Annotated in this window: 46 protein-coding genes, 1 tRNA gene and 1 pseudogene (1 of these 48 running past the window's edge); 31 read left to right on the forward strand and 17 right to left on the reverse strand. The window is 76.2% G+C overall.

Features of this window, described 5'->3' with window-relative positions; all coding sequences use genetic code 11:
• The first annotated feature begins 231 nt into the window (after positions 1-231).
• The 6 genes from Sya03_RS19145 (at position 232) to Sya03_RS19170 (ending at position 5,992) form a co-directional block, all read left to right on the forward strand.
• Positions 232-1,101 (forward strand): ABC transporter permease, encoded by an 870-nt coding sequence (locus Sya03_RS19145; protein WP_203939709.1) that lies wholly within the window; start codon positions 232-234, stop codon positions 1,099-1,101.
• Between the two features lie 2 nt (positions 1,102-1,103).
• Complete coding sequence (locus tag Sya03_RS19150; protein ID WP_203939710.1) at positions 1,104-1,859, forward strand: ABC transporter ATP-binding protein; 756 nt, start codon at positions 1,104-1,106, stop codon at positions 1,857-1,859.
• Entirely contained in the window at positions 1,856-3,478 is a 1,623-nt protein-coding gene (locus tag Sya03_RS19155) for an FAD-dependent oxidoreductase (protein ID WP_203939711.1), read from the forward strand. The genes Sya03_RS19150 and Sya03_RS19155 overlap by 4 nt, the downstream gene beginning before the upstream one ends.
• The gene (locus Sya03_RS19160; RefSeq protein WP_203939712.1) at positions 3,475-3,828 is read left to right on the forward strand and encodes a 4Fe-4S dicluster domain-containing protein; all 354 of its coding nucleotides are present in this window, start codon (positions 3,475-3,477) and stop codon (positions 3,826-3,828) included. The genes Sya03_RS19155 and Sya03_RS19160 overlap by 4 nt, the downstream gene beginning before the upstream one ends.
• Before the next feature lie 12 nt (positions 3,829-3,840).
• Positions 3,841-4,833 carry an ABC transporter substrate-binding protein gene (locus Sya03_RS19165; protein WP_203939713.1) on the forward strand — a complete coding sequence of 331 codons (993 nt, stop codon included), beginning with the start codon at positions 3,841-3,843 and terminating at the stop codon, positions 4,831-4,833.
• Positions 4,834-4,948: 115 nt separating this feature from the next.
• Positions 4,949-5,992: a serine/threonine-protein kinase gene (locus Sya03_RS19170; RefSeq protein WP_203939714.1), complete on the forward strand. Its 1,044-nt coding sequence runs from the start codon at positions 4,949-4,951 to the stop codon at positions 5,990-5,992.
• On the opposite strand, the gene Sya03_RS19175 is transcribed toward Sya03_RS19170, so the two are convergent.
• Positions 5,989-6,876 (reverse strand): methyltransferase domain-containing protein, encoded by an 888-nt coding sequence (locus Sya03_RS19175; RefSeq protein ID WP_203939715.1) that lies wholly within the window; start codon positions 6,874-6,876, stop codon positions 5,989-5,991. The genes Sya03_RS19170 and Sya03_RS19175 overlap by 4 nt on opposite strands.
• Positions 6,877-6,992: 116 nt before the next feature.
• The gene (locus tag Sya03_RS19180) at positions 6,993-8,444 is read right to left on the reverse strand and encodes an amino acid permease (protein ID WP_203939716.1); all 1,452 of its coding nucleotides are present in this window, start codon (positions 8,442-8,444) and stop codon (positions 6,993-6,995) included.
• 280 nt (positions 8,445-8,724) lie between these two features.
• Here Sya03_RS19180 and Sya03_RS19185 point away from each other — a divergent pair, with 280 nt between their 5' ends.
• The 6 genes from Sya03_RS19185 to Sya03_RS19210 all read left to right on the forward strand — a co-directional run bounded on the left by Sya03_RS19185 (position 8,725) and on the right by Sya03_RS19210 (position 16,324).
• The gene (locus Sya03_RS19185) at positions 8,725-9,081 is read left to right on the forward strand and encodes an STAS domain-containing protein (protein ID WP_203939717.1); all 357 of its coding nucleotides are present in this window, start codon (positions 8,725-8,727) and stop codon (positions 9,079-9,081) included.
• A gap of 44 nt (positions 9,082-9,125) precedes the next feature.
• Complete coding sequence (locus Sya03_RS19190) at positions 9,126-10,175, forward strand: alpha/beta hydrolase (protein WP_203939718.1); 1,050 nt, start codon at positions 9,126-9,128, stop codon at positions 10,173-10,175.
• A gap of 13 nt (positions 10,176-10,188) precedes the next feature.
• Positions 10,189-11,418: an ATP-grasp domain-containing protein gene (locus tag Sya03_RS19195; protein WP_203939719.1), complete on the forward strand. Its 1,230-nt coding sequence runs from the start codon at positions 10,189-10,191 to the stop codon at positions 11,416-11,418.
• Positions 11,419-11,482: 64 nt separating this feature from the next.
• Positions 11,483-14,389 (forward strand): DEAD/DEAH box helicase, encoded by a 2,907-nt coding sequence (locus tag Sya03_RS19200; RefSeq protein ID WP_239107696.1) that lies wholly within the window; start codon positions 11,483-11,485, stop codon positions 14,387-14,389.
• On the forward strand, positions 14,382-15,137 hold the full coding sequence (locus Sya03_RS19205; protein WP_239107680.1) for an SWIM zinc finger family protein: 756 nt from the start codon (positions 14,382-14,384) through the stop codon (positions 15,135-15,137). Before Sya03_RS19200 ends, Sya03_RS19205 begins: the two co-directional genes overlap by 8 nt.
• Positions 15,138-15,157: 20 nt before the next feature.
• Positions 15,158-16,324, forward strand: coding sequence for a calcium:cation antiporter (locus Sya03_RS19210; RefSeq protein WP_203939720.1), 1,167 nt, complete (start codon positions 15,158-15,160; stop codon positions 16,322-16,324).
• Positions 16,325-16,342: 18 nt separating this feature from the next.
• On the opposite strand, the gene pgm is transcribed toward Sya03_RS19210, so the two are convergent.
• Positions 16,343-17,986, reverse strand: coding sequence for a phosphoglucomutase (alpha-D-glucose-1,6-bisphosphate-dependent) (gene pgm / locus Sya03_RS19215; RefSeq protein WP_203939721.1), 1,644 nt, complete (start codon positions 17,984-17,986; stop codon positions 16,343-16,345).
• Positions 17,987-18,130: 144 nt separating this feature from the next.
• Between pgm and Sya03_RS19220 the strand changes: the two genes are divergently transcribed.
• The 3 genes from Sya03_RS19220 to yaaA are packed head-to-tail and all read left to right on the forward strand — an operon-like array spanning position 18,131 to position 20,968.
• Positions 18,131-19,795 (forward strand): copper resistance CopC/CopD family protein, encoded by a 1,665-nt coding sequence (locus tag Sya03_RS19220; protein WP_239107681.1) that lies wholly within the window; start codon positions 18,131-18,133, stop codon positions 19,793-19,795.
• A 57-nt stretch (positions 19,796-19,852) separates the two neighbouring features.
• The gene (locus tag Sya03_RS19225; protein WP_203939723.1) at positions 19,853-20,194 is read left to right on the forward strand and encodes an STAS domain-containing protein; all 342 of its coding nucleotides are present in this window, start codon (positions 19,853-19,855) and stop codon (positions 20,192-20,194) included.
• Positions 20,195-20,203: 9 nt separating this feature from the next.
• A complete protein-coding gene (gene yaaA, locus Sya03_RS19230) occupies positions 20,204-20,968 on the forward strand; it encodes a peroxide stress protein YaaA (protein ID WP_203939724.1) in 765 nt (254 codons plus the stop codon).
• A gap of 15 nt (positions 20,969-20,983) precedes the next feature.
• Here yaaA and Sya03_RS19235 read toward each other — a convergent pair whose 3' ends face one another.
• On the reverse strand, positions 20,984-21,631 hold the full coding sequence (locus tag Sya03_RS19235; RefSeq protein WP_203939725.1) for an FKBP-type peptidyl-prolyl cis-trans isomerase: 648 nt from the start codon (positions 21,629-21,631) through the stop codon (positions 20,984-20,986).
• 272 nt (positions 21,632-21,903) lie between these two features.
• On the opposite strand from Sya03_RS19235, the gene Sya03_RS19240 reads away from it, so the two are divergent.
• Together Sya03_RS19240 and Sya03_RS31115 are read left to right on the forward strand one after the other, a co-directional pair.
• Entirely contained in the window at positions 21,904-22,782 is an 879-nt protein-coding gene (locus Sya03_RS19240; protein ID WP_203939726.1) for a hypothetical protein, read from the forward strand.
• 112 nt (positions 22,783-22,894) lie between these two features.
• On the forward strand, positions 22,895-26,824 hold the full coding sequence (locus Sya03_RS31115; protein WP_239107682.1) for an MMPL family transporter: 3,930 nt from the start codon (positions 22,895-22,897) through the stop codon (positions 26,822-26,824).
• A gap of 11 nt (positions 26,825-26,835) precedes the next feature.
• Here the strand turns inward: Sya03_RS31115 and Sya03_RS19250 are convergent, their stop codons facing one another.
• The 4 genes from Sya03_RS19250 to Sya03_RS19265 all read right to left on the reverse strand — a co-directional run bounded on the left by Sya03_RS19250 (position 26,836) and on the right by Sya03_RS19265 (position 31,693).
• Positions 26,836-27,483, reverse strand: a complete 648-nt coding sequence (locus tag Sya03_RS19250; protein WP_203939727.1) for a response regulator — start codon at positions 27,481-27,483, stop codon at positions 26,836-26,838.
• Positions 27,483-29,813, reverse strand: coding sequence for a histidine kinase (locus tag Sya03_RS31585; RefSeq protein ID WP_203939728.1), 2,331 nt, complete (start codon positions 29,811-29,813; stop codon positions 27,483-27,485). The genes Sya03_RS19250 and Sya03_RS31585 overlap by 1 nt, the downstream gene beginning before the upstream one ends.
• 66 nt (positions 29,814-29,879) lie before the next feature.
• Complete coding sequence (locus Sya03_RS19260) at positions 29,880-30,551, reverse strand: response regulator (protein WP_203939729.1); 672 nt, start codon at positions 30,549-30,551, stop codon at positions 29,880-29,882.
• Positions 30,548-31,693: a sensor histidine kinase gene (locus tag Sya03_RS19265; protein WP_203939730.1), complete on the reverse strand. Its 1,146-nt coding sequence runs from the start codon at positions 31,691-31,693 to the stop codon at positions 30,548-30,550. The genes Sya03_RS19260 and Sya03_RS19265 overlap by 4 nt, the downstream gene beginning before the upstream one ends.
• 175 nt (positions 31,694-31,868) lie before the next feature.
• Here Sya03_RS19265 and Sya03_RS19270 point away from each other — a divergent pair, with 175 nt between their 5' ends.
• Both Sya03_RS19270 and Sya03_RS19275 read left to right on the forward strand, forming a co-directional pair.
• Positions 31,869-32,579, forward strand: coding sequence for a hypothetical protein (locus tag Sya03_RS19270; RefSeq protein ID WP_203939731.1), 711 nt, complete (start codon positions 31,869-31,871; stop codon positions 32,577-32,579).
• A gap of 101 nt (positions 32,580-32,680) precedes the next feature.
• On the forward strand, positions 32,681-35,077 hold the full coding sequence (locus Sya03_RS19275) for a putative bifunctional diguanylate cyclase/phosphodiesterase (RefSeq protein WP_203939732.1): 2,397 nt from the start codon (positions 32,681-32,683) through the stop codon (positions 35,075-35,077).
• A gap of 22 nt (positions 35,078-35,099) precedes the next feature.
• Here the strand turns inward: Sya03_RS19275 and gnd are convergent, their stop codons facing one another.
• On the reverse strand, positions 35,100-36,524 hold the full coding sequence (gene gnd, locus Sya03_RS19280; RefSeq protein WP_203939733.1) for an NADP-dependent phosphogluconate dehydrogenase: 1,425 nt from the start codon (positions 36,522-36,524) through the stop codon (positions 35,100-35,102).
• A gap of 283 nt (positions 36,525-36,807) precedes the next feature.
• Here gnd and Sya03_RS19285 point away from each other — a divergent pair, with 283 nt between their 5' ends.
• From Sya03_RS19285 to Sya03_RS19295, 3 genes are all read left to right on the forward strand, one after another.
• A complete protein-coding gene (locus Sya03_RS19285; RefSeq protein WP_203939734.1) occupies positions 36,808-38,196 on the forward strand; it encodes a GGDEF domain-containing protein in 1,389 nt (462 codons plus the stop codon).
• A 68-nt stretch (positions 38,197-38,264) separates the two neighbouring features.
• Positions 38,265-38,579: a type II toxin-antitoxin system PemK/MazF family toxin gene (locus tag Sya03_RS19290; protein ID WP_203939735.1), complete on the forward strand. Its 315-nt coding sequence runs from the start codon at positions 38,265-38,267 to the stop codon at positions 38,577-38,579.
• Positions 38,560-39,168 carry a class I SAM-dependent methyltransferase gene (locus Sya03_RS19295; RefSeq protein WP_203939736.1) on the forward strand — a complete coding sequence of 203 codons (609 nt, stop codon included), beginning with the start codon at positions 38,560-38,562 and terminating at the stop codon, positions 39,166-39,168. The genes Sya03_RS19290 and Sya03_RS19295 overlap by 20 nt, the downstream gene beginning before the upstream one ends.
• Here Sya03_RS19295 and Sya03_RS19300 read toward each other — a convergent pair.
• On the reverse strand, positions 39,165-40,016 hold the full coding sequence (locus tag Sya03_RS19300; protein WP_203939737.1) for a transglutaminase domain-containing protein: 852 nt from the start codon (positions 40,014-40,016) through the stop codon (positions 39,165-39,167). The genes Sya03_RS19295 and Sya03_RS19300 overlap by 4 nt on opposite strands.
• A 55-nt stretch (positions 40,017-40,071) precedes the next feature.
• On the opposite strand from Sya03_RS19300, the pseudogene fdh reads away from it, so the two are divergent.
• The 5 genes and pseudogenes from fdh to Sya03_RS19330 all read left to right on the forward strand — a co-directional run.
• Positions 40,072-43,305, forward strand: a pseudogene (gene fdh / locus Sya03_RS19310) (formate dehydrogenase); the annotation flags it as partial.
• Between the two features lie 16 nt (positions 43,306-43,321).
• On the forward strand, positions 43,322-44,380 hold the full coding sequence (locus Sya03_RS19315) for a 4Fe-4S dicluster domain-containing protein (RefSeq protein ID WP_203939740.1): 1,059 nt from the start codon (positions 43,322-43,324) through the stop codon (positions 44,378-44,380).
• A gap of 215 nt (positions 44,381-44,595) precedes the next feature.
• Entirely contained in the window at positions 44,596-45,549 is a 954-nt protein-coding gene (gene nrfD, locus Sya03_RS19320) for an NrfD/PsrC family molybdoenzyme membrane anchor subunit (RefSeq protein WP_239107698.1), read from the forward strand.
• Positions 45,550-45,568: 19 nt separating this feature from the next.
• On the forward strand, positions 45,569-46,834 hold the full coding sequence (locus Sya03_RS19325; RefSeq protein WP_203939742.1) for an L-lactate MFS transporter: 1,266 nt from the start codon (positions 45,569-45,571) through the stop codon (positions 46,832-46,834).
• Between the two features lie 90 nt (positions 46,835-46,924).
• A complete protein-coding gene (locus tag Sya03_RS19330; protein WP_203939743.1) occupies positions 46,925-47,710 on the forward strand; it encodes a TIGR02452 family protein in 786 nt (261 codons plus the stop codon).
• Here the strand turns inward: Sya03_RS19330 and selD are convergent.
• On the reverse strand, positions 47,691-48,677 hold the full coding sequence (gene selD, locus Sya03_RS19335) for a selenide, water dikinase SelD (RefSeq protein WP_203939744.1): 987 nt from the start codon (positions 48,675-48,677) through the stop codon (positions 47,691-47,693). The genes Sya03_RS19330 and selD overlap by 20 nt on opposite strands.
• A gap of 44 nt (positions 48,678-48,721) precedes the next feature.
• Positions 48,722-49,468 carry a GNAT family N-acetyltransferase gene (locus tag Sya03_RS19340; protein ID WP_203939745.1) on the reverse strand — a complete coding sequence of 249 codons (747 nt, stop codon included), beginning with the start codon at positions 49,466-49,468 and terminating at the stop codon, positions 48,722-48,724.
• 94 nt (positions 49,469-49,562) lie between these two features.
• Here Sya03_RS19340 and Sya03_RS19345 point away from each other — a divergent pair.
• Positions 49,563-49,658, forward strand: a tRNA-Sec gene (locus Sya03_RS19345).
• A gap of 12 nt (positions 49,659-49,670) precedes the next feature.
• Here Sya03_RS19345 and Sya03_RS19350 read toward each other — a convergent pair.
• Entirely contained in the window at positions 49,671-50,279 is a 609-nt protein-coding gene (locus tag Sya03_RS19350; protein WP_203939746.1) for a DUF3455 domain-containing protein, read from the reverse strand.
• Between the two features lie 174 nt (positions 50,280-50,453).
• On the opposite strand from Sya03_RS19350, the gene selA reads away from it, so the two are divergent.
• Positions 50,454-51,764, forward strand: a complete 1,311-nt coding sequence (selA, locus tag Sya03_RS19355; protein ID WP_239107683.1) for an L-seryl-tRNA(Sec) selenium transferase — start codon at positions 50,454-50,456, stop codon at positions 51,762-51,764.
• Between the two features lie 4 nt (positions 51,765-51,768).
• Positions 51,769-53,622, forward strand: a complete 1,854-nt coding sequence (locus tag Sya03_RS19360; RefSeq protein ID WP_203939747.1) for a selenocysteine-specific translation elongation factor — start codon at positions 51,769-51,771, stop codon at positions 53,620-53,622.
• Here Sya03_RS19360 and Sya03_RS19365 read toward each other — a convergent pair whose 3' ends face one another.
• From Sya03_RS19365 to Sya03_RS19380, 4 genes are all read right to left on the reverse strand, one after another.
• A complete protein-coding gene (locus Sya03_RS19365; RefSeq protein WP_203939748.1) occupies positions 53,623-54,042 on the reverse strand; it encodes an ester cyclase in 420 nt (139 codons plus the stop codon).
• 63 nt (positions 54,043-54,105) lie between these two features.
• Positions 54,106-54,699, reverse strand: a complete 594-nt coding sequence (locus Sya03_RS19370) for a DUF305 domain-containing protein (protein ID WP_203939749.1) — start codon at positions 54,697-54,699, stop codon at positions 54,106-54,108.
• A gap of 86 nt (positions 54,700-54,785) precedes the next feature.
• Complete coding sequence (locus Sya03_RS19375) at positions 54,786-55,697, reverse strand: lytic polysaccharide monooxygenase (protein WP_203939750.1); 912 nt, start codon at positions 55,695-55,697, stop codon at positions 54,786-54,788.
• Between the two features lie 186 nt (positions 55,698-55,883).
• Positions 55,884-56,672, reverse strand: a complete 789-nt coding sequence (locus tag Sya03_RS19380) for a hypothetical protein (RefSeq protein ID WP_203939751.1) — start codon at positions 56,670-56,672, stop codon at positions 55,884-55,886.
• Positions 56,673-57,176: 504 nt separating this feature from the next.
• Between Sya03_RS19380 and Sya03_RS19385 the strand changes: the two genes are divergently transcribed.
• Positions 57,177-57,671 carry the 5' portion of a translation initiation factor III gene (locus Sya03_RS19385; protein ID WP_239107684.1) on the forward strand. 1,446 nt of this gene lie beyond the right edge of the window, so only the first 495 of its 1,941 coding nucleotides appear in the window; the start codon lies at positions 57,177-57,179; its stop codon lies beyond the right edge, outside the window.

Below are 57,671 nucleotides of genomic sequence, written 5' to 3' on the forward strand. Positions count from 1 at the left end.
AGGACGGACCCCGCCGTTCTGCTGTCCGGGCCCGGTCCGGGCACCCGCCGCGTCCCAGCCCGCGTATCCATACTTGACACATAGGATTTGCGGGTTAATGCTGCTTGCATCCGGCCGCCGCGCCGGCGCCCCCGTCGCACCCGCCCGGTCCGACGTGCCGAGCCACCCACCCCCGTTGTCGCCGACGAGTCCGCCGGCAGGTACCCCCTGCCCGGACGCGAAGGAGCCGCCATGTCCTCGTCCGTGCTCGACCCACCCGGCGTCCGCCTCGCGCCGGCCCCGCGCCCCGCCGGAGCCCGGGGCGACGAGCCGCGGCCCGCCGCCGGCCTGCGCCGCCTGCTGGCGGCCCTCACGCCCGCCCGGCGGCTCGTCGGCCTGGCCGCCGTCGTCGTGCTGTGGCAGGTCGGCGCGACCGCCGGCTGGCTCGGCAGCACCACGCCCGCGCCGCTCGACGTCGTCCGCGCCGGCGGCGAGCTGGTCGCCACCGGCGAGCTCGCGCACCACCTCGGCGTCTCGCTCACCCGCGTCGCCAAGGGCCTGGCCATCGGCCTGACCGTCGGGCTGGTCCTCGGCCTCGCCGCCGGCCTGCTCCGGCTCGCCGAGGACGTCGTCGACGCGCCCATCCAGGCCCTGCGGATGCTGCCGCACCTCGCCCTCGTGCCGATCTTCATCATCTGGTTCGGCATCGGCGAGACCTCGAAGATCGCGCTCATCGCGATCGGCCCGATCTTCCCGCTCTACCTCAACGTGCTGCACGGCATCCGCGGCGTGGACGAGCGCATCGTCGAGTCCGCCCGCTCCTGCGGCGTCGGCCGGCTCGGCCTCATCCGCCGGGTGATCCTGCCCGGCGCGCTGCCCCAGATCCTCGTGGGCCTGCGCCAGGCGCTCGGCATCGGCTGGCTCACCCTGGTCGTCGCCGAGCAGACCGCCACCACCAGCGGCATCGGGTTCCTCATGAACGACGCCCGCGAGTTCCTGCGCACCGACGTCATCTTCGTCGTCCTCGTGCTGTACGCCCTGCTCGGCCTCGCCACCGACCTGACCGTCCGGCTCGTCGAGCGGCGGGCCCTGGCCTGGCGCCGCGGGTTCGCGGGGGAGTGACCATGACCACGACGACACTGACCACCGGCGTGCGGGTCCGCGACGTCCGCCGCGTCTTCGACCGCCGCGTCGTGCTCGACGGCGCCGACCTGACCATCGCGCCCGGCGAGTTCGTCGCGCTGCTCGGCGCCAGCGGCTCCGGCAAGAGCACGCTGCTGCGCGCCGTCGCCGGGCTCGACCGCGGCGCCACCGGCAGTTTCGACGTCCCGGACCGGCGCGCCATCGTCTTCCAGGAACACCGGCTCATGCCGTGGAGCCGGGTGTGGCGCAACGTCACGCTCGGCCTCGACGCCCCGCGCCTGCGCGACCGGGCGCTGCGGGCGCTCACCGAGGTCGGGCTCGCCGCCCGCGCCGACGCCTGGCCGCGCACCCTGTCCGGCGGCGAGTCGCAGCGGGTCGCGCTGGCCCGCGCCCTGGTCCGCACGCCGGACCTGCTGCTGCTCGACGAGCCGTTCGGGGCCCTCGACGCCCTGACCCGGCTCAAGGCGCAGGCGCTCGTCGCGCGGCTGTGGACCGAGCACCGGCCCGCCGTCCTGCTCGTCACCCACGACGTGGAGGAGGCGCTGCTGCTCGCCGACCGGGCCCTGCTGCTGCGCGACGGCCGGATCGCCGAGGAGTTCGTCGTCGACGTGCCCCGGCCCCGCGCCCTCGACCACCCCCGGCTGCTCACCCTGCGCCGGCACCTGCTCGCCGGCCTCGGCGTCGACGCCGACCGGCCCGACGCCGACCTGGCCCCCGAACCGGAGGAGACCCGATGACCGCCACCCCGCAACCCTCCACCCTCGACCTGGTCGCCGACGTGGTCGTCGTCGGCGGCGGCCCCGCCGGCACCTGGGCGGCGCTCACCGCGGCCCGCGCGGGCGCCGACGTGCTGCTGCTCGACAAGGGCTACTGCGGCACCAGCGGCCCGACGGCCTCCGGCGGCACCGGCGTCTGGTACGTGCAGCCCGACCCCGCCGCCCGGGACAAGGCGATGGCGAGCCGGGAGGCGCTCGGCGGCCACCTGCAGGACCGGCGCTGGATGGCCCGGGTGCTCGACCAGACGTACGAGAACATGAACCGGCTGGAGGCCGAGGCGCGCTACCCGTTCCCGGTCGTGGACGGCCGGCCGCACAAGCGGGGCCTGCAGGGCCCGGAGTACATGCGCCGGATGCGGTCCTGGATCAAGCGGGCCGGCGTGCGGATCCTCGACCACAGCCCGGTCACCGAGCTGCTCGTCGACGGCGCCGGGACCGTGGCCGGCGTGCGCGGCCACCGCCGCCAGCACGACATGGACTACCGGGTCCGGGCCGGCGCGGTCGTGCTGGCCACCGGCGGCTGCGCCTTCCTCAGCAAGGCGCTCGGCTGCGACGTCGACACCGGCGACGGCGCCCTGTACGCGGCCGAGGCCGGGGCGGAGCTGTCCGGCATGGAGTTCTCCAACTCCTACGCCATCGCGCCCGCGTTCACGTCGGTCACCAAGACCGCCTACTACGGCTTCGCCACGTTCTTCCACGGCGACGGCACCCCGCTCGCGGGCGCGGGCAGCCAGGGCGGGCGCTCGGTCATCGCCCGGGAGCTGCTGGACAGCGGCGTCGTGCTCTGCCAGATCGACCAGGCCGACGCGGAGACCCAGCGGCTCATGCGCACCGGCCAGCCGAACTTCTTCCTCACCTTCGACCGGCTCGGCATCGACCCGTTCACCGAGAAGTTCCCGGTCACCCTGCTGCTGGAGGGCACGGTGCGCGGCACCGGCGGCATCCGGATCACCGGCGACGACTGCGCGACCACCGTCCCCGGCCTGTACGCGGCCGGCGACGCCGCCACCCGCGAGCTGGTCTGCGGCGGGTTCACCGGCGGCGGCAGCCACAACTCGGCGTGGGCGATGTCGTCCGGCACGTTCGCCGGGGGCGGCGCCGCCGCGTTCGCCGCCGCGCTCGGCGCGGGCGCGCACCGCCGCCGGCTGTCCGGCACCGGCGGCGCGGGCATCCGGCCGGCCGGTTCGGGCGCCGGCGGCGCGGGCCGCGCGGAGGCGCTGGACGTGCTGCGCCGGCAGGTGCACCCGTACGACAAGAACTACCTGCGCCACGGCGACCGGCTGCGGCCCGCGCTGGCCGACCTCGACGCCGTCTGGGCCGGGCTGCGCGCCGGCGCGGCGCCCGCCGGCGGCGACCTGCCGCGGCTGCGCCAGGCGGCCGCGATGGTGGCCCACGCCCGGTGGATGTACACCAGCGCGCTGGCCCGCACCGAGAGCCGCGGGATGGCCCGCCGCCAGGAGTTCCCCGGCCTCGACCCGGCCCAGTTCCACCGGCTCGCCGTCGGCGGCCTCGACCGGCTGTGGGTGCGCCCCGAGCCGGTCACCGGCCGCGAGGTGCGGGAACTGGCGGTGGCGTCGTGATCGAGATCGTGTCGTCGAGCCGCTGCGTCACCTGCGACGTCTGCATCGCCGTCTGCCCGACCGACGTCTTCGACCGCGGGCCGGGCGGCCTGCCCGTGATCGCCCGGCAGGGCGACTGCCAGACGTGCTTCATGTGCGAGGCGCACTGCCCGGCGGACGCGCTGTTCGTCGCCCCGCTGACTCACCCCGCGCCCGAGGGCTCGCCGCTGCGCGACGAGCGGCACGTCACCGAGTCGGGGCTGCTGGGCAGCTACCGCCGCGAGATCGGCTGGGGCCGCGGGCGCAAGCCCGGCGCCCGGCAGGCCGTCGGCCCCGAACTCGGCCGCGCCCGCATCACCCCCGCTTCCTGAGGAGACCAGCTCATGCGTTCCATCAACCTGTTTCGTGGCGCCACCGCCGTGGTCGTCGCCGCCCTGCTGACGACGGCCGCCGGCTGCAGCGCGGAGTCCGAGGCGGCGGCCGGCTCCGGCGGCGGCTCCGTGCTGCGGGTCGGCGCCATCGGCAACGCCAACGCCCTGTCCGGCCCGGTCGGACACCACCTGCGCCAGGGCCGGCTCGTGCCGGCCCTGGCCGCGCTCGGCGTCACCGACGTCAAGGTCGTCACGTTCCCGAACGGCCCGGACCTCAACCAGGCGCTCGCCGCGGGCGAGCTGGACCTCGCCGTCTACGGCGACACCCCCGCGCTCGTCGCCAAGGGCGCCGGCCAGCCCACCCGGCTCATCGCGCAGGCCCAGGTCGGCCTGGACGCCGGCATCCTGGCGAAGAAGGCGGGCGGGCCCACCTCGATCGCCGGGCTGGCCGGCCGCAAGGTCGCCGTGCAGACCGGCTCGTACATCCACCGGTATCTGCTGGGCGCGCTCGCCGACGCCCGGGTCGAGCCCGCCGAGGTGATCCACATCTACAGCTCCGACGTGGAGGCGGCCCTGGAACGCGGCGACGTCGACGCGGCCGCCGTGCCGATCGCCAACGTGGAGGCGCTCAAGGCCAAGGGGTACCCGCTCATCGCGCTCGCCTCGAAGGAACACCCGCAGTACCTGGGCACCAGCGCGACCGTGGTCACCGAGAAGTACCTGGAGAAGCAGCCCGGCATCGTCGCGGCGTGGCAGGACGCGCAGCGGGCGGCCGTCCGGGCCGCCAAGGCCGACTGGCCGGGGTTCCTCGCCTACTCGGTGAGCATCAACGGGTTCCCGCCCGCGATCGTCGAGGCGACCACGGTCGCGGAGCAGTGGCCCGAGGAGCCGTTCACCGAGCGGGGCCTGACCCTGCTCGCGGGCACCAAGCAGTTCCTCGTCGAGCAGAAGTTCGTCCGCAAGGACTTCGACCTGGACGAATGGACGGTCCGCTCCGCCGCCTGAACCGTGCCGGGGGCCCCGCCGCCGGGGCCCCCGGCCGGGGGTGACGCCGGTTTGTCGGCCCCCGCCGGCGGGTAGGCCTCACCAGGGACGGGCAGGGTCGGGGACGGAGCATTCCATGCGGACAGTGGGCGGGCGGTACCAGCTCGTCCAGCGCATCGGCGTCGGCGGCATGGCCGAGGTGTGGCGCGGCCACGACGCCGTGCTGGACCGGCCCGTCGCCGTGAAGCTCATCGCCCCCGCGCTGCGCGACCAGGTCGCCGTCGACCTCGTCCGCGCCGAGGCCCAGCTCGCCGCCCGCCTGGCGCACCCCAACGTCGCCGGCGTGCACGACTTCGGACTGTCACCCGGCGGCCCCGCCGGTGACCTGCCGTACATCGTCATGGAGCTCGTCGAGGGCCAGACCCTCGCCCGGCACCTGGCCGCCGGCCCCCTCGACTGGCGGATCGCCGTGCGCGTCTGCGCCGAGGTCGCCGCCGCCCTGGCCGCCGCCCACGCCCAGCACGTCGTGCACCGCGACGTGAAGCCGGGCAACATCATGCTCACCCCGGCCGGCGCGAAGGTGCTCGACTTCGGCATCGCCGCCGCCGCCGGCCAGCACGAACTCGACCTCGACGGCCCGGTCATGGGCACGCCCGCCTACGTCGCCCCGGAACGCTTCGCCGGGGTCCCGGCCACCCCCGCCACCGACGTGTACGCCCTCGGCGTGCTGCTCTACCACTGCCTGGCCGGGCGCCTGCCGTGGCCGGCCGACACCGAGACCGGCCTGGTCCACTCGCACCGCTACCTCGACCCCGACCCGCTGCCGGCGGTGGCCGGGCTGGCGCCCGAGGTGGTCGACCTGATCTCCCGCTGCCTCGCCAAGGACCCCGCCGAACGCCCGACCAGCCTGGTCGCCGCCCTGCTGCTGGCCGAGGCCGTCGACGCGCGCGTCTACGTCCCCATCGCCGACCTGGCCGCCGAACGCCCGCACCCGCCCGCGATCCAGCCGTGGGACGAGCAGGCCGCCTCCGCGCCGACCGGCGCGGTCGCGGCCGACCGTCCCGAGGCGGACCCCGCCGCCCCGCCGCTGACCGACCACGCCGTCACCGACCACGTGGCCGCCGACCGGCCGCCGGCGCAGCGCGAGGCCCGCCGGCGGGTCGGCCGGCACCGCGCCTAGACGACGACCTCGACCTCGGCGCTCTCCTGCAGGACGTGGATCTGGTCGCCCGGGCGGTACGCGAAGCGCACCCGCACCCGGGTGCCCTCCTCGGTGAACACCGGGCGGCTCAGCGGCACGACCAGGTAGTTCATCAGCCAGTCGACGGTGCGGGGCGGTTCGAGGAAGGCGGCCAGCACGTTCTTCGTGATGATCCGCACCGCGTTGAGCCAGCCCGGCCGCTCGACGGTGAACTCCGTCTCCGCCGTGCAGGTCTGCGGCAGGTCCTCGTCGTAGTAGAACTGCTGGAACACTTCCGGGTCGGCCAGCTCGACGGTGCGCGGCTGCAGGCTGTACGGGTCCTGGAACTGCGGCGCCGCGACGGCGTACCCGTGGAAGGTGAAGTCCTGCTGGACCGGCTGGACCGCCTGCAGGCAGGCCTCGGGCACGAAGCGGGGCAGCGGGCCGTCGAAGTTGGCCGCGTAGCGGCGCTTGAACCCGCCGATGACCTCGATCTGGCGCTCGCGCAGCAGGCCGACGTGGAGCATCTCGCACAGCACCACGTCGACGGGCTCGTCGGGCACGTACGTGCGGGCGTCGGCGTGCACGAGGGTGATCTGGTCCTCGCCGGCGTGGGCGAGGGCGGCGCGGGCGGTGGCGAGCACGACCGGCTCGCGCTCGACGGCGGTCACGCGGGCGCCGCGCTGGGCGGCGAAGAAGGACAGCACGCCGGTGCCGGCGCCCAGGTCGAGCACGTGCATGCCGGGGGTGACGACCTCGGCGATGGCCTGCTCGAAGCCGGTCATGCGGTGCTCGTCGAGCAGCATCGGCACGTGGTACTGGATCGGGATGACGTCCGCGGGCAGGCCCTCCCAGGGGGAGTGCAGGTCCTCGGTGCTGTGCATGCCGGGCACTTCCTGGCGATCCGTGCGCACTTGTCGGCGGCGGCGGGGCCTCCGTGCCCGGCCGAGGGTCGTGACCGGCCGTAGCGGCCGACCGGTCACTCCCTGCGACTATATCGTCACGAACTGGGCGTTCCGCCCACGGTTTCCGATTCCCCCGCCCGGAGTTTGCTGTGCCGGTAGCCGTACGCGAAGTAGATGACCACGCCGGCGCCGAGCCAGACGACGAACCGGATCCACGTGCTCAGCGGCAGGTCGGTCATCAGGTAGACGGCGAACAGGATGCCCAGGATCGGCAGCACCGGCGACCACGGCACCCGGTACGGCCGCGGCATGTCCGGCTTGGTCCGGCGCAGCACGATCACGCCGATGTTGACCAGCACGAATGCGAACAGCGTGCCGATGTTCACCAGCTTCACGATCTCGCTGAGCGGCACCAGCGCCGCCAGCACCGAGATCAGCAGGCCCAGGCCGATGGTGAGCCGGGCCGGCGTGCCGTAGCGGGGGCTGACCCGCGCCAGCCCCTGCGGCAGCAGGCCGTCGCGGCACATCGCGAAGAAGATGCGGGTCTGGCCGTACAGGATCACCAGCACGACGCTGGTGATGGCGACGACGGCGCCCAGCGACAGGATCGACGCCGCCCAGCCGATGCCCGCGCCCTCGTCGAGCGCGGCGGCCAGCGGCGCGTCGCTGGCGGCCAGCTGGTCCGGCCGGGCGATGCCGATCGCGCCGATCGCTGTCAGCACGTAGAAGATCGTGCAGATCACCAGCGAGCCGACGATCGCGTACGGCAGGTCCTTCTTGGGGTTGCGGGCCTCCTCCGACCCGCAGGACACCGCGTCGAACCCGATGTACGCGAAGAAGATGATCGCCGCGGCGGCCGTCACCCCGTCGGCGCCCGACGGCGCGAAGTCGGTGAAGTTCTGGGTGCCGAAGTTGGCGAACGCGATGGCGATGAAGAACAGCAGCACGGCCAGCTTCACGACGACCATCACCATGTTGACCCGGGCGCTCTCCGTCACGCCGCGCACCAGCAGCAGCGTGATGGCCAGGACGATGATGACGGCGGGCAGGTTGAACACGCCGCCGTCCTCCGGCGAGGTGGCCAGCGCCTCCGGGATGGCCACCCCGAACGTCGTGTCGAGGAACGCGTTGAAGTTGCCGCCCCAGCCGACCGCGATCGCGGCCACCGAGACGCCGTACTCCAGGATCAGGTCCCAGCCGATGATCCAGGCGACCAGTTCGCCCATCGTCGCGTAGGTGTAGGTGTAGGCGCTGCCCGAGATCGGGATGGAGCTGGCCAGCTCCGCGTACGACAGGGCGGAGAACACGCAGGCCACCGCCGCCAGCACGAAGGACAGGATCACGGCGGGCCCGGCGATCGCCGCGCCCTCGCCGATGACGACGAAGATGCCGGTGCCGATGATGGCGCCGACGCCCATGGCGGTCAGCTGCCAGGTCCCGACGGCGCGTTTGAGCTGCTGGCCCTCGACGTGGGCCTCGGCGGCGAGCGAGCCGACGTCGCGGACCGCGAAGATTCCGGTTCTCCGTGGGGGTGAGGTCGTGGCCATCCTGGCGTCCTCCACTGCTCCGGCGGCGGATCCGCGCAGAGATTCCCGCCGCGGCACCCGGGCACCCGACCGCGCCCGGAGCGGCCGAGATCGTCGGCCGCCGATGCCACCATGCGACTGTGCGGCTACTGTGCGCAACCCTTGGGCCGGGATCCGGCGCGACCGCGGCCCCGCACCCCGTGTCCGCCCGTGCCGGGAAAACCGGGGCACGCTGCGAGGCGGGGGAGCGGCGTTGTAGCGTGGGCCACGGACGACCCGCCGGACTCGGAGGGAGCGGCACATGGGCGAAGCGGTCATGACGACGCGACGGCAGGCCGACGGCGCGATCGTCGTCGACGTCCGCGGCGTCCTCGACGCGGCCACAGTCGACGCGCTGCGGGCGGCCCTGCTCGGCACCCTCGCCAGCGACCGGCCCGGCACCATGATCGTCGACCTGACGTACGTGACCTTCATGGACTCCATGGGCATCGGCGCGCTCGTCGCCGGCCACAACGCCGCCCGCGAGATGGGCTCGCAGTTCGTGCTGCGCAACCCCAGCGAGTTCGTCCACCGCCAGCTGCGCGTCACCGGACTGGCCCAGATGTTCGGCCTGCCGGACACCGCCGGCGACGCCGAGCCGAGCACCCGGCACCGCTGATCGATCCGCGCGCGCGGCGCCCGCCGCGCGGTTAGTGTCTCGGCATGGGGCAGCCGGCCGGATCCAGGTGCACCGCCGAGGAGATCCGCTTCGCGCTGCCCGACCCCGGCCACCGGTACACCGGCGTGCGCCTGCTGCAGCAGGCCGGCCTGCCGCGCGTCGACTTCGCCCGGGACGACGACGGCGTCTGGCGGCTCAGCCTGCCGCGCCCGGCCGCCTGGCGGCTGGAGTACAAGCTCGAGCTGCGCCACCCCGACGGCGGCGTCGAGCAGGTCTGCGACCCGCACAACCCGCGCCGCGTCGGCGGCGACTTCGGCGACTCCTCGGTGCTGCTCTGCCCGGAGTACACGCCGCCCGCCTGGCTGCACCGGCCCGGCGCGCCCGGCGACCGGCACGAGCTCACCCTGCCCGTCCCCGCCCTGCACACCACCCTGACCGCCCAGGTGTGGTCGCCGCACGAGGCCACCGACCGCATCCTGCTGGCCCACGACGGCACCGGCTACGACCGGTGGGCCGGCCTCACCCGCTACAGCGCCACGATGATCGCCGACGGCGTGCTGCCCCCGCACCACGTCGTGCTGCTCGACGCCCCGGACCGGCTGGAGTGGTACTCGGCCAGCCCGGCGTACGCGTGGGCGCTCGCCGCCGACGTGCTGCCCCGGCTGTGGACCGCCCTCGGCGGGACCCGGCCGGTCGTGGGCGCCGGCGCCAGCCTCGGCGCGCTCGGGATGCTGCACGCCCAGCGCCGCTACCCGGGCTGCTTCGGCGGGCTGTTCCTGCAGTCCGGCAGCTTCTTCCAGCCCCGGCACGACCGCCAGGAGTCCGGCTTCCGGCGCTGGCTGCGCATCGTGCGGTTCACCGGCCGGGTCCGGCGCACCACCGCCGCGCCCGCCGTGCCGACCGTGCTCACCTGCGGCACCGTGGAGGAGAACCTCGCCAACAACCGCGACATGGCGCGCTGGCTGTTCCGCCAGGGCTACCCCGCCGCGCTGTACGAGGTGCCCGACGCGCACACCTGGACGGCCTGGCGCGACGCCCTCGACCCGTACCTCACCGACCTGCTCCGCCGCGTCTGGCCGCCCGAACGGCACTGAAGGAGGCACCCCCGTGACCGACCACCTCATCGGCCTCTTGCTCGGCGCCGAGGACGACTGGCCGCGCGCCTACGAGGCCCTGCTGCGCCGCCTCGGCGCGGTCACCGCCCCGGACGGCGGCAAGCACCGGGTGCGCAGCGTCCGGGTCAGCATCGAGCCGTTCGACCTGCGCGCCAAGCCGCAGCACGAGCTGGTCATCGACCGGCTCGCGCACTGGTACTACCACCCGCGCGAGTGGCTCAAGAAGATCGCGCTGATGGACGACGTGTACCTGCTGAACAGCCCGTTCACGTTCCAGTCGATGGAGAAGCACGCCGCCTACTGCGCGATGATGCGCCTCGGGCTCAAGGTGCCGCCGACCGTGCTGGTGCCGTACAAGAACCCGGTCGAGAACTCCCGGTGGGCGTACACGGCGGCCCGCTACAACCAGCCGTTCGACCTGGACGCGGTCGCCGAGACCATCGGCTACCCGCTCTACATGAAGCCGTACGACGGCGGCGCCTGGGTGGGCGTGTCGAAGATCCGCAACCGCGAGGAGCTGCACGCCGCGTACGACGCCTCGGGCGAGCGGCTGATGCACCTGCAGCAGTCCGTCGAGGGCTTCGACGTGTTCGCCCGCTCGCTGAGCATCGGGCCCGAGACGATGGTGATGAAGTTCCGGCCCGAGCTGCCCATGCACGACCGGTACGCCGTCGACCACTCGTTCCTGACGCCCGAGACCGGCGACGAGGTCGTCACCATCTCCCGGCTGGTCAACGCGTTCTTCCGGTGGGAGTTCAACTCCTGCGAGTCGCTGGTGCGCGGCACCGAGGTGCACCCCATCGACTACGCCAACGCCTGCCCCGACGTCGCCGTCACCTCGCTGCACTACTACTTCCCGTGGGCGATGGCGGCGCTGCTGCGCTGGACCGTCTTCTGCGTGGTCACCGGGCGCCGGCCGCGGCTGGACATGGACACCGCCCGCTACTTCGCCATCGCCGACGACCCGCAGCTGTCGTACGCCGAGAAGCTGGCCGGCTACCGGCGCCTCGCCGACGAGTACTTCGAGGTGGACAGGTACCAGGAGTTCTGCGCCACCGCGCTGGCCCACGTCGACGAGCTGGTCCTGGAGTGGGTGACGAGCACCGAGTTCGACTCGTTGCTGAAGGAGACGGTGCGGGCGACGTACCCGCCGCACGAGCACGACCGCTTCCTCGGCCACTTCGGCGGGCTCGTCGACGCCTGGGTGCGCGACCAGGGCTGACGTGGCTGTCGGTGCCCCCGGGTAGCGTCTGTCGACGACACGGGGGAGGTGGCCGGGCTTGCGGGTGGTACACGGCTTCGTCGCGGCGTCCGGCGCGCCCCTGCTGTGGGCCGAGACCGGCGTCGTGCCGCCGCCCGGCGGCCGGCGCGGCCGCGCCGCCGTGCCGCACCCGTTCGCCGCGCCCGCCGCCGAGCTGGCCGCCGCCCTGCCCGGCGCCGCGCCCGCCGGGCCGGTCGCGCTCGACCTGCCCACCGTCGGCGCCGCGCCCCTGCCGTCGCCGCAGCTCGGCCGCGCCGCCCCGCGCCGCGGCACCTTGCGCGCCGCCGCCTGGACCGTCCCGGCCGTCGCCCCCGGTCCCGGCCTCGCCGACCTGGCCGACGACCTCGCCGTCGCCTGGCCCGAGGCCCGCCTCGGCGTCTCCGCGGCGTGGCTGGCGGCGCTGGCCGCGTTCGCCGCCGACCTGGTCGCCCGCGGGCGCGTGCTGCCCACCGCGGCGGCGCGCTGGCGGGCCGTGCTCACCGGCGCCGACGCCACCCGGCACGCCGAGCTGCTGCGCGCCCAGCCCGCCGCCGCCCGCGGCGCCTACACCGCCGCCGACGCGCAGCGCGCCGCCCTCGACCACCTCGCCGACGCCGCCGTGCGCGCCCGGCTCGCCGCCGGCGGCGACGTTCTCGCCGCCGGCCACCCGTGGGTCGCCGCCCTCGCCGGCGGCCCGGCGGCCTCCGCCGCGCCCCGGCTCGCCGACGCCCTCGACCGCTGGCAGGGCGACGCCCTCGAACCGGCCCGGGTCCGGCTGTGCCTGCGGCTGTCGCGCATCGAGGACGAGGAGGACACCGACGGCGCCGGGTGGGTGCTCGACTTCCACCTCCAGCCGCTGGCCGACCCCAGCGTCGTCGTGCCCGCCTGGGCCGTGTGGCGCGACACCGAGGCGACCCTGCGGCACTGGACCCACCGGCCGTCCGACGACCTGCTCGGCGGGCTCGCCCGCGCCGCCCGGCTCTACCCCGACCTCGCCGACGCGCTCACCGTCCGGCGGCCGTCGGAGCTGCTGCTCGACACCGAGGGGGCGTACCGCTTCCTCACCCACGCCCCCGAGCTGGCCCAGGCCGGCCACGGCGTCTTCCTGCCCGCCTGGTGGCGGCGGCCGCTGGAGCTCGGCCTGGCCCTGGAGACCCGGTCCGGCGCGCCGGGCGCGGTGCTGCGCGACGAGTACGTCGGGCGCAAGGCCGCCGTCGACTTCCGCTGGCGGCTGGCGCTGGGCGGCGACCCGCTCACCGAGGACGAGCTGGTCACCCTCGCCCGCGCCAAGACCCCGCTGGTGCGCTTCCGCGGCCGCTGGGTGCTGCTCGACCCCGACCGGCTCGCCGCCGGGCTGCGCTTCCTCGCCACCGGCGCCGGCGGCCGGATGACCGCCGCCGACGCGCTGCGGGTGCTGCGCCCCGACGAGCCCGGCGTGCCGCTGCCCGTCACCGCCGCCACCGGCACCGGCTGGGTCGCCGACCTGCTCAACGGGCGGCTCGCCGACACGCTGTCCCTGGTCGGCCCGCCGCCGTCGTTCGCCGGCACGCTGCGGCCGTACCAGCGGCGCGGGCTGTCCTGGCTGGCGTTCCTCGACTCCCTCGGCGTCGGCGCCTGCCTCGCCGACGACATGGGCCTCGGCAAGACCGCGCAGGTGCTGGCGCTGGAGGCGCACTGCCGGGCCGCCGGGCCGCGCCCGCCCACCCTCGTCGTCTGCCCGCTGTCGGTGCTCGGCACGTGGCAGCGCGAGGCCGCCCGGTTCACCCCCGGCCTGCGCGTGCAGGTCCTGCACGGCGCCGACCGCGCCCTCGACCCCGCCGCCGACCTGGTGGTCACCACCTACGCCACCGCCGCCCTCGACGCGACCCTGCTGGCCGCCACGACGTGGGACCGCATCGTGCTCGACGAGGCGCAGCACATCAAGAACAGCGCCGCCGGCGTCGCCCGCGCCCTGCGCACCGTGCCCGCCCGGCACCGCGTCGCCCTCACCGGCACCCCCGTGGAGAACCGCCTCGCCGAGCTGTGGTCCATCCTGGACTTCGTCAACCCCGGCCTGCTCGGCCCGCTGTCCGTGTTCCGCGCCCGGTACGCGGTGCCGATCGAGCGGCACGCCGACGAGGCCGCCGCCGCCCGGCTGCGCACCCTCACCCGGCCGTTCCTGCTGCGCCGCACCAAGAACGACCCGGGCATCGCCGCCGACCTGCCCGCCAAGCGCACCCGCACCCAGTTCTGCACGCTCACCGCCGAGCAGGCCACGCTCTACCAGGCCGTCGTCAACGACATGCTCCAGCGGCTCAAGGAGACCTCCTCCATCGCCCGGCGCGGCCTGGTGCTGTCCGCCATCACCAAGCTCAAGCAGGTCTGCAACCACCCCGCCCACCTGCTCGGCGACGGCTCGCCGCTGGCCGGGCGCTCCGGCAAGCTCGACCGGCTGGAGGAGATCCTCGACGCCGCCCTCGCCGCGGGCGAGCCGGCCCTGTGCTTCACCCAGTACGCGGCGTTCGGCGCGCTGCTCCAGCCCCACCTGGCGGCCAGGTTCGGCGCGCCCGTGCGCTACCTGCACGGCGGCGTGCCGCGCGGCGCCCGCGACGCGCTGGTCGCCGGGTTCCAGGCCGACGAGCGCCCCGGCGTCTTCCTGCTCTCGCTCAAGGCGGGCGGCACCGGCATCGACCTCACCGCCGCCCGGCACGTCGTCCACATCGACCGGTGGTGGAACCCGGCCACCGAGGCGCAGGCCGCCGACCGCGCCTACCGAATCGGCCAGACCCGCGACGTGCAGGTGCACACGCTGATGTGCCTCGGCACCGTCGAGGAGCGCATCGACCGGCTGGTGCGCGACAAGGAGCACCTCGCCGAACGCGTCGTCGGCAACGGCGAGGGCTGGCTCACCACGCTCACCACCGCCGCCCTGCGCGACCTGGTGCGGCTGTCGCCGGAGGCCGTCGGTGACTGACGAACCCCGCTGGTCCGAGCCGTTCGTGGCGATGATCGAGTCGCTCGGCATGGGCCCCCGGCTGGCCCGCGGCCGCCGCGACGCCCGCGCCGGGCACGTGCGCAGCCTGACCATCAACTCCAGCCTCGTCGTGGCGCAGGTCCGCGGCCCCGAGGAGACCGTCGCCCACCGGGCCCGCATCGCCGTGCGCGCGTACGGCGCCGCCGAGTGGGCCCGCATCGAGGACCACCTGGCCGCCGAGGCCCGGTACGCGGCCGACCTGCTCGTCGGCCGCATGCCCGCCGACATCGCCCGGGTGTGCGCGGCGCTCGGCCTGCCGCTGCTGCCGGAGTCCATCGGCGACATCGCGATGGACTGCACCTGCGACGACCCGGTCCGGCCCTGCCCGCACCTCGCCGCCACCTGCTACGCGCTGGCCGCCTCGCTCGACACCGACCCGTTCGGCATGGTCGCCTGGCGCGGCCGCTCCCGCGAGGAGCTGCTGGCCCGGCTGCGCCCGGCCGCGCCCGCCGCGCCGTCCTCCACTCCGTCGCCCGCCGCGGTGGACCTCGCGTCCTTCTGGGACGCCCCGCCGCCGGCCGCCCCGGGCGCGGACGCCGGCGCCCTCGGCGTGCAGGTGGCGATCGTCGGCCTGCCCGGCGTGGTGCGCCGCCCCGACGCGCTGCTCGACGAGCTCGGGCCGCTGGTCGTCGACGGCGCCGACATCACCGGGCTGCTGCGCCCGCTGTACCGCAGGCTCGGACCGTGATCAGCCGATAGCCTCGGGGCATGCTGAGCACCCTGCGCCGCTGGGAGGTCGCCGTCCCGCCGGTCGCCCTCGTCGTGCTCGCGGCCACCTGGGGCCGGAAACTCGGGGCCGGCGTCGTCCTCGCCCTCGTCGCCGTCGCCCTCGTCGCCGCCGTCGTCGCCGCCGTCCACCACGCCGAGGTGGTGGCGCACCGCGTGGGCGAGCCGTTCGGCACGCTGATCCTCGCCATCGCCGTCACGGTGATCGAGGTCGGCCTCATCGTCATGCTGATGTCCGCCGGCGGCGACGGGGCGGCCACCCTGGCCCGCGACACCGTCTTCGCCGCATTCATGATCGTCTGCAACGGCGTGATGGGCCTCTGCCTGCTCGTCGGCGCGCTGCGGCACCGCGTCGTGTCGTTCCGGGTCGAGGGGGTGACGGGCGCCCTGGCGACGCTGAGCGCCCTGGCCACGCTCGCGCTGATCCTGCCCGCGTTCACCACCAGCTCCGCCGGCCCCACGTTCTCGGCGCCGCAGCTGGCGTTCGCGGGCGTGGCGTCGCTGGTGCTGTACGGCACGTTCGTGTTCGTCCAGACGGTGCGCCACCGCGACTACTTCCTGCCCGTCGAACCGGCGCCCGCCGCCGGCCCCCGCGCCGCCGCCCGGCCCACCGGCGCTGCGGCCGACCGCGCCGGCGACCCCGCCGACGACCCCGCCGACGGCCGCGCCGACGATCACGCCGCGCCGCCCACCGCCCGGGCCGCCGCCGGCAGCCTCGGCCTGCTGCTGGTCTGCCTGGTCGCCGTCGTCGGGCTCGCCAAGACCGCCTCGCCGGCCATCGAGTCCGGGGTGGCCGCCATCGGCGCCCCGCGCGCGGTCGTCGGCGTCGCCATCGCCCTGCTCGTGCTGCTGCCCGAGACGGCGGCGGCCGTGCGCGCCGCCGCCCGCAACCGCATCCAGACCAGCTTCAACCTGGCGCTCGGCTCCGCCCTGGCCAGCATCGGCCTGACCATCCCGACGATCGCGGTGGCGTCGGTGTGGCTGCCGGGCCCGCTGGCGCTCGGCCTGGGTCCGAAGGAGATGGTCCTGATGGCGATCACCGTGGTGATCACCACCCTGACCGTCGCGCCCGGGCGGGCCACGCTCCTGCAGGGCGTGGTCCACCTGGTCACGTTCCTGGCGTTCCTGTTCCTGGCCGTGACGCCCTGACGGGCGCGGGCCGGCCGGTCAGCCCTTGAGGGCCGCCGAGACCACCCCGCGCGCCTCCTCCTGGATGCGGGCCAGGTGCTCCGGGCCCTGGAACGACTCGGCGTAGATCTTGTAGACGTCCTCGGTGCCGGACGGCCGGGCCGCGAACCAGCCCGACTCGGTCGTCACCTTGAGCCCGCCGATGGCGGCGCCGTTGCCCGGCGCGCTGGTCAGCGTGGCCGTGATCGGCTCGCCGGCCAGCTCGGTCGCGGTGACCTGCGACGGCGACAGCTTCGCCAGCACCGCCTTCTCCTCGCGGGTGGCGGGGGCGTCGATGCGGGCGTACGACGGGGCGCCGAAGCGGGCCGTCAGGTCGGCGTAGTGCTCGCTCGGGGTGCGCCCGGTCCTCGCGATGATCTCGCTGGCCAGCAGGCAGAGCAGCAGGCCGTCCTTGTCGGTGCTCCACGGGCTGCCGTCGCGGCGCAGGAACGACGCCCCGGCGCTCTCCTCGCCGCCGAAGCCCACCGAGCCGTCGAGCAGGCCGGGCACGAACCACTTGAAGCCCACCGGCACCTCGACCAGGGTGCGGCCCAGGTCGGCGGCCACCCGGTCGATCATCGACGACGACACCAGCGTCTTGCCGATCGCGGCCGAGGCGGGCCAGCCGTCGCGGCTGCCGAACAGGTAGCCGATCGCCACCGCGAGGTAGTGGTTCGGGTTCATCAGGCCGGCGTCGGGGGTGACGATGCCGTGCCGGTCGGCGTCCGCGTCGTTGCCGGTGGCCACCTGGTACGCCGACTTCTGCTCGATCAGCGACGCCATCGCGTACGGCGACGAGCAGTCCATCCGGATCTTGCCGTCCCAGTCGAGCGTCATGAACCCGAAGGTCGGGTCGACGTCCGGGTTGACGACGGTCAGGTCGAGGGAGTGCCGGTCGGCGATCTCGCCCCAGTAGGCGACGCTGGCGCCGCCGAGCGGGTCGGCGCCGATGCGCACCCCGGCCTCGCGGACCGCGTCCAGGTCGAGCACCGACGGCAGGTCGTCGACGTACGTGGCGAGGTAGTCGTACGGGCGCACGGTGTCGGCGGTGCGCGCCCGCGACCACGGGATCCGGCGCACCTCCTTCAGCCCGGCGCTGATCAGGGCGTTGGCGCGGTCCTGGATCCACTTCGTGGCGTCGGTGTCGGCCGGGCCGCCGTGCGGCGGGTTGTACTTGAAGCCGCCGTCGTCCGGCGGGTTGTGCGACGGGGTGACCACGACGCCGTCCGCGAGCCCGGACGACCGGCCCCGGTTGTGGGTCAGGATGGCGTGCGACAGCGCCGGCGTGGGGGTGTAGCCGTCGCGGCTGTCGACGAACACGTGCACGCCGTTCGCGGCGAACACCTCCAGCGCGCTGATCATGGCGGGCTCGCTGAGGGCGTGGGTGTCGCGGCCGATGAACAGCGGCCCGTCGGTGCCCTGGGCGGCCCGGTACTCCACGATCGCCTGGCTGGTGGCGACGATGTGGTCCTCGTTGAAGGCGGTGCGGAGGCTGCTGCCGCGGTGCCCCGACGTGCCGAACGCGACCTGCTCGGCGGGGACGGACGGGTCGGGGTGGCCGGTGTAGTACGCCGACACCACCCGGGGCACGTCGATGCGGTCGGCGGCGGTGGCCGGCGTGCCGGCGCGCGGGTGCGTGGACATGGGAGCCTCCTGGGGATCGCGGGCCGCTCCGCACCGGCGGCGATGGCCCGTCGGCGAGGCTCTGCCTGTCCGGATCGTACCGGTGTCGCCGGAGGCCCGCACACGGCGATGAACCATTCCGGCCCCGCGTCCGAACTACCTGTCGTGGATGGGGACACTGCCGCCGCTCACCCCGCCCCGGCCCGCCGGCGGGTGCTGTTCGCCGCGCTCGCCGGGCTCGTGGTCGCCCTGCTCGTGCCCGCGCCCGCCCGCGCGCACGCGGCGCCGCTGGCGACGACGCCGGCGACCGGCACGGTGATCGGGGCGTCGCCCGCGACGGTGACCGTGACGTTCAGCGAACCCGTGGCGGTGGTGCCCGGCCGGGCGCAGGTGCTCGCCCCGGACGGCGAGCGGATCAGCGGCGAGGCCACGGTGGCCGGGGCGGTGCTCACCATCCCGGTGCGCCGGGCGCAGCGGCCGCTCGGCACGTACCTGGTCAGCTACCGGATCATCTCCGCGGACAGCCACCCGGTCGGCGGCGGCTTCACGTTCTCCGTCGGGGCGCCGTCGGCGCCGCCGGAGGCCGCCGAGGCCGACCGGGTCCACCCGTCGGTCGCGGTGGCGCTGCCCGCCGTGCGCTACCTGGGGTACGCGGGGCTGACGCTCGCCGCCGGCCCGGCGCTGTTCCTGGCGCTGCTGTGGCCGCGGCGGCTGTCCCGCGCCGGCGGGGTGCGGCTGGTGCGCGCCGGGCTGGCGCTGGTGGCGTTCAGCGCGGTGGCGGGGGCGTGGCTGCAGGCCCCGTACACCTCGGGCCTGCCGGCCTGGCGGGCCTCGCCCGGCGCGCTGGCCGCGGCCCTGAACTCGCCGTTCGGGCTGGCCATGGCGCTGCGGCTGGCCGCCGTGGGCGCCGTCGCCGCGCTGCTCGGCCCGGTGCTGCGCGGCACGGCCGGGCGGGCCCGCGGACTGGCCGTGACGGCGGTCGCGGTGGCCGGGCTGGTGAGCTGGCCGCTGTCCGGGCACGCCGCGGCGTCGCCGCTGCCGCCGGTGAGCATCGCCGCCGACGTGGTGCACATCGCCGCCATGGCGGTCTGGCTGGGCGGGCTCGTCGTGCTGGTCGGGGTGCTGCTGCGCCGGGCCGACCCGCGAGCCCTCGGCGTGATCCTGCCCGCCTGGTCGCGGTGGGCGCAGCTGGCGGTGGTGTGGCTGGTCGGCGGCGGCCTCGTGCAGGCCGTCATCGAGGTCGGCGCGCCCGGCAACCTCGTCGGCACCGGCTACGGGCGGCTGCTGCTGGCCAAGACGGCGCTGCTGGTGGGGGTGCTGGCCGCCGCCGCGTACGCCCGCCGGCTGGTGGCCCGCCGCGCCGTCGTGACGACCGGGCCGCGCCGCATCCGGCGCGCGGTCGGCGCCGAGGTGGCCGCCACCACGGTCGTGCTGGCGCTGAGCTCCGTGCTGGTGCAGGCCACCCCCGGCCGGGTCGACGCCGCCGAGGCCGCCGCGGCGGCCGGCGCCGGCACCTCCGGCACCCTCACCTCCGCGCTGTACACGCTGCAGTTCGACATCTACCCGGTGCAGCTGGGGGAGAACAACACGGTGCACGCGTTCGTGTACACCGCCGACGGCACGCCGCTGCCCGCCGAGGAGTGGCAGATCACCACCGCCCTGCCCGCCCTCGGCGTCGAGCCGGTGAAGACGCCCATGCTCGGCGTGCGGCCCCACCACGCCATGGGCGCGGTGACGTTCCCGGTGGCGGGGGAGTGGGAGGTGCGCTTCACGGTGCGCACCTCGCCGGTGGACCAGGCCACCGTGGCGACGCGGGTGACCGTCCGGTAGGTGTCGGCGGCAGCCCGGCGGGGCAGTAGGGGGGCCACCCATTCCCCGGAGGCCCCCATGCACGTCTCCGTCATCGACCAGCCCGACGACACCGTCGTCGTGACGGTCCGCGGCGACCTCGACCTGGACACCGCCCCCGCGCTGCGCGAGGCGTTCGACGGCGCCCTGCGCCGGCCCCGGCCCCGGGTGGTGGTCGACCTGTCCGGCCTGCAGTTCTGCGACTCCACCGGGCTCAGCGCGTTCGTGGTCGGCGCCCGGCACGCCGCTGCGCAGGGCGGCTGGGTGCGGCTCGCCGCGCCCAGCGACTGGGTGCGCGGGCTGTTCGACACCCTCGGCCTGACCCGCCGGATCGCCGTCTACCCGGATGTCGCGAGCGCCCTGACGGAGGCCGCTGCCTAGAGTTGCCGGGTGCTGATCCTGCTGCCGCCCTCCGAGGGCAAGGCGCGCCCCGCCCGCGGCCGGCCCGCCGACCCGGCCGAGCTGTGGCTGCCCGTCCTCGCGCCCGCCCGCCGCCGGGTGCTCGACGCGCTCGCCGCCCTCTGCGCCGGCGACCCGGCCGTCGCCGCCGCCGCGCTGGGCGCCCCGCCCGCGGCCGACGTCGCCGCCAACGCGGGACTGCCCACCGCGCCGGCCCGGCGCGCCGACACCGTCTACACCGGCGTGCTGTACGAGGCGCTCGACCTGCCCACCCTGCCCGGCGCGGCGCGGGCCGCGGTGACCCGCTCGGCCGTCGTGTTCTCCGGGCTGTGGGGCGTCGTGCGGCTCGGCGACCGGATCCCCGCCTACCGCTGCGCCATCGGCGCCCGGCTGCCCGGCGTCGGCGGGCTCGGCGCCTACTGGCGGCGCGAGCTGGCCGGGCCGCTCGACGAGGCGGCCGGCGGCGCCGTCGTGCTCGACCTGCGCTCCGGCGCGTACGCGGCGGCGTGGCCTGGCACGGCGCGCACCCTCACCGTGCGGGTGCTGCACGAGCGCACCGTCGGCGGGGCCGTCGAGCGCACCGTCGTCAGCCACTTCAACAAGGCCACCAAGGGCCGCATCGTGCGGGAGCTGGCGGCGGCGGGCGCCCTCGCGCCGCGCCGCCCCGCCGACCTGGTCGCCGCGCTGCGGGACCTCAAGTACACCGTCGAGGAGCCGCGTCCGCGGCACCTCGACGTGGTGGTCGCCGAGCTCTGAGCGGCCGCCCGCCCGCTACTGAGCGGCGAGGATGTCGACGACGAAGCGCAGGTCGCCGGCCGGCGCGCCCTGCGGGGCGTCGTCGCCGTAGGCCTGCGCGGCCGGGATGTCGAGCTGCACCCGCGAGCCCACCGGCACGCCGACCAGGCCGCGGTCCCAGCCCTCGATGACGTTGCCCGTGCCGATCGGGAACTGCGCCGGCTGGCCGCGGTCCCACGACGAGTCGAACTGCTCACCGGTCTTGTACAGCACGCCCACGTAGTTGACCGCGATGGTCTGGCCGGGCTCCACCGCCGGGCCCTTGCCCCGCACCAGCGTGGTGACCTTCAGCGCGGGCACCGCGCCCGTGCCGGCCTTCACCTCGGGCTTGGTCTGCAGCGCCGGGTCGAGGCCGGCGGGGCCGCCCTGCTGCGGCGGCTCCTCGGCGCCGGCCGGCGCGGACGGCGCGGCGGACTGGCCGGCCGGCGGCTCGGCGGCCGGGGCGCTGGTCGCCGGGGCGGCCGCCGGGGGCTGCGGGTCGCCCGAGCCGCCGCCGGCCCGGATGGCGACGAACACGCCGACGACGACCGCCACCACGAGCAGGCCCGCCAGGACGCCGATCAGCGCCTGGGCGCGGCCCGGGCGGTCGGCCCGCTGCACCGGGGTCGTCTGCGTATCAGTCATCGCGGTGTGCACTCCCGTCACAAGGACTCCGAAGGACGCCGACGCCCGGACGGGACGCCGAACGGCTGCGGACACCGTACCCGCCCTGCCGGACACAGTTCCGGCGAACCATCCCGTACCGCGCCGACGTCACTCAAGCGGCTCTGGCTGATCACAGAACGAAATGGCAACCTTCCTGTGCACGTAGGAAAGGCTCTCCGGCCCGGCAACCGCCCCCTGCCCCGGGTGGCGCGCGCCTGCCCGGTGCGCCGCCCAACCGTGGGGGGTCCGGGGTGCAGGACAACGGCTGGCAGTCGGGCCGCCTGTTCGAGGGGCGCCGCTCGCACCGCCGGCGCGCCCGCTGGATCGTGCCCTCGTCGCTCGCCGTGGCCGCCGCCGTCGTCGCGGTCGCCGCCGGGCTGTCCCTGGGCGTCGGCGAGGGCGGCGACGACCTGTCCACCGCCACGCTGCCCGCCCAGCCGCCCGCGCTCGGCGACTTCCCGCTCGCCCCGCCGGCCGACCCGCTCACCCCGGCGCCGTCGGTCACCGGCCCGGCCACCCCGACGCCGTCCGCCGGCCGCAAGACCCCCGGCGCCTCCCGCGGCGGCGACGGCCCCGCCGGCCTCGCCGGCGTCCAGCTCGACCTCACCGCCGGCGCGGTGCCCGCCACCGTCGACCTGTCCGCCGAGGGCAGCCGCGACTGGGTGCACTGGGGCGAGCAGAACGTGTGGTCGCTGGAGCGCCGCCGCGGCGGCGGGTTCGCCATCCTCGAGGGCACCCCCGGCCGGAGCCGGGAACGCCACGAGCAGAGCGAGCAGCGGTTCGCGTGGCGCGGCGGCGATCCCGTGGCCAGCACCGACGGCGTGCGCAGCGGCATCCGCACCTGCGGCGCCGGCAACGGCTTCACCCTGTCCGCGCCCGCCACCCGCGGCGGCACCCGCACTCTGCGCCTCTACGTCGGCGTCTTCCAGGCCCGCGGCGTGCTCACCGCGAAGGTCGGCGGCGAGACGGCCACCGCCCGCCTCGACGACCGCGACACCGCCTTCACGGTCTACACGGTGACGTACCGGGCCGAGCGCGACGGCCGGATCGACGTCAGCTGGAAGGCCGACACCGTGCACGGCGGCGGCGGATGCCGCGGAGTCGCCCTGCAGGCGGCGTCCCTGCAGTAGCGTCCCGCCTGACCGATCGTCCACGATCCTGGATCGTTTGTCCGGAACCGCATTACAGGGACACCTGGGACATGGTCAAGTAGGAGGCGTGTTCGCGTCCTGGGGTTCGCTGATGGCACGGTACCGGTGGGCCGTGCTCGCCGCCGTGCTCACCGCGGTCCTCGCCGCGGGCGCCTGGGGCATCGGCGTGTTCGGCCAGCTCACCGAGGGCGGCTACGGCGACCCCGGCAGCGAGTCCACCCACGCCGCCCACGCCGTCGAGGAGGGCCTCGGGCCGCAGGGCGGCGACGTGGTGCTCATCTACGGCGTCACCGCCGGCACCGTCGACGACGACAGCGTCGGCGAGCGGGTCACCCGGGCGCTCGGCGCCCTGCCCGACGACGTGGTCACCGCCGTCACCTCCTACTGGGAGACGCGCGCCCCGCAGCTCGTCAACGCCGACCGCACCCGCGCCGTCGCGTCCCTCACCCTCGCCGGTCAGGACGACGGCGCCAAGCTCGACGCGTACCGCGAGGTCAAGGACGGCCTGCCCGTCGCCGGCCTCACCCTGCAGACCGCCGGGGCCGTGCCGTTCCAGGACGTCACCGCCGAGGTCTCCACCAGCGACCTCGCCACCGCCGAGCTGATCTCCCTGCCCGTCGTGCTCGTCCTGCTGCTGGTCATCTTCGGCTCGCTCGTCGCCGCGTCGCTGCCCGTGCTCGTCGGGGCCTGCGCCGTGCTCGGCTCGCTCGGCGTCCTGCACGCCATCGCGCTGGTCACCGAGGTCAACTCGTTCGCCGTCAACGTCGCCAGCCTGCTCGGCCTCGGCATGGCCATCGACTACGGGCTGTTCATGGTCGGCCGGTTCCGCGAGGAGCAGGCCGCCGGGTTGCCCGCCGCCGAGGCCGTCGCCCGCACCGTCGCCACCGCCGGGCGCACCGTCGTGTTCTCCGCGACGCTGCTCACCGTCGCCCTGGCCGGTCTGCTGTTCTTCCCGCAGGCGTTCCTGCGCTCGCTCGCCTACGGCGGCATGGCCGCCGTCGCGCTCGCCGCCGCCACGTCGCTCACCCTGCTGCCCGCGCTGCTCGCCGCCCTCGGCCCGCGGGTCGACCGGCTGCCCGTGCGCATCGGCCGCCGCGGCCCGGCCGCCGACCCCGACGGTACGGTGTGGGCCCGGCTCGCCCGCTTCGTCATGCGCCGCCCCGCGCTCGTCGCGCTGCCCATCGTCGCGCTGCTGGCCCTGCTCGCCGCCCCCGTCGCCGCCGTCCAGTTCGGCGAGGAGGACGAACGGGTCCTGCCCGCCGGCAACCCCAGCCGGCAGGCCGTCGAGACGCTCAAGGCGCAGTTCCCCGCCCTCGGCACCGTCACCGTCGACGTCGTCCTGCGCGGCGCCGGCGGCACCGCCCCCGCCGCCGAGGCCGGCCAGGCCTTCGCCGACCGGGTCGCCCGGGTGCCCGGCGTGCGCGCCGTCGAACCCGCCGGCGCCGGCGGCGACGTGTACGTCCTCAGCGTCGTCCCCGCCGACCCCGACCCGTTCAGCACCGCCGCCGCCGACACCGTCGAGGCCATCCGCGCCCTCGACCCGCCCGGCGGCACCACCCTGCTGGTCGGCGGCACCACCGCCCGCAACGTCGACAGCCTCGACGCCACCGTCGAACGGCTGCCCTGGATGATCGGCATGATGGTCGGCGCCACGGTCGTCCTGATGTTCCTGGCCTTCGGCTCGGTGCTGCTGCCCGTCAAGGCCGTCGTGCTGAGCGCGCTGAGCCTCAGCGCCACGTTCGGCGTCCTCGTCTGGATCTTCCAGGAGGGCCACGGCGCCGGCCTGCTCGGCGTCACCCCGGCCCCGCCCGGCGTCGGCATCATCGTGCTGATGGCGGCGGTCGTGTTCGGGCTGTCCACCGACTACGAGGTCTTCCTGCTCTCCCGCATGGTCGAGGCACGCCACCACGGCGCCTCGACCGAGGAGGCCGTCACCGCCGGCCTGGTCCGCACAGGGCGCGTCATCACCGCCGCCGCCCTGCTGCTGATCGTCGTGACCGGCGCCTTCGCCATGTCCTCGCTGACGACCATGCGGTTCATCGGCGTCGGCATGATCATCGCCCTCATCCTGGACGCGACGGTGGTCCGCATGCTCCTAGTCCCCGCCATTCTCCGCCTGCTCGGTGACTCCACCTGGTGGGCCCCGGCCGCCCTGCGCCGCCTGCAGGAACGCGCCGGCCTCAGCGAGATCGAGCCGGCCGCCGCGCCGATCATCCCGGTCCCGATGCTGGCCGCCGCGGGCGGCTACGGCGCCTGGCCGGAACCCCACCGCGGCCCGATCGCCCCGGCGGCCCCGCCCCCACCTGCTGCTCCGGCCCCGCCGGTCCCGCCGCCGGCCGCCGCGCCGCCCCCGGCCGCCCCGCCGCCCGCCGCGCCCCCGGAACCGGAGCCGTCGACGGTCCGGCTCGGCCCGGACACGATCGCCGCGGCCACCGGCACGCCCGCGGGCGTGCCCGCCGGCTCCGGCGAGGACGACGAACCCCGCTTCCGCCTCACCGGCCCGCCCCTCACCCCGCCCCCGGCCCCGCCGCCCACCCGCCCCGCGCCGCCGGCGCCGGCGCCGGCGGAACCGGCCGCGTCGTGGCCGGCCGCGGCCCCGGAGCCGGACCGGTGGGGCGCCCACGCGGCGCCCGCGGGCCAGTACCTGCCCCCGGACACCGCCGAACCCATCGAACGCGCCTCGGCCTCCGGCCCCAACGCCGTCATCGACGCCTTCCGCGTCGCCGTCACCAACCTGTGGTCGAAGGTCCGCGGCGGCGACCGCACCCCGGCCCACACCGGCCACCCGGCCCACGCGGCGCACGTCGCCCCACCGGCCCACGGCGTGCCGCCGACCCTGCCACCGGCCCACGGGCCCGCCTCGGGTCACGGCCCCACGCCGGCCCAGGCCCACGGCCCGGCTCGGACCCCTTACGGCCTCGCGCCCGCCCACGGGCAGGCCCAGACCGGGGGTCCGGCTTCCGGCGCCGCACCGGCCCACGGGCATGGTCAGGCCGCGGGCCCGGCACCGGCCTACGGCCCGGCGCCGGCCCACGGGCAGGCCCAGAACCAGGGTCCGGCCCCGGCTTACGGCCTCGCGCCGGCCCACGGGCAGGCCCATGACCAGGCCGAGGGTCCTGCCCCGGCCCACGGCCAGGTGCCGGCCCACGGCCAGGTCCCGGCCTCCGGCCAGATCCCAGCCTCCGGTCTCGGTCCGGCTTCCGGTCTCGGCCCGGCGGCTTCCGGTCTCGGCCCGGCTTCCGGTCTCGGCCCGGCTTCCGGTCCCGGCCCGGCCTCCGGTCCCGGCCCGGCCTCCGGTCTCGCACCGGCCCACGGGCAGGTTCCGGCCCACGACCCGTCCCGGCCCCAGGGTCCGGCCTACGGCCAGGCCCCGGCCACCGGCCCGGCCCCGTCGGCGCCGCCGGCCGGGTTCGGCGTCTCCGGCGGCACGCCCGCCCACGGCGCCGCGCCCGCCTTCCCGCCGTCGCCCGGGTCGAGCCCGGCGGCCGCCGCCGGCCCCGGCGCCCACGGCGCGGGACCCGCGCAACCGCACCTCCCGGCCGAGTCGTCCGCCTCCGGGCTGCCGCCGGTGTCGGGCCTGCCGCCGGTCGGGCCGCCGCCCGCCGTGACCCGCCCCGGCACCGCGGCCGACGGCCCGCCGGAAACCTCCGCCTCCGGGCTGCCGCCGCTGGCGGCGGGCGGAGCCGGCTTCGACGGCCCGGAGCGGCCGAGCCTGTGGGCGGCCGTGACGGGCGGCGAGGCCGCGCCGGCCGCGCCGGCCGCGCCGCCGGCGGCCCAGGCCGCGCCGCCGGCGGCGGCGGAGGAGGAGCCGCGCCGGAAGCACCGGCCGCGGCACGCCGCCTGGTCGGACGACGAGGACGAGGACGAGGCGACCGGACCGGCGGCGGTGGATCCGCGGGTGCAGGGGGTCCGGGAGGCCGCCGAGGCGGGCCGGGCCGGGCAGTCGTGGGATCCGGCCGCGCCGACGCGGGCGGAGCGGCGGTCGGAGCCGCGGTCGACCACGGATCAGCGTCGCACCTGACGGGCCCGGCGTCAGCGGGGGCGGACCAGCCCCAGGTCGTACGCGACAATGGTCGCCTGGACCCGGTCGCGGACGCCGAGCTTGGCGAGCAGCGCGTTGACGTGGGCCTTGACGGTGCCGGTGGCGACGCCGAGGGCGGCGCCGATCTCGGCGTTGGACATGCCGCCGGCGATGGCGGTGAGCACCTGGCGTTCGCGCGGGGTGAGGCCGGCGAGGCGGGCGTCCTCGGTGGTGCCGGCGCGCGGGGCGGGGCCGGCGGCGAACGCGTCGATGAGCCGGCGGGTGACGGCGGGCGCGAGCATGGCCTCGCCACCGGCGACGACGCGGATGGCGGCCAGCAGGTCGGCCGGGTGGGCGTCCTTGAGCAGGAAGCCGGAGGCGCCGGCGCGCAGCGCCTCGAAGACGTACGCGTCCTGGTCGAAGGTGGTGAGCACCAGCACCCGCGGGGCCGGGCCGGCGGCGGTGAGCCGGGCGGTGGCGGTGAGGCCGTCCATGCCGGGCATGCGGATGTCCATGAGGACGACGTCGGGGGTGTGCGCGGCGGCCAGGTCGAGGGCGGCGCCGCCGTCGGCGGCCTCCGCGACGACGGCCAGGTCGGGTTCGGCGTCGACGATGGCGGCGAAGCCGGCGCGGACGACGGGCTGGTCGTCGACGATCATCACGCGGATGGCGACGGGGCCACCTCCTCGGTCGGGCCCGCCGGCACGGCGGCGGGGGACGTGGGCAGGGTCGCGGTGAAACCGTCGGCGGTGACGTCGAGGGTGCCGCTGACGGCGGTGGCGCGGGCGCGCAGGGCGGCCTGGGTGGTGGGGTCGGCGGGCCGGCCGGTGACGGTGACGCGCAGGCCGCCGGGCTCGTAGCCGAGGGCGACCCGGGCGCCGGGCCCGAGGGCGAGCTCGACGAGCCGGTACGCGGACAGGTCGACGTCGGCGGGCAGCGGCCGCGGCTCGCCGGTGACCGCGCACGGCGCGCCCCGGTCGGCGCACAGCTGCGGCACCCCGGCGGCGGACGGCTGCGGGGCGCGCCGCCCGGCGTCCTCGGCGTGCAGGCCGTCGAGCAGGCCGCGCATGGCGGCGAGGGCGGCGCGGGCCTCGTCGAGGACCCCGTCGAGGCGGCCGGCGTCGGCGGCGGCGACCAGCGCGGTGGAGCGGTGCAGGACGGTGTCGCCGAGCCCGGCGGACACCCGCAGGCGTTCGGCGTGGGCGTGCGCCTCGGCGCCGGCGAGGGCGTGCGCGACGGCGAACGCCTCACCGGCCTGGACGCGGTCGCGGCGCCGCCGGGGCACGTGGCCGACGAGCCAGGCGAGCAGCAGCGGCGGGGCGAGCAGGATGGCGAACAGGATGCTGGTGATGACGAGGATGGGCACCACGTCGGCCGGCGTGTCGGCGAAGTCGGTGGGTTCGAGGGCGTAGACGCCGGCGGCGCCGGTGAGCGCCATCGTGCCGGCGGCGGGGAACGGCGCGAGCCAGGTGACGTTGCGCGGCAGCCCGTACGCGGCGACGGCGTACACGGCGAAGAACTCGGCCTGCCCGGCGACGAGGTAGACGATCCCGGCCTCGCCGGGCGCCACCCGCGCGGACAGCAGGGCGGCGAGCGCGGCGGCGCTGATCAGCACGTACGCGAGCACGGGCCAGGGGTGCACGCGCCGCCAGTACAGCGGCAGCGCGTGCGCGACGGTGAGCGCGACGAGCAGCGCGGACTCCCAGGCGGGGGTGCTGCGGGGGACGACGGCGATGCCGGCGGCGACGGGCGGCACGGCGCAGGCGGCGACGAGCAGGTGGTCGACGGCGGCGTCGCGCCCGGACCGCAGCCCGCGCAGGAACGCCGGCCCGCCGGGCGCCCGGGCCGGGGCGGCGGGCCCGCCGGCGGCGGGGAAGTCGGCGTGCACCCGCCAGCCGCGCGGCGAGCGGGGCCCGGCGGCCAGCGTGCCGCCCGCGGCGGCGGCCCGGTCGCGCATGCCGCCGAGGCCGCGGCCGGCGCCGAGCCCGCCCGCGTCGGCGGGGGCGACGGCGCCGTCGTCCTCGACGGTGAGGGTGACGCCGGCCGGGGTGACGGCCAGCTCGACGCGGACGGGGCTGCCGGCGGCGTGCCGCAGCGTGTTGGTGAGGGCCTCCCGGGCCACGCCGAGCACGGCGGCGGCGACGCCCGGCGGCAGGGTGGCCGCGCCGTCGGCGGGGGTGACGAGCTCGACGGGCTGGCCGAGCCGGCGCACCCCGTCGACGAGTTCGGCGAGCCGGCGCACGGGGGCGGACTCGTCGTCGGGGGCGGCGGAGCGCATGACGGTGACGAGCCGGCGCAGCGCGGCCAGGGTCTCCCGGCCGGTGCCGGCGGCGAACTCGAGGGCCTGCGCGGCCAGCTCGGGGCGCCGGTCGGCGAGGCGCTGCGCCGCCGACACGGTCACCACGATGGAGGTGAGGTGGTGGGCGGTGACGTCGTGCAGCTCGCGGGCCAGGCGGCGGCGTTCCTCGTCGGCGGCGCGCTCGCGGCGGCGCTCGGCGTCGGCGACCCGCGCGGCGGCGGCGGCCCGCTCGTCGAGCCAGCCGCGCCGCAGCCGCCCGAGGACGAGCACGGTCACGTAGGTGGAAGCGCCCAGCGCCACGCCGGCGGCGTCCTCGGCGAACGGGTACGGGTCGCGCACCGCGAGCAGCGCGTCGCCGGTCAGCAGCGCCCCGCCGACGACGGCGGCGCGCGGCACCGTCCGGTGCAGGGCGACGGCGAAGTACGCCACCAGCACCGTCAGCGCGACCCCGGCCAGGGCGCCCTCGGGCTGGAGCAGGACCCCCAGGTACCCGCACACCGCCGTCACCGCCGCCACGGCGACGGGCGCGCGGTGCCGGGCGAGCAGGGCGGCCGCGGCGACGACCGACACGACCGTGCCGGCGACGGTCACCACGGGGTCGACGTCGACGGCGCCGGTCAGCGGCAGGCCGGGCCACACCAGGAGCAGCAGCGCCCCCAGCGCCGCCGGCAGCTTCCAGGGCGTCCTCATGATGGGTGCCACCCTAGGGGGCGGGGTCACGCGCGGTCATCGCCCGCGGGTCCTATACCGGAGGTTCTAGATCGGCCCGCCGGTGCCCGGCCGGACGAGGCCGCTCTCGTACGCGAACGCGACGGCCTGCACCCGGTCGCGCAGGTCCAGCTTCGTGAGCATGCGCGACAGGTACGTCTTGACGGTGGCCTCGCCGAGGAACAGCGCGGCGGCGATCTCGGCGTTCGACAGCCCCCGCGCCACCAGCCGCAGCACGTCGGTCTCACGGTCGGTGAGGGCGGCGAGCCGGGCGGCGCGGGCGGCGTCGGGCTGCGGGGCGGCGGCGAGCGAGCGGATCACCCGCATGGTCACGGCCGGGTCGAGCAGCCCGTTGCCGGCGGCGACGGCGCGCACCGCGTCGAGCAGCTGCTCCGGCGGGGAGACCTTGAGCAGGAAACCGTTGACGCCGGCCCGGACCGCGGCGGCGACGTGCTCGTCCTCGTCGAACGTGGTCACCATCAGCACCCGGGTCTCCGGGCGGGCGGCGATGATGCGGCGGGCCGCCTCGATGCCGTCGAGCCGGGGCATGCGGATGTCCATGAGCACCACGTCGGGGCGGGTGCGGGCGGCCACCTCGACGGCCTCCAGCCCGTCGGCGGCCTCGCCGACGACCGCCAGGCCGGGCTGGGCCTCCAGCAGCATCCGCAGCCCGGCGCGGATCATCGCCTCGTCGTCGGCCAGGACGATCCGGGTGCTCACCGGGCCCGCCCCAGCGGGAAGCGGGCGCGGACGGCGAACCCGCCGCCCGGCACCGGCCCGGCGTCGAGGCTGCCCGCGAACAGGGCGACCCGCTCGCGCATCCCGGCCAGGCCGTTGCCGCCGGGCCCGCCGGGCGGCGGTGGCGTGGCGCCCGGCTGCGGGCCGGCGTCGACCACCTCGACGGTGAGCGCGTCGCCGGTGTGCCGCAGCCGCACCGTGGTGGGCGCCGGGCCGGCGTGCCGCAGCACGTTCGACAGCGCCTCCTGGGTCACCCGGTACGCGGACACGTCGACCGTGCGGGGCAGGTCGGCGGGGGTGCCCTCCACTTCCAGCTGCACCGGCAGCCCGGCGGCGCGCACGGCGTCGAGCAGCTCGTCGACCCGGGCCAGCGACGGCGGCGGGGCGGGCGGCCCGGCGGACGCCTCGTCGCGCAGGATGCCGACCAGCGCGCGCAGCTCCTCGACGGACTGCCGGCCGAGCCGCTCCACCCCGTGCAGGACGTCGGCCTCGACGGGCCGGTCGGTCAGCCGGGTGCGCACCACCCCCACCTGCAGCACCATCACGCTCACCGAGTGGGCGACGGCGTCGTGGATCTCCCGGGAGATGCGCTGGCGCTCGGCCACGACGGCGGCGTGCGCCCGGGCCTCCCGCTCGGCGTCCAGGGCGGCGGCCAGCTCGACGAGCTGCTCGGCGCGCTCGCGTTCCCGGCGCACCAGCCGGCCCACCCACAGCGCCGCCCAGTAGAGGGTGGTGAAGAACAGCGACTCCCACAGCGACAGGTCGCTGAGCAGCACCGCCGTCAGCGCGAGCAGCTGCCCGGCGACGGGCGCCGCCCACCAGGCGCGGTCCGGGGCGCGGCGGTAGCCCAGCCAGCCGTACGTGGCCAGGATGGCGATGACGGCGGCGCCGGGCGGCCCGCCGCCGCCGAGCAGCGCGCTCACCGGGAACGCCAGGTTGATCAGCGACGCGGCCGCCAGCGGCCACCACGCGGCCATGCCGGTCGCGACGGCCACCACGAGCACCGCCGCGGCAACGGGCGCCGGGTCGTCCCGGTACTCCCGGTCGAGCAGCAGTTCCGCGACGCCGAGCAGCGTCAGCACCGCGCAGGCGGCGAGCGGCACCGCGGCGTCCCGTCTGGTCATGGCGATCACGGTAGCGACGCCGGGGGCCCGCGCAGGTCCACCGCGGGGATGACCGGGGGTGCGCCGGTCGTCCGCCGCCCGGCGGACCGGGTCGAGCTTGGCGGCGGCATCGCCGGGACCGCCGCCCGGCCTACGGTTCTGGCCATCACCACCGAACACGACCTGGGAGAACGCCATGACCAGCACCATCACCACCCCGCCCGCCGTCGCCGCCGCGGTGCCCGCCGACGAGGCGGCCGCGTCGGCCGGGACCCGCCGGCTGCTCGTCCGCCTCGGCGGCGGCGCCCTCGTCGCGGGCCCGCTGCTGTTCCTCGGCGGCGCTGTCACCTCGCCGTCGCAGGAGACGGACGACGCCGCGGGCTACGTCGCCTCGCTCGCCCGCGACCCCCTGCTGACCGAGATGTCGGCGCTGCTGTTCCACTACGGCAACCTGCTGCTCGGCGTCGGCGCGCTGCTGCTGCCGCTGCTCGTGCGGGGCCGGCGGGGCCGGCTCGCCACGCTCACCGGCACGCTGCTCATGGTCCTGGGATTCCTCAACGTCTCCGGGGCCGTGCTCAGCGACTGGTGGATCATGGAGGTGGGCCGCACCCTGCCGCCGGAGCAGGCGGTGGCGCTCTCCGAGCGTGTCCTCGACGCTCCCTGGCTGCAGGCGTGGTCCGGCGTGCAGGACCTGGCGCTGCTCGGCGTCGTCGTCGCGCTGGCCGGGCTGGCCCGGGCCGGGGTGCTGAGCTGGTGGATCGTCCCGGTGCCGCTGGTCTGCCTGGCCGGCGCCTTCGTCATACCGCTCAGCATGCCGCTGGTGGTCTCGGCCGTCGTCGGCCTGGCGTTCGCGCCGCTGGCGGTGCTCGGCGTCCGGGCGTTCCGGCGCGCCGCGCTCATCGGCTGACCTGCGGGGGCAGGGGGAAGCGGTGCCCGCGAAAACTTGATCCGGGCCCGCCGCCGCCGACGGTAACGACGAGGACTCGTCACCGAGGAGAGCAGCCCAACATGCCCCGCGCGCGCAGCACCGGCGCCGCACCGCTCCGGCGGCGCGGCCTGCTGCCGTTGGCGGCGACGGCGCTGACCGCCGCCGTGGTGGCCGCCTGGCTGGTGCTGTGGCAGCTGGGGCGCGGCGGCCCGGTGGTGTACGTGTACGTCGGCGGCATCGTCGCGCTCGGCTTCTCCGTCCTGGCCTGCCGCCGCGCCGCCACGATGATCTACATCTCGCAGCCCGCCGCCCGGTTCTGGCGGCGCATGGCCACGGCCCTGATGTGGGTCACCGCGGGCGCGGTCGGCTCGCTCACCGCGGCGGCCCGCCGGCCCGCCGCCCTGGAGGCCGCGTCCGGGCTGTCGCCGCAGGCGGCGGCGCCGATGATGGTCGGCCTCGCCGTCGCCGTGTACGCCTTCGCCCGCCTGCCGCTGGGCGAGCGCTCCTGGCTGCGCTGGGCGCAGCTCGCCCTGGACGCCGCGACGGTCGCCCTGGCCGCCGGCGTCTTCTACTGGTACGTGCTGCTCGACATCGCCCCGGCCGGCCTGCCCCTGCGCACCCAGCTCGCGGCGGCCGGCGTCGGCGTCGGCGGCCTGGTCACCGTCGTGGTGATCGGCAAGGCGGGCCGCTCGCTCGGCGGGCACCTCGACGCGGGCGCCGTCCGGCTGCTCAGCCTGGCCCCGGCGGTCGGCTCGGTGGCGGCGTTCTGCCTGATCGCGGCGGCCGACGTGGTGCGGCTGGCCGGCGCCGTGCTGGCGCTGCCCCTGGTCGCGCTGATCGTCAGTGCGGCGGCGGCTCGACAGCAGTGGATCGCCTCCGGCGTCGAGGACCCGGGCACCCGCCGCCGGCTCAGCTTCTTCGACCTGCTGCCGTGGCTGGCGATCACCGCCACCGGCGCCCTGGTGCTGCTGGTGTCGGTGCGCGAGCTGCCGTCCGCCCAGCGGGCCGTGGTGATCGGCGCTGCCGGCATCGCGGCCGCCGTGTGGCTGCGCCAGCTGCTCGGGCTGCGCGACTACCGCCGCCTGCTGGCCAGCGTCCGCCGCCAGCAGGTGGACCTGGAGCACCAGGCCAGCCACGACCCGCTCACCGGGCTGGCCAACCGGGCCCGGTTCGGCGCCGTGCTGGCCGGCCGGGTGGCCGCCCACCAGCCCGCGGCGGTGCTGCTGGTCGACATCGACGACTTCAAGATGGTCAACGACACCCTCGGCCACGAGGTCGGCGACCGGCTGCTCGTGGAGGTGGCCCACCGCCTGCGCGAGCACACCCGCGGCGAGGACCTGCCGGCCCGCCTCGGCGGCGACGAGTTCGCGGTGCTGCTCGCCGAGGACGAGGCGGACGTCGCGGGCGCGGCGGCGGCCCGGCTGCTGAGCGCGCTCGCCGCCCCCGTCATGGCGGGGGAGCACCAGCTGCTGGTGCACGCCAGCGTCGGCGTGGCCGTCGCGGGGGCCGGCGACCGGCCCGACGACGTGCTGCGCAACGCCGACATCGCCATGTACCAGGCGAAGGCGGCCGGCAAGGCGTCCTGGGTGCTGTTCGAGCCGCGGATGCGCCGCGAGCTGATGGACCACGCCCGGGTCGGCAGCGAGCTGCTGCTGGCGCTGGAGCGCGAGGAGCTGTTCCTGGTCTACCAGCCGGTGCGCGACCTGGACACCGGCCGGATCACCGGCTTCGAGTCGCTGGTGCGCTGGCAGCACCCCGAGCGGGGCCTGGTGCCGCCGCCCGCGTTCATCCCGGTGGCCGAGCGCAACGGCCTCATCGTGCCGCTGGGGCGCTGGGTGCTGCGCGAGGCGTGCGCGCAGTTCGCGCGGTGGCTGGCTGAGCCGTCCGGCGCGGGCCTGACCGGCATCGGCGTGAACGTGGCCGTGCGGCAGCTGCGCGACCCCACGTTCGTCGCCGACGTCACGGCCGCCCTGGCCGACACCGGGCTGCGCCCGGCGCACCTGATCCTTGAGGTGACCGAGTCGTCGGTGCTGGACGGGCCGGACGTGCAGGCCACCCTGCGCGCCCTGCACGAGCTGGGCGTGCAGCTGGCGCTGGACGACTTCGGCACCGGCCAGTCGTCGCTGAGCCTGGTCCGGGCGTTCCCGATGGACATCCTGAAGCTGGACAAGTCGTTCGTCGACGGCATCGCCGACGGCGACGACCGGGGCCGCCTCGCGGTCGCCGACGCCGTGGCGGGCCTCGCCGCCACGCTGGGCCTGCAGACGGTGGCCGAGGGCATCGAGGACGTGGAGCAGCTGGCCCGGCTCACCGAGCTGGGCTACACCAGCGGCCAGGGCTACCTGCTGGGCCGGCCCGCCCCGGCCGCGGACACCACGGCGCTGCTGGCCCGGGAGGCGGGCGAGACGCCCGGGGCCGCCGAGCCCGACGGGGCCGCCGAGACCGCCGGTGCCGTCGAGCACACCGTGGCGGTCTGACGGCCCCGCGGGCCGGCGCCGGTCAGCCCTCGACCTCGGAGCGGTCGCCCGCCCACAGCACGTGGAACGAGCCCTCGCGGTCGGTGCGCCGGTAGGTGTGCGCGCCGAAGAAGTCACGCTGGCCCTGGATCAGCGCCGCCGGGAGGCGCTTGGCGCGCAGCCCGTCGTAGTAGGCCAGGGCGGTGGCGAAGCCCGGCGCCGGGATGCCCTGCTGGGCCGCGGTCACCACGACCCGCCGCCACGCCTCCTGCGCGCCGCCGACGGCCTCGAGGAAGTAGTCGTCGACGAGCAGCGACTGCAGCTCCGGCGCCTTGTCGTACGCGACCCGGATGTGCTCCAGGAACTTGGCGCGGATGATGCAGCCGTCGCGCCAGATGCGGGCCATCGCGCCGGGGTCGATGTCCCAGCCGTACTCGGCGCTGGCGGCCTGGATCTGCTGGAAGCCCTGCGCGTACGCGACGATCTTGGACGCGAAGAGGGCCTGCTCGACGTCCTCGACCAGCGACCCGCCGACCACCGACGGGGTGGGGCCGGGCAGCCCGGCCGCGGCCTCGCGCACCGACGCGCCGCCGGACAGGGCGCGGGCGAACACGGCCTCGGCGATGCCGCTGACCGGCACGCCCAGGTCGAGCGCGGTCTGCACGGTCCAGCTGCCGGTGCCTTTCTGCTGCGCCTGGTCGAGCACCACGTCGACGAACGCCTGCCCGGTGGCCGCGTCGGTGTGGCCGAGCACCTCCGCGGTGATCTCGATCAGGTACGAACCCAGCCGGCCGGAGTTCCAGCCGCGGAACACCTCCGCGATCTCGGCGGGGGAGTGCCCGCCGGCCTGCCGCAGCAGGTCGTACGCCTCGGCGATGAGCTGCATGTCGGCGTACTCGATGCCGTTGTGCACCATCTTCACGAAGTGCCCCGCGCCGTCCGGCCCGACGTGCGCGCAGCACGGCTCGCCGTCGACCTTCGCCGCGATGTCCTCCAGCAGCGGGCCGAGCGCCTCGTACGACTCCTTCGACCCGCCGGGCATGATCGCCGGGCCGTGCAGGGCGCCCTCCTCGCCGCCGGACACGCCGGTGCCGACGAAGTGCAGGCCGCGCTCCTTGAGGGCGGCCTCGCGCCGGCGGGTGTCCGCGAAGTGCGCGTTGCCCGCGTCGACGATCATGTCGCCCTCTTCGAGCAGCGGGGCGAACTCGTCGATGACGGCGTCGGTGGCCTTGCCCGCCTTCACCATGATGACGACCCGGCGGGGGCGCTCCAGGCTCGCCACGAACTGCTCGGCCGTCTCGGCCGGGAGGAACGTGCCCTCGTGCCCGAACTCCTCCACCAGCTCCTTGGTGCGGCCGTACGACCGGTTGTGCACCGCCACCGTGTGGCCGTGCCGGGCCAGGTTGCGGGCCAGGTTGCGGCCCATCACCGCGAGGCCGGTCACACCGATCTGCGCCTTTGCCGTCATTGTCGTCCCTCCGTCAGGGGTGCCGGGAGCGGTCGCCGCCGCACTCCGGCGCTGTCCGCCGTGCACATTGTTACGCGCCCATCGCGCACGGGGTTCGACGGTCCGGCCCGCCGTCCGCCATCCGGAACGCCCGGCCGGGTCCCGCCGCCCCCGGTAAAGGCCTCACCCCCGCGGGGCCACGGCCGATGGGAACGCCGTGAACACCGGGGGCGATCGCTTGGCGGCCTTCCGTCGGTATGTCGTCATCATCGGCATCCTGACGGTGGTCCACCCGGTCATTCCCATGAACGTCCGGGTCGTGACGTACGGCCTGGTCTCGGGCGCCACGCTGATCCCGCTGGGCATGCTGCTGCGCACCCTGCACGGCGGCCACCGCCGGCCCTGGCAGATCCTGTTCGCCGCGATGAGCGTGCTGACGGTCGCCAACGCCCTCACCCCGCTGTTCGGCCGGGAGCACCAGCTCGTCGCCGAGAACCTGATGACGGTCGGGCACGCCATCCTGCTGGTGGCGGCCATCAAGCTGGTCCTGCGCCGGGGCAGCAACGACATCGGCGGCATCATCGACGTGTCGGTGGCCGCGATGGGCCTCGGCGGCGTGCTGTGGATCCTGCTGATCCACCCCCGCATGGAGGCCATGGCGGCCGGCAACGCCGAGCAGATCGCCGTGCTGGTCAGCCTGCTGGTGCTGGTCGGCGTGCTGGGCGCGCTGGCGCGCGTCTGGATGGTCGCCGACCGCCGGCTGCTCGCCGTCGAGCTGCTGATCGTCGCGCTGGTGGTGTCGCTGATCGGCAACACGATCCTGGCGATGAGCACCGGCTCGATGACCACCGGCCGGCCCGGCTGGATCGAGATGCTGTTCCTGCTGGCGTACCTGTGCGTGGGCGCGGCCCCGCTGCACCACTCGGCGCGCGAGCTCACGTCGCCCGGCCCGGACCCCGTCGACCGGCTCACCGTCGGCCGGCTCACCTTCCTCGGCGTCGCGCTCGTCGCCAACCCGGTGGCGGGCGGCGCCCGCGAGCTGGTCGGCCTCGACGCCGACGGCCCGCTGCTGGTGCTCGGCAGCCTGCTCGTCGCCCCGCTGGTGATGGTGCGGGTGGGCCGGCTGGCCTGGCAGCGCGAGCAGGCGGAGCAGGCCCTGGTGCACCAGGCCACCCACGACGCGCTCACCGGCCTGCCCAACCGCGCCGAGCTGCTCACCCGGCTGACGGAGGCGCTGGACCGCGAGCGGGCCTCCGGCCGGCCGGCGGTGGTGCTGCTGTTCTGCGACCTCAACGGCTTCAAGGCGGTCAACGACCGGCTGGGCCACGTGGCCGGCGACCGGCTGCTCACCGAGGTGGGCGCCCGCATCCGCACCGGCCTGCGCGCCGGCGACACCCTGGCCCGCTACGGCGGCGACGAGTTCCTCGTGCTGTGCGAGGAGTCGGCGCAGCAGCAGGCCGTCGCCCGGCTGAGCGAGCACATCGACGCCGCGCTGACCGAGCCGTTCCTGCTGGCCGGCGAGCCGGTGCGGATCAGCGCCAGCGTCGGGGCGATGGTCTCGTCCGGCGACGCCGACCCCGACGAGCTGATCACCCGCGCCGACCAGGCCATGTACCGGGCCAAGCAGCGCCGCAAGGCCGCCCTGGCCGGGGCCGGCGTGCTCGAGGGCGTCCCGGAGCGGTCCGCGGCCTGACGCGCCCACCGGCGCGCACCCGGCGGCGGTAGGCTGATCGGCATGGCCGCGCCGTCAGGACAGCCCCGGTGAACCGCGGCGAGATCTGGACGATCGGCAACCGCACCGACCTGCGGTACCGCGTCCTGGTCCTGTCCGGCGACGCCTACAACGAGCGGGTGAACGCGGCGCCGTTCTGCGCCCCGATCGTGCGCCAGCGCGGCGCCACCGAGCTGCCGCCGTTCGCGGTGGCCCTCAGCGAGCAGGACCCGGTCGGCGGCGTGGTCGTGGTCAACCGCATGCGCCGGCTGCCGGCGTCGGTCGGCGCGGAGCGGCTCGGCATGGTCACCGGCGCGAGCATGGCGAAGCTGACGGAGGCGATGCGTGGCCTCTTCGAGCTCTGACCACGGCTACGACGACGTCTACCGGTCCGGCGCGCCGTGGGAGATCGGCGGCCCGCAGCCGGCGCTGGCGGCGGTCCTCGACGAGGTGCGCGGCCCGGCCGTGCTGGACGCCGGCTGCGGCACCGGCGAGCTGGCGCTGGCCCTGGCCCGCCGCGGCCACCACGTGACCGGGGTCGACGTGTCGGCCGTGGCGATCGCCGCCGCCCGGGCCAAGGCCGCCGCCGCGGGCCTGGACGTGCGGTTCGCGGTGCACGACGTCACGGCGGCGCCGCCGCCCGGCGGGCCGTTCGACGCGGTGGTCGACTCGGGCCTGCTGCACAGCCTGCACCGGCTGGGCGGCGACGCGGCCGCCCGCTACCTGGCGCTGCTGCCCGGCCTGACCGCGCCCGGGGCGACCGTCGTCGTGCTGGCGATCAGCCCGCACGGCGAGCACGGCTGGGGTGTGACCGAGCCGGAGCTGCGGGCGGCCTTCGCCCCGCCCGCCTGGGAGCACACCCGGGTCGAGCCGGTCGCCGTGGCCGCGCAGGACGGCGGGCGGCCGCTGCGCCTGCCCGGGCACCTGCTGCGCACCGTGCGCGGTCCCGGCTAGCCGACGGCCACCACGCCGACCCGGCGGGTGCCCGTCAGCCGGCCGCCCGGCGGGCCCGTGAACGTGCCGGACGTCGGCGCCACGTCCGCGTAGTCGCGCCCGACCGCCACCGTCAGGTGCCCGGCGCCGGCCCGGCGGCCGTGGCACGGGTCGTGCGCCACCGCCACGGCGTGGTCGCCGCGCGCCTCCAGCACCTCCACCCACGCGTGCGTGCCGCCCTCGCCGAGCAGGTGGCCGGACACGTACCGGGCGGGCAGCCCGCGCAGCCGGCACAGGGCCAGCATCACGTGGGCGTGGTCCTGGCAGACCCCGCGGCCGCCGCGCAGCGCCTCGGCCGCCGTCGTGCGCACCCCGGTGACCCCGCGGGTGTACGCCACGGCGGCGTGCACCGCGGCGCTGATCCGGTCGGCGAGGTCGTCGGCGGGCAGGCCGGCCGCCAGCTCTCGCAGGGCCTCGTCCGCGGCGGTGAGCCGGGTCGGGCGCAGCAGCCGCGGGTCGCGCAGCGCGGCCGCGGGCAGCACCGGCGGGCCGTCGGCGGCGCGGCGTTCCAGGTCGGCGGTGAGCCGGAACTCGACCGCCGACTCGACCCGCGCGGCCCGGACCCGCACGACGGTGTTGCCGCCGGCGTCGGCGCGGGTGCGCCGGGCATGCGCCGCGCCGCGGACCTGCAGCGTGTGGCCGCGGCGGCGCAGCTCGCCGTGCCGGCGGCGCGGCACGATGACCAGCCGCTGCGCCAGGTCGGTCACCGGGGCGGCGTAGTCGTACCGGAACGTCTGCTCGATGCGGAACAGGATCCGGCCCGCCGCAGCGAGGTTTAGGGCGGCGTGATCGAGGAATCCGGGTTCCATGGAATTCATGGTCGTCGCCGTGTGTTTCGGGCGCGTCACAGATTAGGGTGATGGCATGGGTGTCCGGACCTGGATCGAGGGCTGGCCGGTCTACCGGCAGCTGACCGGCACCGACCCGCTGGGCCGGGGCGCCGCCGCACAGTCGCCGCGGTCGAAGGCCCTGACCGCCCGCACCGGGACGGCCGACTCGGTGGCCCGCTCGGTGTGCCCGTACTGCGCGGTCGGCTGCGGCCAGCGCGTCTACGTCTCCGACGGGCAGGTCACCCAGATCGAGGGCGACCCGGACAGCCCCATCTCGCGCGGCCGGCTGTGCCCGAAGGGCTCGGCGTCCAAGAGCCTGGTCACCAGCGACCGCCGCGTCACCGAGGTGCTCTACCGCCGGCCGTACGGCACGGACTGGGAGCGGCTCGACCTCGACACCGCGATGGACATGATCGCCGACCGGGTGCTCGCCGCGCGCGACGCCGGCTGGGACCCGCGGCACAACCGCACGCTCGGCATCTCCAGCCTGGGCGGCGCGACCCTGGACAACGAGGAGAACTACCTGATCAAGAAGCTCTTCACCGCCATGGGAGCCATTCAGATCGAGAACCAGGCGCGTATTTGACACTCCGCCACGGTCCCCGGTCTGGGGACCTCCTTCGGCCGGGGCGGGGCCACCGGATTCCTCCAGGATCTGGCGAACGCGGACTGCATCGTCATCCAGGGCTCGAACATGGCCGAGGCGCACCCGGTCGGGTTCCAGTGGGTGGTCGAGGCGAAGAAGCGCGGCGCGGAGATCATCCACGTCGACCCGCGGTTCACCCGCACGAGCGCGCTGGCGCACACCTACGTGCCGGTGCGCGCGGGCGCGGACATCGTCTTCCTCGGCGGGGTGATCAACTACATCCTGTCCAACGAGCTGGACTTCCGGGAGTACGTGCTCGCGTACACCAACGCGTCCATGCTGGTCAGTGAGGACTTCCAGGACACCGAGGACCTGGACGGGCTGTTCAGCGGGTACGACCCGGAGAAGAACGTCTACGACCAGACGACCTGGCAGTACCAGGGCCAGCAGCACACCGCGCAGGACGCCGGCGACGCCGCCGAGGACCGGGAGACCGCGTCCGGGCTGGAGCAGGAGTCGCACGGGCCGCCGATCCCGGCCGACGTGCCGCGCGACCCGACCCTGCGGGACCCGCGCTGCGTCTACCAGGTGCTGAAGCGGCACTACGCCCGCTACACACCGGAGGTCGTCGAGCAGGTGTGCGGCGTGCCGCCGGAGAAGTTCCTGAAGGTGTGCGAGGCGTGGACCCGCAACTCCGGCCGCGAGCGCACCACCGCGCTGGTCTACTCGGTCGGCTGGACGCAGCACTCCGTCGGCGTGCAGTACATCCGCACCGGCGCGATCATCCAGCTGCTGCTGGGCAACATGGGCCGGCCGGGCGGCGGCGTCATGGCGCTGCGCGGGCACGCCAGCATCCAGGGCTCCACCGACATCCCCACCCTGTTCAACCTGCTGCCCGGATACCTGCCGATGCCGGTGGCGGGCACGCACGACTCGTTCCGGCAGTGGGTGGACAGCATCCGGCACCCGGACCAGAAGGGCTTCTGGGCCAACGCCGAGTCGTACGCGGTGAGCCTGCTCAAGGCGTACTTCGGCGACGCGGCGACGGCGGAGAACGACTGGGGCTTCGACTGGCTGCCGAAGCTGACCGGCGACCACGGCACCTACCAGCAGGTGCTGGACATGATCGACGGCAAGATCAAGGGCTACTTCCTGCTCGGCCAGAACCCGGCCGTCGGCTCGGCGCACGGCAAGGCGCAGCGCCTCGGCATGGCCAACCTGGACTGGCTGGTCGTCCGCGACCTGTTCATGATCGAGAGCGCGGAGTTCTGGAAGAACGGCCCGGAGGTCGCCACCGGCGAGCTGGTGCCGGAGGAGTGCCGCACCGAGGTGTTCGTCGTGCCCGCCGCGTCCCATGTGGAGAAGGAGGGCACGTTCACCCAGACCCAGCGGATGCTGCAGTGGCGCGAGAAGGCCGTCGAGCCGCCGGGCGACTGCCGCAGCGAGCTGTGGTTCTTCTACCACCTCGGCCGGATGGTCAAGGAGCGGCTGGCCTCGTCGCAGGACCCGCGCGACCGCGGCCTGCAGGCGCTGACGTGGGACTACCCGCTGTACGGCGAGCGGCACGACGAACCGTCCGGTGAGGACGTCCTGAAGGAGATCAACGGCTACGACGTGGCGACCGGCGCGCCGGTGCCCGGCTTCACCGCGCTCAAGGCCGACGGCTCCACCGCGTGCGGCTGCTGGATCTACGCCGGCGTGTACAAGGACGGCGTCAACCAGGCCGCCCGCCGCAAGCCCGGCGCCGAGCAGGACTGGGTGGCGCGCGAGTGGGGGTGGGTGTGGCCCGCCGACCGCCGCACCCTGTACAACCGGGCCTCGGCCGACCCGGACGGCCGGCCGTGGTCGGAGCGCAAGAAGTACGTGTGGTGGGACCCTGACGCCGGCGAGGCGGGGGAGTGGACCGGCTACGACGTGCCGGACTTCGAGAAGACCAAACCGCCGTCGTACCGGCCGCCGGAGGGCGCGACGGGCGTCGCGGCGATCTCCGGCGACGACGCGTTCATCATGCAGGGCGACGGCAAGGGCTGGCTGTACGCGCCCAGCGGGCTGATCGATGGGCCGCTGCCCACGCACTACGAGTCGGTCGAGTCGCCGGTGCGCAACCCGCTGTACCGCCAGCAGGCCAACCCGACGCGCAAGCTGTACGACCGCACCGACAACCTGGTCAACCCCAGCCCGCCCGAGGAGCACGCCGAGGTCTTCCCGTTCATCTTCTCCACGAGCCGGCTGACCGAGCACCACACGGCCGGCGGCATGAGCCGGCAGCTGGCGTACCTGTCGGAGCTGCAGCCCGCGATGTTCGTGGAGGTGTCGCCGGAGCTGGCGGCCCTGCGCGGCCTGGACCACCTGGGCTGGGCGACGATCGTCACCGCCCGCTCGGCGATCGAGGCCCGGGTGCTGGTGACCGATCGGCTGACGCCGCTGCGCATCGACGGCCGCACCGTGCACCAGGTGTGGCTGCCGTACCACTTCGGGTTCTCCGGGCTGGTCACCGGCGACGCGGCCAACGACCTCATCGGCATCACGCTCGACCCGAACGTGCTCATCCAGGAGTCCAAGGTGGGCACCTGCGACATGCGGCCGGGCCGCCGCCCCGAGGGCCCGGAGCTGCTGCCGTTCCTGGCCGGCTACCGCCGCCGCGCCGGGCTGGACCCCGGCCACCACACGCCGATGCTGACCCCGCCGGAGGACTGACGTGCCGTCCAACAGCCTGTACGGCCCCCTCGACCCCGCCCCCGACGCGGGGTACACCGACGCGCCGCCGCGGATGGGGTTCTTCACCGACACCAGCGTCTGCATCGGCTGCAAGGCGTGCGAGGTGGCGTGCAAGGAGTGGAACGGCGTCCCCGACGACGGCTTCAACCTGCTCGGCATGTCGTACGACAACACCGGCGGGCTGACGGCGAACTCGTGGCGGCACGTCGCGTTCATCGAGCAGCCGCGCGCCTCGTCCGGGGCGGGCACCGACACGCCGGGGGCGTTCGCGGGCACCCCGGCCGGCCCGTCCGCGAGCGCGCACAGCGCCGTGGTGGCCGCCTCGGCCGGCCAGGACACGGGCACCGACCCGGGGGTGCCGCCCGCCGTCGACGCCCTCGCCGCGGCGGGCACGGTCGCGCCGCCCGGCCCGCAGTTCCTCGGCATGCCCGGCCACGACCTGCCGGGGCGCATCCCGGACGCGCCGCGCACCGACTTCCGCTGGCTGATGATGTCCAACGTGTGCAAGCACTGCACGCACGCCGGCTGCCTGGACGTGTGCCCGACCGGGGCGCTGTTCCGCACCGAGTTCGGCACCGTCGTGGTGCAGGAGGACATCTGCAACGGCTGCGGCTACTGCATCCCGGCCTGCCCGTACGGCGTCATCGACCAGCGGCAGGGCGACGGCCGGGCGTGGAAGTGCACGATGTGCTACGACCGCATCGGCGACGGCCTCACCCCGGCCTGCGCCAAGGCCTGCCCCACCGAGTCCATCCAGTACGGCGAGCTGTCCGAGCTGCGCGAGCGCGCCGCCACCCGGGTCGCCGCCCTGCACGAGCAGGGCGTCGGCGAGGCCCGGCTGTACGGCCACGACGAGAACGACGGGGTCGGCGGCGACGGCGCGTTCTTCCTGCTGCTCGACGAGCCCGAGGTGTACGGCCTGCCGCCCGACCCGGTGGTGCCCACGAAGAACCTGCCGGCGATGTGGCGGCGGGCCGGGCTGGCCGCGCTCACGATGGCCGCCGCGGTCGTCGTGGCGGCCGCGGGGCGGCGGCGATGAGCGCCACCTCGGACCGCCTCGGCGAGGACTACGGCGAGCGCGACGACCGCGGCCGCCCGGCGACCGAGGCGGAGCGCCCCGGCGGGCTCGGCGAGCGGCCCCCGGCCGGGCGGCCGGGCAGCGGCCTGGCCCGCGACGAGGCGCCCGGCGGGCCGGTCCGCGACGGGACTTCCCGCCGCGGCGGCAGGAAGGGCGGCGGCAGGGGCGACCGGCCCATGGTGCCGCCCGCCTCCTTCGGCTCCTACTACGGCAAGCCGATCGTCAAGGCGCCCGTGTGGCACCACGACATCGCCGCGTACCTGTTCACCGGCGGCCTCGCCGCCGGGTCGTCGCTGCTGGCCGCCGCGGGCGACCTCAGTGGCCGGCCGGCCCTGGGCCGCGCCGGCCGGCTCGCCGCGCTCGGCGCCGTCACCGCCAGCGCGTACTTCCTCATCCACGACCTCGGCCGGCCCGCCCGCTTCCACCACATGCTGCGGGTCGCCAAGCCGACCTCGCCCATGTCGGTGGGCACCTGGGTGCTGACCGCGTTCGGCCCGGCCGCCGGCGTCGCCGCCATCGCCGAGGGCGCCCCGCTGCTGCCCGAGCGCGGGGTGCTCGGCCTGGTCCGCCGGCTGCTGCCGCCGCTGGGCGCCGCCGGCCAGGTCGGCGCCGCGCTCACCGCGCCCGCGCTGGCCACGTACACGGCCGTGCTGCTGTCCGACACGTCCACGCCGAGCTGGCACGCCGCGTACGAGGAGCTGCCGTTCGTGTTCGCGGGCAGCGCGCTGGCCAGCGGCGCCGCCGTCGGCCTGCTCGCGGCGCCGTGCGACCAGGCCGGCCCGGCCCGCCGGATGGCGGTGTGCGGCGCGGCCCTGGAGCTGTACGGCGCGCACCGCGTCGAGACCACCAAGGGCCTGCTGTCCGAGCCGTACCGCACCGGCCGCGCCGGCCGGCTCCTGCGCGCCGGGCGCGCCCTCACCGCCGCCGGGGTGGCCGGCGCGCTGCTGGGGCGCCGCAGCCGGGTGGCGTCGGCGCTGTCCGGGCTGTCGCTGCTGGCCGCGTCCCTGGCGACCCGGTTCGGCATCTTCGAGGGCGGCATGGCCTCGGCCAAGGACCCGAAGTACGTCGTCGTCCCGCAACGCGAGCGACTGCAGCGGCGCGCCGAGAGCGGTGATGCCGGAGGTTCCTGACCCCCGCAGGAGGCCCGACATGGCACAACAGACAGACCGCGACCCGACCCGGGGCCGCTGGTGGATCGTCGTCGCGGCGGTCCTCGTCCAGCTGGCGCTCGGCGCGGTGTACGCGTGGAGCGTGTTCAACGGGCCGCTGCAGGAGCAGTTCGGCTGGAGCAAGGCCGAGGCGGTGCTGCCGTTCGAGGTGGCCATCGGCACGATCTTCATCGGCAGCCTGATCGGCGGCCGCATCCAGGACCGGCGCGGCCCCCGCCCGGTGGCGCTGGGCGGGTCGGTCCTCTACGCGATCGGCATCATGCTGGCGTCCCTGGTGTCGTCGGCCGACCAGCTGTGGCTGCTCGTGCTCACCTACGGCGTGCTGGGCGGCATCGGCCTCGGCGCCGCCTACATCACCCCGATCGCCATGCTGGCCAAGTGGTTCCCCGACAAGCGCGGTCTCATCACCGGCATCGCGGTCGCCGGGTTCGGCTTCGGCGCGGTGATCACCGCGCCCGTCGCCAAGGCGCTGCTCAACGGCACCGACGACAAGCCCAGCGTGTTCCTGCCGCTGGGCATCGCCTACCTGGTCGCCGCCGCGGCCGGGGCGGCGCTGTTCCGCAACCCGCCCGCCGGCTACCGGGTGCCCGGCTTCGAGCCCGCCAAGGCCGGCCCGGCCGTCGCCGGCACCCGGGTGTACACCCTGTCGGAGGCGCTGCGCACCCCGCAGTGGTACCTGCTCACTGCCATCCTCGCGCTCAACACCGCGTGCGGCATCGCGCTCATCTCCCAGGCCGCCGACGCCGCCCAGACCGTGGCGGGCGCCAGCGCCGCCACCGCCGCCGGCCTGGTCGGCGTGCTCGGCCTGTTCAACGGCGCCGGCCGCATCGCGTGGGCCGCCCTGTCCGACCGGATCGGCCGCATGCGCGCGTTCCTCGGCATGCTGGCGCTGCAGGCGGTGTGCTTCGCGATCCTGCCGCACGCCGGCACGTTCGTGATCTTCGCCGTGCTCGCCGCGCTCGTCTACCTCGCCTACGGCGGCGGCTTCGGCACCATGCCCGCGACGGCGGCCGACTTCTTCGGCACGCCGAACGCGGGCGCGGTGTACGGGGCGATGATCGTCGCGTGGAGCATCGGCGGCGTCGCCGGCCCGCTGATCACGGCCCTGCTGTACGAGTCCAGCGGCCAGAGCTACACGGTGCCGTTCACCGTGATCGCCGTCGTGGCGCTCGTGGCGCTGGCGCTGCCGCTGGTGACGAAGATGCCGACGGCCCCGGCCACGGCGGACGCTCAGTCCCGGACGTAGTGGCCGCCGCCCGGACCCGCACGCCCGGCTTCTCGGGCGAATCGCTTATCGGCTCGCGCGGCGGCGCCCCCGCCCGCCATGATCGGTGCCGTGAGCGCCAGGCTGCGGGAGATCGCCCGCGAGACGGTGGAGTGCGCGGACCGCGGCTGGTACCCCGGCCCGGACGGGACCCGCGTGCCGATCGACGTCGCGGTCGCCGTCGCCGGCACCCGGCTGCACCTGCCGGACGACCCGCTGCCGGAGCCCGTCGCGGCGCCGGCCCCGCCCGTCGTCGAGGTGACCGGCGAGACCAGCCTGGCGGCGGCCGCGCGGCTCGGCGGGGACGTGGCGTGCCTGGTGTTCGCGTCCGCCAAGAACCCCGGCGGCGGCTTCCGCACCGGGGCGAAGGCGCAGGAGGAGAGCATCGCCCGCGCGTCCGCGCTGTACCACTGCCAGCTCGCCGCCGGCGACTTCTACACCCACCACCGCACCCACGCCCGCCTGATCTACAGCGACCGGGTCATCCACTCGCCGCGGGTGCCGGTGTTCCGCGACGACGGCGGCGCGTTCCTGCCGGCCCCGTACCCGGTGTCGTTCCTGACCGCCGCCGCGCCGAACCGGGTCGCCGTCGGCCACCACGCGCCGGATCTGCTGTCGGCGGTGCCGGGCGTCCTGGCCCGGCGGGCCGCCCGCGTCGTCGCCGTCGCGGCCGCGCACGGCCACCGGCGCATCGTGCTCGGCGCGTGGGGCTGCGGCGTGTTCGGCAACGACCCGGCCGTGGTGGCGGCCGCGTTCGCCCCGCACCTGGGCGTGTTCGAGCACGTGGTGTTCGCGGTGCACGGCCGCGACGTCGTCAACCGCGCGGCGTTCGCCGGGCTCAGCGCACCTCGATCGTGACCCCGTCGCGGGCCGCGACCAGCTCGCCGACCACCGGGTGACCCGGCAGCTCGCCCGCGACCAGCAGGCCGCCCGAGGTCTGCGCGTCCGCCAGCAGCAGCAGCTCGTCCTCGCCCGCGGCGCTGTCCAGGTGCGGGCGCACCCAGTCCAGGTTGCGCCGGGTGCCGCCGCTGACGTGGCCGGCCGCCGCCGCAGCGCGCGCCCCCTCCAGGTACGGCACCGCGGCGGCGTCCAGCCGGGCCGTCACCCCGCTCGCCCGGGCCAGCTTGTGCAGGTGACCGAGCAGGCCGAAGCCCGTCACGTCCGTCGCGCACACCGCCCCCGCCGCCAGCGCCGCCGCCGACGCGTCCCGGTTCAGGGCCGTCATCGCCGCCACCGCCTGCGGGAACACCTCCCCGGTCGCCTTGTGCCGGCTGTTGAGCACGCCGATGCCCAGCGGCTTGGTCAGCGTCAGCGGCACCCCCGGCGCGCCCGCGTCGTTGCGCAGCAGCCGGGCCGGGTCGGCGATGCCGGTGACCGCCATGCCGTACTTGGGCTCCGGGTCGTCCACGCTGTGCCCGCCCGCCACCGGGCAGCCCGCCTCCCGGGCGACGGCGAGCCCGCCGCGCAGCACCTCAGCCGCCAGCTCCATCGGCAGCACGTCGCGCGGCCACGCCAGCAGGTTGACCGCGACGACCGGGGCGCCGCCCATCGCGTACACGTCCGACAGGGCGTTCGCGGCGGCGATCCGGCCCCAGTCGTACGCGTCGTCCACCACCGGGGTGAAGAAGTCCGCGGTGGCGACCACGGCGACGCCGTCGGCAAGCCGCACCACGGCCGCGTCGTCGCCGTCGCCCAGGCCGACCAGCAGGTCCGGGCCGTCGTCCTCGGCCGCGCGCAGGCCCGCCACGACGGCCTCCAGCTCGCCGGGCGGGATCTTGCAGGCGCAGCCGCCGCCGTGGGCGTACCGGGTCAGGCGGGTCGTCATGCCCCGGACTCTGCCACCTCGCGCGCGGTCGCGCCCGGCGGCGGTCAGCGGGTCGGGGTGAGCCGCAGGCTGAGCTGGGCGCCGCGCTCGGCGAAGCCCAGCGCCGCCGCGAGCCGCCGCGACGGCTCCGGCCGGGCCCGCCACTGTGGACGCAGCCCCTCGGCCAGCGCGGCCGCCACGGCGGCGGACGCGGCGCGGCGGCCGTGACCGCGGCCCCGCTCGGCCGGGTGGGTCAGCACGCACACGTGGGCCAGGCCGCCCGGCCAGCGCTCGTAGCCGCCCGCCGCCACCACCCGGCCCGCGTCGTCGGCGACGGTGAACACCTGCTCGGCGTCCGCCAGGCCGCTCTCGCCCGCCTCGTCCGGGCCGGCGGCGGCCAGCAGGGCGCCCAGCGGCTCGGCGCCGACCGGTCCGGGCGCGGGGCGGAACGCCGCCGGGTCCAGGTACGCCAGCACCGCCGGGCCGAGGACGTCGGCGACGGGCAGCAGCGCCCGGGCCGCGTCCGGGTCGGTCCACGCCTCCGGCGGCGCGGCGATGAGGAACGCCCGCAGCAGCGACGCCGCGTCCTCGTCGGGCGCGGTCGCGATGACCTCGCCGTCGATCGTCACGATGCCGCACCAGCCGGGCGGGCTCAGCCGCGAACCGGGCGACACCGCCACCGACGGGCTCGGCCCGAACCGCACGGCCGGCGGCGGCTCGGTCAGGAACCCGGCCGTCACGGTCTGCGCCGCGCCGGTCGTGGCGAGCTCCGCCCACCGGCGGCGCAACTCGGAGGGGGCGGGCACGGGCATCGCACCATCGTGCCGCCGCGACGGGTGCCGGTCGAGTGTCTTTCGGGACGTGTCGCCGACAGTCCGGCCCGCTGCGGCGGTTAGGGTTCGGGGCGGAGGCGTTCAGGCGGCTGGTGCCCCTCCCGGTCTTCAACACCGGTGTGACCCAGGATCTGGGTCAGGCGGGTTCGATTCCCGTCCGCCTCCGCCAACGAGCCCGCGGTCAGGCGGCCGGGGTGAAGAACCGGTACAGCGCCCGGTACGGCACGCCCGCCGTCGCGCCGTCCGTGCAGGTGCCCGCCGGGGCGACGCCGCCGCTGGTGGCCAGCCGCTGCACGTAGCTGACGGCGCCGAACACGCCCGTGCCGCGGTTCTTGGTGGCCTTCAGCAGCACCTGCGCGATCGTGCCCTCCACCGGGACGGACGCGACCGCCGCCGCCTCGACCAGTGACCCGTCGTCGGTGGACTCCCAGCTGGGCCCGCGGAAGTGCACCGCCGTCACACGCCGGGCGGGGCGGCCGGCAGTGCGGCCGGCGAGGGTGGCGGCGGGCTCCAGCAGGCTCCACGCGCCGGACGCGCACCGGTAGACCTGCACCCCCTGGGCGGCCGCCGTGGCGCTGAGGACGTGGCCGGGCGGCGGCACGAGCGTGCCGGGCACGTCGGGCGTGCCGTACGCCGCCTCGGGCGCGGCGGCGGGGTCGGCGGCCTGCGCCGCCGGGCGCTCCTGGCTGAAGGCGGTGCCGCCCCAGGCGACCAGGAGGGCGGCGGCGACGGCGCCGGCCCCGATCCAGGTGCGGGCGGGCGACGGGCGGGACGGGGCGTTTCGGGTCACGGTTCCTCCGGTGTGCGGGACCTCTGCCTGTACCGCCTCCCGACAGTAGGGGCCATACGGATCGACGGGCATTAATTCTTCCTCAAATCGCCCGCGGGCATGCCCGCGCGACAGCCGCCCGCCTGGTCCATGATGGGCGGGCGGATCACGGCGGGCGGGGCGAGGGAGGCACGCGTGGACGGGACGACTACGCAGCACGACCCGCGGCGGCAGGTGCCGCGCACCGACGCGGTGCTCGCCGACCCGCGGCTCGTGGCGGCGGCGGACCGGCTCGGGCGGGCCCGGGTGAAGGAGCTGGTCGTGGCCGCGCAGGAGCGGGCCCGGGCCGGCGAGCTGGACCCCGGCGACGTCGTCGCGGCGGCCGTGGCGGCGCTGCCGGCCACGGCGGGCGGGCTGCGGCCCGTGCTCAACGCGACCGGCGTCGTGCTGCACACCAACCTCGGCCGGGCGGCGCTGTCCGGCGCGGCGGTCACGGCGGTGGCGGCCGCGGCCGGGGCGACCGACGTGGAGCTGGACCTGGCCACCGGGCGGCGGGCCCGGCGCGGGCGCACCGCGATGGCGGCGCTCGCCGCGGCGGTGCCGGACGCCCAGGCGGTGCACGTGGTCAACAACGGCGCCGCTGCGCTGGTGCTGGCCGCCACCGCCCTGGCCGCCGGCCGGGAGATCGTCGTCAGCCGGGGCGAGCTGGTCGAGATCGGCGACGGGTTCCGCCTGCCGGACCTGCTCGTGTCGACCGGCGCGCGGCTGCGCGAGGTCGGCACCACCAACCGCACCACCGCCGCCGACTACACCGCGGCGCTCGGCCCGGACACCGCGTTCGTGCTGAAGGTCCACCCGTCGAACTTCGTGATGCGCGGCTTCACCAGCAGCGCCGCCGTGCGCGACCTGGCCCGGCTGGGCGCCCCGGTGGTGGTGGACATCGGATCCGGGCTGCTCACCCCCGACGAGCTGCTGCCCGACGAGCCCGACGCGGCGGGCGCCCTGCGCGCCGGCGCCACGCTCGTCACGGCCAGCGGCGACAAGCTGCTCGGGGGCCCGCAGGCGGGGCTGCTGCTCGGCCGGCACGACGTCGTCGAGCGGCTGCGCCGGCACCCGCTGGCCCGCGCGCTGCGCGTCGACAAGATCACCCTGGCCGCGCTGGAGGCCACCCTGACCGGCCCGGAGACGCCGACCCGGGCGGCGCTGCATGCCGACCCGACCCGGCTGCGCGCCCGCGTGCAGGCCGTCTCCGACGCCCTGGCCGCCGCGGGCGTCGACGTGCGGGTGACGGCCTCCGGCGCCGTCGTGGGCGGCGGCGGCGCGCCGGAGGTCACCCTGCCGTCGTGGTCGCTGTCGCTGCCCGAGGGGTACGCCGCACCGCTGCGCACCGGCGCCACCCCGGTCGTCGGCCGGGTCGAGCGGGGCCGGCTGCTGCTGGACCTGCGGTGCGTCCCGCCCGACGCCGACGGCGTGCTGACCGACGCCGTCCTGGCCGTCGCCGGCTGACGCCGTGCACGTCGTCGCCACCGCCGGGCACGTCGACCACGGCAAGTCCACGCTCGTCCGGGCGCTGACCGGGATGGAGCCGGACCGCTACGCCGAGGAGCAGCGCCGCGGCATGACCATCGACCTGGGCTTCGCCTGGACGACGCTGCCCGGCGGCGCGACCCTGGCGCTGGTCGACGTGCCGGGCCACGAGCGGTTCGTCGGCACGATGCTGGCGGGCGCCGGCCCCGTCCCCGCCGCCCTGTTCGTCGTGGCGGCCGACGGCGGCTGGATGCCGCAGTCCGCGGAGCACCTGGCCGCCCTGGACGCCCTCGGGGTGCGGCACGGCCTGCTGGTCGTCACCCGCGCCGACCTTGCACCCCCGGACGCGGCCCTCGCGCAGGCCCGCGCCCGCCTCGCCCGCACCAGCCTCGGCGAGCTGCCGGCCGTCGCGGTCAGCGCCGTCACCGGCGCCGGGCTGCCCGAGCTGCGCGCCGCCCTGGACCGGCTGACCGCCGCGCTGCCCCCGCCGGACGCCGCCGCGCCGGTGCGGCTGTGGGTGGACCGCGCGTTCACCGTCACCGGCGCCGGCACCGTGGTGACCGGCACGCTGGGCGCAGGCACCCTGCGCACCGGCGACACCCTCGACCTCGGCGGCCGGTCCGTCCGCGTGCGCGGCCTGCAGACCCTCGGCGCGGCCGCCGACCGGCTCGAGGCGGTCGCGCGGGTCGCGGTCAACCTGCGCGGCGTCGACCGCGCGGGGGTACGCCGCGGCGACGCCCTGCTGACCCCGGGGGAGTGGGCCCCGGCCCAGGTGATCGACGTGCGCGTGCACCCACCCACCGCCGGCCGGCCCAACGGCGCCGGGCCCGCCGCCGGGAGCGTCGTGGGCGGGTTGCCGCCGCATCCGATCCTGCACGTCGGCGCCGCCGCGGTCGGCGCGCGGGTGCGGCCGCTCGGCGGCGACGTGGTGCGCCTGCGGCTGGAGCGGCCGCTGCCGCTGCGGGCCGGTGACCGGGCGCTGCTGCGCGACCCCGGCACCCGGGTCGGTGCGGGCGACGGCGGCTCCGCGGGCCTCATCCTCGGCGTCACGGTGCTGGACGTCGCGCCGCCGGCGCTGACCCGCCGCGGCGCGGCCGCCCGGCGCGCCGCCGACCTGGCCGCCGTCGACCTCACCGCCGTCGACCTGGCCGCCGCCGGCGGCCGGCCCGGCCTGGCCGGCGAGCTGCGCCGGCGCGGCCTGGCCCGGCGCGCCGACCTGCGCCGGTGGGGCGTCGACCCGGCCGGCGCGGAGCCGGTGGCGGGGGACTGGCTGGCCGACCCGGCGCACTGGGCGGCCCTGCGCGAGCGGGCCGCGGCGGCCGTCGAGCGGTGGCAGGCCGCCCACCCGCTGGAGCCGGGGATGCCCGTCGAGGCGCTGCGGCACGCCCTCGGCCTGCCGGACCGCGAGCTGGTCGCCGCCCTCGCCGGCCCGGCCCTGCTCGTCGCCGACGGGCGGGTGCGGCCCGCCGGGAGCGCCGGCCCGGCGCTGCCCGCCCCGGTCGCCGCGGCCGTCGACGCGGTGCTGGCCGACCTGGCCGCGGCCCCGTTCGCCGCGCCCGAGGCGCACCGGCTCGCCGCGCTGGGGCTCGGCCCCCGGCAGCTCGCCGCCGCCGTGCGCGCCGGGGCCCTGCTGCGGGTCGCCGACGGCGTCGTGCTCGCCCCCGGCGCGGTGGAGCGGGCGGCGGAGGTGCTCGGCTGCCTGCCGCAGCCGTTCACGCTGAGCGCCGCCCGGCAGGCCCTCGGCACGACCCGGCGGGTGGCAGTGCCGCTGCTGGAGCTGCTCGACCGCTCCGGGGTGACCCGCCGGCTGCCCGACGACCGCCGCGAGCTGGCCTGATCAGGCCAGCCGGGCCGCGTCCAGCTGGGTCAGCACGCCCAGCTCGTCCGAGACCACCCGCACCTCGGCGATCCGGTCGTCCGCGTCCAGCGTCAGCACGTCGATGGCGTTGCTGACCACCGTGCGCCCCGTCGCCGGCACCTCGCCGAGCGCGGTGCGCAGCGGCCCGGTGTGCCGCACGTGCATCTCGAACGCCACGACCAGCCGGCCCGGCGCGGTGACGACGTCGTGCAGGACGGTGCGGCGGTCACTGAACGCGGCCTGCAGCGCGCGGGCCCGCTCCACCAGCGCGCCGACCGCCAGGGGCGCCCCGTTCACGGTCACCGGGTCGGTGTAGAGGCGGCGGAACGCCGCCGCGGCGGCCGCGTCGTCCGCGGGCACCGGATCGGTCCACACCGCCAGCAGGGCATCGATGTCCATGCGCCCGAGCGTGGCACATCGCGGGGGCGCCCGGAACTCCCGGAACACCCCCGCGGGGCGCGGTCACTGCTTGCGGAACTCCAGCATCTGCGCGATCTGCGCGGTCCGGGACTGGTCGACCTGCTTGGCGTACGACGTGGCCTGCACGTTGACGCCGGCGTTGGTCTCCATCCGGGCGAGCTGCACAGCGTCGTCCTGGTGGGCGATCAGCGTGTCGAGGAACAGCCGGTCGAACTCGGCGCCCTTCGCCTTGCGCAGCGCGGAGATCTCCTTCTCGCTGGTGCCCGGCATGCCGCCGTGCTCCTCGTGCTCCTTGTCGCTGGCGGTGGCCGGCTGCTTCCACTGCTCCAGCCAGCCGGACATGCGCTTGATCTCGTCCTGCTGGGTGACCTCGATGGCCTTGGCGAGGGTCTTGACGTCCTCGCGCTCGGAGCGGTCGGCGGCGAGCTTGACGATGGCGATGCCCTGGGTGGAGTGCGGAACCATCATCTGCAGGAACATCGTGTCGGTCTCGTTGAACGAACCGCTCGCCGCGGACGCGGCGGGGGCGGCGGCGCCGCCCTGCGGGGCCGGCTCGTCGGGCTGGGTGCCGCACCCGGCGGCGACCAGCACGGCGGCCGAGGCGGCGACGGCGGCGAGGGTGACACGCAACCTCATGGGGGTGGACTCCTGGTGGGGGGAAGGTGGGGGAACGGGTCGAGGGCCCGTGCCGCCGCGCGGCGGAACGGGCCCTCGGTCGCCTGTCAGGCGGGCAGCCAGAGCGCCGGCACGTGCGGCGGCTCCCAGCCGGTCAGCGAGGTGTGCGCCTGGCGCACGGTGTACGCCTGACCGTTGTAGGTCACCCGCTGCCCGAGCCGGTACGCCACACCGGGCGCCCACGCGCCCTCGCCCGCCGGGGGCTTGGTGGTCGGCGCGGTCGTCGGGGCGGTGGTCGGCGGGGTGGTGGGCTGCGTGACGGGCGGGGTGGTCGGCCGCGTCGTCGGCGGGGTCGTCGGCGGCTTGGTCACCGGCGGGGTGCCCGTGCCGCCGCCGAAGTCGATGTCCGAGCAGCTGTAGAACGCCTCGGCGCTGCCGACGGACCGCTGCCACACCGTGTAGAGGATGTGCCTGCCGGTGCGCTTCGGCAGGTCGATGGTCCACTTCGTGAACGTGGACGGGTTCTGCCGGTCGAAGTTGGCGATCTGCTCGAGGTCGTTCCAGTTCAGCTTCTTGAGGTGATCGAACTTGTCGTTGGTGATGTAGAACGTGAACTGGCTGGAGGCGTGCGGCGCCGACGCGTGGTAGGTCACCGTCAGCGGGCCCGGCTTCACCGGCGTGGCCTTGTACTCGACCCCTTCGAGGTCGAGGCCGCGGTACTTCGAGCGCCCGGCCGAGCACAGCCCGGTGGGCACGACCTGGCGGTGACGGCCACCCGCGTCGAGCAGGGAGACCTCGTTCCAGTCGTAGAACGGGGCGGCGCCGCCCGCCTCGACCGCGGCCTTGCAGCCGTCCGAGTCGGGGCTCTCGGGGCCCTCGTTCTTGCACTGGTAGACCCGGCTGGGCGGGTCGGACATCGTCCCGTGGGCGCTCGCGGGCGTCGCGGGAGCGATCACGGCCAGCAGGGGTGCAGCGGCGACGGCCACGCCGGCCGCCGCGAGCTTGCGTCGAACATGCACTGGGGGGTTCCTCCTCGGCAGGGGGACCACCTCGGCCGCCCGGGGGGCTGGGCGAACCGGATGGCTGCGTCGAACCTAGAGAGGATCTACCCGCCGGTAAACGGTCTTAAGAATTTCTTCATGATCCCGAAACCGAGCACAGTGGACATTCGTCCGCGGCCGCGAACGCCCTGGCAGAGAGCATGATCACAGCGCCGGGTGCCAGGGCGCCTCCGGTTGCCGGCGGCGCTTGAGCTGCATCCGCATGAGGATGCCGACGCCGATGAAGATGAGCACCGCCCCGACGATGAGGCCGACGCCGAGCAGGTTCGTCGAGCGGCTGCCGTTGGAGGTCTGCACGGCCGCCAGCCCGCCGGGCGCGCTCGCCGTGGGGTCCGGCTCGGCGGCGGCGTCCTCCTCGGGCTCGTCGCTCGGCTCGTCGCCGGGCTCGCCGGACTCCTCCGGCTCGGGGCTGGGCGACGGGTCGCCCTCGCCGACGACGTCGCGGGTGACCGCGGACTGCTCCAGCAGCCGGGCGTTGCGGCTGTACGCCTCGGCCTGCAGCGTCACCTCGCCGTCGGTGGCCGCCGAGTCGAAGGACACCTGGTAGCGGGCAGTGACCGTGCTGCCGCGGCACAGCTCGCCCGGGTCGAGGGCCCGGTCGGTGAGCCGGGCGGTGTCGCCGCCGGACTGCACGGCGAGCGGGAACGAGCCGTCCTCCTCGATGCGGTCCACCCGCACCTGGTCGAGGGCGACGCCGGCGACGCGCAGGACCAGCGACCAGCGCACCTTCTGGCACCCGCCGCCCCGGTCGGTGGACGCCACGGCGGTCACCGTGCTCGGGCCCGCGCCGGCGACGAAGCGGCCGGGCGACTCGGTGATCTGCACGTCGAACCCGGGCGCGGCCTGCGCGGCGGCGGCCGGCAGGGCGACCGCCACACCGGCCCCCAGCAGCGCGGCCAGCAGGCATCGGGCGGCGGCAGTGGTTCGCGGCACGGCTACCAACTCCTCATCCGTGAGCTCCAAGCGGTGGCTCGGGAGGTAGTTCGGACGCGGGCGGCGAAAGGTTCAGCCGAGTTCACCACCCGGCCGGGTGACAACGCGTGATCAGCTCGTCACCGCCATGCCCGCTGAGCTGGGCGTACTGCGGAGCGTGACCGGGCGCACAGGCTCACAATTTTGCCGTCACCGACCCGTCACTTTCCGGCATATCCGCAGGTCACGAGGATTCGTGGAGATGGCCGCCCGGGCCGGCCGACAAAGTTTGTCCCGACCCCTCATCCGCACCCGCCGTCACTACGTACATGGGGAGGGCAGAAGCGGCTGCACCGGCGATGCGGGAGGCATCGTCCGTCGCCTGCCCCGGAGCAACGAGCGCAAGGCATCCACACGATGCCGGTGTCCGCCGCCACGGCCCAGGGCGCCACGGTGCGGGAGAACGAGGAGTCAATGGCCCGGACGAAGCAGAACCAGCGATCCGCCAGTCGTGAGATTGTCCCGGTGGGTGCGACCGGTGGCCGCACCCCGCCGTCGAAGCTCACGGTGGCGCTGCTGGTGACCTCGGTGGTGTCGGCGATCTGGGCGGCCGCCATGCTGACGCCCGCCGGTCGCGTCGCCTACGCCTACGTCTTCGTGTACGCCGAGTTCTACTTCGGCGTGCTCGCCCTGGTGTTCCTCTCCATCACGGTCATGGCCGGCGTGCTCGCCACCGACCGGATGATCCTGTCCGTCCGGCAGCGCGTCCTGCTGCAGTCCGCGCACCGCACCACCGGCGTCATCTCCGTCGCCTCGCTGGTCGTGCACATCGTCACCAAGCTCGCCATCGGCCACATCACGCTGCTCGACGCGATCATCCCGTTCACCGCCGTCAACAACGGCCTGTTCATCGGCATGGGCACCGTCGGGGCCTGGCTGCTGTTCAGCACCCTGTGGACCGGCATCGTCCGGGCCCGGTTCATCGGCAAGGGCAAGCCGTGGATGTGGCGCGCGATGCAC

It is taken from the genome of Spirilliplanes yamanashiensis, assembly GCF_016863475.1.
GTDB lineage: Bacteria > Actinomycetota > Actinomycetes > Mycobacteriales > Micromonosporaceae > Spirilliplanes > Spirilliplanes yamanashiensis.

Bases quoted from the DNA above. Each gene is read 5' to 3' on its own strand.
- Sya03_RS19145 (WP_203939709.1), top strand. From the start codon at position 232: ATGTCCTCGTCCGTGCTCGACCCACCCGGCGTCCGCCTCGCGCCGGCC.
- Sya03_RS19150 (WP_203939710.1), top strand. From the start codon at position 1,104: ATGACCACGACGACACTGACCACCGGCGTGCGGGTCCGCGACGTCCGC.
- Sya03_RS19155 (WP_203939711.1), top strand. From the start codon at position 1,856: ATGACCGCCACCCCGCAACCCTCCACCCTCGACCTGGTCGCCGACGTG.
- Sya03_RS19165 (WP_203939713.1), top strand. From the start codon at position 3,841: ATGCGTTCCATCAACCTGTTTCGTGGCGCCACCGCCGTGGTCGTCGCC.
- Sya03_RS19170 (WP_203939714.1), top strand. From the start codon at position 4,949: ATGCGGACAGTGGGCGGGCGGTACCAGCTCGTCCAGCGCATCGGCGTC.
- Sya03_RS19175 (WP_203939715.1), bottom strand. From the start codon at position 6,876: ATGCACAGCACCGAGGACCTGCACTCCCCCTGGGAGGGCCTGCCCGCG.
- Sya03_RS19180 (WP_203939716.1), bottom strand. From the start codon at position 8,444: ATGGCCACGACCTCACCCCCACGGAGAACCGGAATCTTCGCGGTCCGC.
- Sya03_RS19185 (WP_203939717.1), top strand. From the start codon at position 8,725: ATGGGCGAAGCGGTCATGACGACGCGACGGCAGGCCGACGGCGCGATC.
- Sya03_RS19190 (WP_203939718.1), top strand. From the start codon at position 9,126: ATGGGGCAGCCGGCCGGATCCAGGTGCACCGCCGAGGAGATCCGCTTC.
- Sya03_RS19210 (WP_203939720.1), top strand. From the start codon at position 15,158: ATGCTGAGCACCCTGCGCCGCTGGGAGGTCGCCGTCCCGCCGGTCGCC.
- pgm (WP_203939721.1), bottom strand. From the start codon at position 17,986: ATGTCCACGCACCCGCGCGCCGGCACGCCGGCCACCGCCGCCGACCGC.
- Sya03_RS19225 (WP_203939723.1), top strand. From the start codon at position 19,853: ATGCACGTCTCCGTCATCGACCAGCCCGACGACACCGTCGTCGTGACG.
- Sya03_RS19235 (WP_203939725.1), bottom strand. From the start codon at position 21,631: ATGACTGATACGCAGACGACCCCGGTGCAGCGGGCCGACCGCCCGGGC.
- Sya03_RS31115 (WP_239107682.1), top strand. From the start codon at position 22,895: ATGGCACGGTACCGGTGGGCCGTGCTCGCCGCCGTGCTCACCGCGGTC.
- Sya03_RS19250 (WP_203939727.1), bottom strand. From the start codon at position 27,483: ATGATCGTCGACGACCAGCCCGTCGTCCGCGCCGGCTTCGCCGCCATC.
- Sya03_RS31585 (WP_203939728.1), bottom strand. From the start codon at position 29,813: ATGAGGACGCCCTGGAAGCTGCCGGCGGCGCTGGGGGCGCTGCTGCTC.
- Sya03_RS19265 (WP_203939730.1), bottom strand. From the start codon at position 31,693: ATGACCAGACGGGACGCCGCGGTGCCGCTCGCCGCCTGCGCGGTGCTG.
- Sya03_RS19270 (WP_203939731.1), top strand. From the start codon at position 31,869: ATGACCAGCACCATCACCACCCCGCCCGCCGTCGCCGCCGCGGTGCCC.
- Sya03_RS19275 (WP_203939732.1), top strand. From the start codon at position 32,681: ATGCCCCGCGCGCGCAGCACCGGCGCCGCACCGCTCCGGCGGCGCGGC.
- gnd (WP_203939733.1), bottom strand. From the start codon at position 36,524: ATGACGGCAAAGGCGCAGATCGGTGTGACCGGCCTCGCGGTGATGGGC.
- Sya03_RS19285 (WP_203939734.1), top strand. From the start codon at position 36,808: ATGAACGTCCGGGTCGTGACGTACGGCCTGGTCTCGGGCGCCACGCTG.
- Sya03_RS19300 (WP_203939737.1), bottom strand. From the start codon at position 40,016: ATGGAACCCGGATTCCTCGATCACGCCGCCCTAAACCTCGCTGCGGCG.
- nrfD (WP_239107698.1), top strand. From the start codon at position 44,596: ATGGTGCCGCCCGCCTCCTTCGGCTCCTACTACGGCAAGCCGATCGTC.
- Sya03_RS19325 (WP_203939742.1), top strand. From the start codon at position 45,569: ATGGCACAACAGACAGACCGCGACCCGACCCGGGGCCGCTGGTGGATC.
- selD (WP_203939744.1), bottom strand. From the start codon at position 48,677: ATGACGACCCGCCTGACCCGGTACGCCCACGGCGGCGGCTGCGCCTGC.
- Sya03_RS19340 (WP_203939745.1), bottom strand. From the start codon at position 49,468: ATGCCCGTGCCCGCCCCCTCCGAGTTGCGCCGCCGGTGGGCGGAGCTC.
- Sya03_RS19365 (WP_203939748.1), bottom strand. From the start codon at position 54,042: ATGGACATCGATGCCCTGCTGGCGGTGTGGACCGATCCGGTGCCCGCG.
- Sya03_RS19370 (WP_203939749.1), bottom strand. From the start codon at position 54,699: ATGAGGTTGCGTGTCACCCTCGCCGCCGTCGCCGCCTCGGCCGCCGTG.